Annotated in this window: 49 protein-coding genes and 5 tRNA genes (1 of these 54 only partly in view); 31 read left to right on the top strand and 23 right to left on the bottom strand. The window is 70.3% G+C overall.

Annotated features, from left to right (window positions below):
• Nucleotides 1-664, bottom strand: partial view of a phosphotransferase family protein gene (locus RPQ07_RS10960; RefSeq protein WP_313943916.1) — the 5' portion only. 320 nt of this gene lie to the left of the window's left edge; 664 of the gene's 984 nt are visible here — the first part of the coding sequence; its start codon is at nt 662-664; the stop codon falls past the left edge of the window.
• Between the two features lie 167 nt (nt 665-831).
• The gene (locus tag RPQ07_RS10955; protein ID WP_313943915.1) at nt 832-2,028 is read right to left on the bottom strand and encodes a helix-turn-helix domain-containing protein; all 1,197 of its coding nucleotides are present in this window, start codon (nt 2,026-2,028) and stop codon (nt 832-834) included.
• A 179-nt stretch (nt 2,029-2,207) separates the two neighbouring features.
• Here RPQ07_RS10955 and RPQ07_RS10950 point away from each other — a divergent pair, with 179 nt between their 5' ends.
• Together RPQ07_RS10950 and pruA are read left to right on the top strand one after the other, a co-directional pair.
• Nucleotides 2,208-3,134, top strand: a complete 927-nt coding sequence (locus tag RPQ07_RS10950; protein WP_313948856.1) for a proline dehydrogenase family protein — start codon at nt 2,208-2,210, stop codon at nt 3,132-3,134.
• 40 nt (nt 3,135-3,174) lie between these two features.
• Nucleotides 3,175-4,806, top strand: a complete 1,632-nt coding sequence (pruA, locus tag RPQ07_RS10945) for an L-glutamate gamma-semialdehyde dehydrogenase (RefSeq protein WP_313943914.1) — start codon at nt 3,175-3,177, stop codon at nt 4,804-4,806.
• 187 nt (nt 4,807-4,993) lie between these two features.
• Here pruA and RPQ07_RS10940 read toward each other — a convergent pair whose 3' ends face one another.
• The 6 genes from RPQ07_RS10940 to RPQ07_RS10915 form a co-directional block, all read right to left on the bottom strand.
• Nucleotides 4,994-5,839, bottom strand: a complete 846-nt coding sequence (locus RPQ07_RS10940; protein ID WP_313943913.1) for a DUF1206 domain-containing protein — start codon at nt 5,837-5,839, stop codon at nt 4,994-4,996.
• Nucleotides 5,840-6,083: 244 nt separating this feature from the next.
• Nucleotides 6,084-6,437 (bottom strand): metalloregulator ArsR/SmtB family transcription factor, encoded by a 354-nt coding sequence (locus tag RPQ07_RS10935; RefSeq protein ID WP_313943912.1) that lies wholly within the window; start codon nt 6,435-6,437, stop codon nt 6,084-6,086.
• Nucleotides 6,434-6,889, bottom strand: coding sequence for an SRPBCC family protein (locus tag RPQ07_RS10930; protein ID WP_313943911.1), 456 nt, complete (start codon nt 6,887-6,889; stop codon nt 6,434-6,436). The genes RPQ07_RS10935 and RPQ07_RS10930 overlap by 4 nt, the downstream gene beginning before the upstream one ends.
• A 196-nt stretch (nt 6,890-7,085) precedes the next feature.
• Nucleotides 7,086-8,225: a lysophospholipid acyltransferase family protein gene (locus RPQ07_RS10925; protein WP_413777831.1), complete on the bottom strand. Its 1,140-nt coding sequence runs from the start codon at nt 8,223-8,225 to the stop codon at nt 7,086-7,088.
• A gap of 197 nt (nt 8,226-8,422) precedes the next feature.
• The gene (locus RPQ07_RS10920) at nt 8,423-9,286 is read right to left on the bottom strand and encodes a phosphatidate cytidylyltransferase (protein WP_313943909.1); all 864 of its coding nucleotides are present in this window, start codon (nt 9,284-9,286) and stop codon (nt 8,423-8,425) included.
• Nucleotides 9,283-9,855 (bottom strand): CDP-alcohol phosphatidyltransferase family protein, encoded by a 573-nt coding sequence (locus tag RPQ07_RS10915; protein ID WP_313943908.1) that lies wholly within the window; start codon nt 9,853-9,855, stop codon nt 9,283-9,285. Before RPQ07_RS10915 ends, RPQ07_RS10920 begins: the two co-directional genes overlap by 4 nt.
• Before the next feature lie 496 nt (nt 9,856-10,351).
• Between RPQ07_RS10915 and RPQ07_RS10910 the strand changes: the two genes are divergently transcribed.
• The 4 genes from RPQ07_RS10910 (at nt 10,352) to RPQ07_RS10895 (ending at nt 13,494) form a co-directional block, all read left to right on the top strand.
• A complete protein-coding gene (locus tag RPQ07_RS10910; protein WP_313943907.1) occupies nt 10,352-10,480 on the top strand; it encodes a hypothetical protein in 129 nt (42 codons plus the stop codon).
• An 85-nt stretch (nt 10,481-10,565) separates the two neighbouring features.
• Nucleotides 10,566-11,606, top strand: a complete 1,041-nt coding sequence (locus tag RPQ07_RS10905) for a 3-isopropylmalate dehydrogenase (protein ID WP_313943906.1) — start codon at nt 10,566-10,568, stop codon at nt 11,604-11,606.
• A gap of 228 nt (nt 11,607-11,834) precedes the next feature.
• Nucleotides 11,835-12,923, top strand: coding sequence for a branched-chain amino acid aminotransferase (locus tag RPQ07_RS10900; RefSeq protein WP_313943905.1), 1,089 nt, complete (start codon nt 11,835-11,837; stop codon nt 12,921-12,923).
• 67 nt (nt 12,924-12,990) lie between these two features.
• Nucleotides 12,991-13,494 (top strand): tetratricopeptide repeat protein, encoded by a 504-nt coding sequence (locus RPQ07_RS10895; RefSeq protein WP_313943904.1) that lies wholly within the window; start codon nt 12,991-12,993, stop codon nt 13,492-13,494.
• On the opposite strand, the gene RPQ07_RS10890 is transcribed toward RPQ07_RS10895, so the two are convergent.
• Nucleotides 13,461-14,867, bottom strand: a complete 1,407-nt coding sequence (locus tag RPQ07_RS10890) for a cytosine permease (RefSeq protein ID WP_313943903.1) — start codon at nt 14,865-14,867, stop codon at nt 13,461-13,463. The genes RPQ07_RS10895 and RPQ07_RS10890 overlap by 34 nt on opposite strands.
• Nucleotides 14,868-14,994: 127 nt before the next feature.
• On the opposite strand from RPQ07_RS10890, the gene ureA reads away from it, so the two are divergent.
• The 5 genes from ureA (at nt 14,995) to cimA (ending at nt 21,109) form a co-directional block, all read left to right on the top strand.
• On the top strand, nt 14,995-15,741 hold the full coding sequence (gene ureA / locus RPQ07_RS10885; RefSeq protein WP_313943902.1) for an urease subunit gamma: 747 nt from the start codon (nt 14,995-14,997) through the stop codon (nt 15,739-15,741).
• 5 nt (nt 15,742-15,746) lie between these two features.
• Nucleotides 15,747-17,429, top strand: coding sequence for an urease subunit alpha (locus tag RPQ07_RS10880; protein WP_313948855.1), 1,683 nt, complete (start codon nt 15,747-15,749; stop codon nt 17,427-17,429).
• 10 nt (nt 17,430-17,439) lie between these two features.
• Nucleotides 17,440-18,501 carry an agmatine deiminase family protein gene (locus RPQ07_RS10875; RefSeq protein ID WP_313943901.1) on the top strand — a complete coding sequence of 354 codons (1,062 nt, stop codon included), beginning with the start codon at nt 17,440-17,442 and terminating at the stop codon, nt 18,499-18,501.
• A 45-nt stretch (nt 18,502-18,546) separates the two neighbouring features.
• On the top strand, nt 18,547-19,158 hold the full coding sequence (locus tag RPQ07_RS10870; protein WP_313943900.1) for a TetR/AcrR family transcriptional regulator: 612 nt from the start codon (nt 18,547-18,549) through the stop codon (nt 19,156-19,158).
• A gap of 337 nt (nt 19,159-19,495) precedes the next feature.
• Nucleotides 19,496-21,109 (top strand): citramalate synthase, encoded by a 1,614-nt coding sequence (gene cimA / locus RPQ07_RS10865; protein ID WP_313943899.1) that lies wholly within the window; start codon nt 19,496-19,498, stop codon nt 21,107-21,109.
• Nucleotides 21,110-21,137: 28 nt separating this feature from the next.
• On the opposite strand, the gene RPQ07_RS10860 is transcribed toward cimA, so the two are convergent.
• Complete coding sequence (locus tag RPQ07_RS10860; protein ID WP_313943898.1) at nt 21,138-23,012, bottom strand: ricin-type beta-trefoil lectin domain protein; 1,875 nt, start codon at nt 23,010-23,012, stop codon at nt 21,138-21,140.
• Nucleotides 23,013-23,257: 245 nt separating this feature from the next.
• Between RPQ07_RS10860 and RPQ07_RS10855 the strand changes: the two genes are divergently transcribed.
• From RPQ07_RS10855 to RPQ07_RS10845, 3 genes are all read left to right on the top strand, one after another.
• Nucleotides 23,258-24,235 carry a LacI family DNA-binding transcriptional regulator gene (locus tag RPQ07_RS10855; RefSeq protein WP_313943897.1) on the top strand — a complete coding sequence of 326 codons (978 nt, stop codon included), beginning with the start codon at nt 23,258-23,260 and terminating at the stop codon, nt 24,233-24,235.
• Between the two features lie 125 nt (nt 24,236-24,360).
• Entirely contained in the window at nt 24,361-27,441 is a 3,081-nt protein-coding gene (locus RPQ07_RS10850) for a glycoside hydrolase family 3 protein (RefSeq protein ID WP_313943896.1), read from the top strand.
• A gap of 53 nt (nt 27,442-27,494) precedes the next feature.
• Nucleotides 27,495-28,832, top strand: coding sequence for a hypothetical protein (locus RPQ07_RS10845; protein ID WP_313943895.1), 1,338 nt, complete (start codon nt 27,495-27,497; stop codon nt 28,830-28,832).
• A gap of 147 nt (nt 28,833-28,979) precedes the next feature.
• On the opposite strand, the gene RPQ07_RS10840 is transcribed toward RPQ07_RS10845, so the two are convergent.
• Entirely contained in the window at nt 28,980-29,594 is a 615-nt protein-coding gene (locus tag RPQ07_RS10840) for a YceI family protein (RefSeq protein WP_313943894.1), read from the bottom strand.
• A gap of 234 nt (nt 29,595-29,828) precedes the next feature.
• Here RPQ07_RS10840 and RPQ07_RS10835 point away from each other — a divergent pair, with 234 nt between their 5' ends.
• Nucleotides 29,829-30,341: a hypothetical protein gene (locus RPQ07_RS10835; RefSeq protein ID WP_313943893.1), complete on the top strand. Its 513-nt coding sequence runs from the start codon at nt 29,829-29,831 to the stop codon at nt 30,339-30,341.
• A 102-nt stretch (nt 30,342-30,443) separates the two neighbouring features.
• Here RPQ07_RS10835 and RPQ07_RS10830 read toward each other — a convergent pair whose 3' ends face one another.
• Nucleotides 30,444-31,670, bottom strand: coding sequence for a glycoside hydrolase family 64 protein (locus RPQ07_RS10830; protein ID WP_313943892.1), 1,227 nt, complete (start codon nt 31,668-31,670; stop codon nt 30,444-30,446).
• 252 nt (nt 31,671-31,922) lie between these two features.
• Here RPQ07_RS10830 and RPQ07_RS10825 point away from each other — a divergent pair, with 252 nt between their 5' ends.
• The 3 genes from RPQ07_RS10825 to RPQ07_RS10815 all read left to right on the top strand — a co-directional run bounded on the left by RPQ07_RS10825 (nt 31,923) and on the right by RPQ07_RS10815 (nt 36,231).
• Entirely contained in the window at nt 31,923-34,256 is a 2,334-nt protein-coding gene (locus RPQ07_RS10825) for a polysaccharide lyase 8 family protein (RefSeq protein ID WP_413777724.1), read from the top strand.
• 154 nt (nt 34,257-34,410) lie between these two features.
• Nucleotides 34,411-35,994: an acyl-CoA carboxylase subunit beta gene (locus RPQ07_RS10820; protein WP_313943891.1), complete on the top strand. Its 1,584-nt coding sequence runs from the start codon at nt 34,411-34,413 to the stop codon at nt 35,992-35,994.
• Between the two features lie 30 nt (nt 35,995-36,024).
• Entirely contained in the window at nt 36,025-36,231 is a 207-nt protein-coding gene (locus tag RPQ07_RS10815; protein ID WP_313943890.1) for an acyl-CoA carboxylase subunit epsilon, read from the top strand.
• A gap of 172 nt (nt 36,232-36,403) precedes the next feature.
• Here the strand turns inward: RPQ07_RS10815 and RPQ07_RS10810 are convergent, their stop codons facing one another.
• The 8 genes from RPQ07_RS10810 to RPQ07_RS10775 all read right to left on the bottom strand — a co-directional run bounded on the left by RPQ07_RS10810 (nt 36,404) and on the right by RPQ07_RS10775 (nt 46,707).
• The gene (locus tag RPQ07_RS10810) at nt 36,404-36,985 is read right to left on the bottom strand and encodes a GTP-binding protein (RefSeq protein WP_050791473.1); all 582 of its coding nucleotides are present in this window, start codon (nt 36,983-36,985) and stop codon (nt 36,404-36,406) included.
• Nucleotides 36,966-37,541 carry a DUF742 domain-containing protein gene (locus RPQ07_RS10805; protein WP_313943889.1) on the bottom strand — a complete coding sequence of 192 codons (576 nt, stop codon included), beginning with the start codon at nt 37,539-37,541 and terminating at the stop codon, nt 36,966-36,968. The genes RPQ07_RS10810 and RPQ07_RS10805 overlap by 20 nt, the downstream gene beginning before the upstream one ends.
• A 96-nt stretch (nt 37,542-37,637) precedes the next feature.
• Nucleotides 37,638-38,051: a roadblock/LC7 domain-containing protein gene (locus RPQ07_RS10800; RefSeq protein ID WP_006127847.1), complete on the bottom strand. Its 414-nt coding sequence runs from the start codon at nt 38,049-38,051 to the stop codon at nt 37,638-37,640.
• A 10-nt stretch (nt 38,052-38,061) separates the two neighbouring features.
• Nucleotides 38,062-41,274 carry a nitrate- and nitrite sensing domain-containing protein gene (locus RPQ07_RS10795; RefSeq protein WP_413777723.1) on the bottom strand — a complete coding sequence of 1,071 codons (3,213 nt, stop codon included), beginning with the start codon at nt 41,272-41,274 and terminating at the stop codon, nt 38,062-38,064.
• A gap of 337 nt (nt 41,275-41,611) precedes the next feature.
• Nucleotides 41,612-42,193: a GTP-binding protein gene (locus tag RPQ07_RS10790; protein WP_159686641.1), complete on the bottom strand. Its 582-nt coding sequence runs from the start codon at nt 42,191-42,193 to the stop codon at nt 41,612-41,614.
• The gene (locus tag RPQ07_RS10785; RefSeq protein ID WP_313943887.1) at nt 42,174-42,578 is read right to left on the bottom strand and encodes a DUF742 domain-containing protein; all 405 of its coding nucleotides are present in this window, start codon (nt 42,576-42,578) and stop codon (nt 42,174-42,176) included. The genes RPQ07_RS10790 and RPQ07_RS10785 overlap by 20 nt, the downstream gene beginning before the upstream one ends.
• A 124-nt stretch (nt 42,579-42,702) precedes the next feature.
• Complete coding sequence (locus tag RPQ07_RS10780; protein ID WP_142214992.1) at nt 42,703-43,116, bottom strand: roadblock/LC7 domain-containing protein; 414 nt, start codon at nt 43,114-43,116, stop codon at nt 42,703-42,705.
• 9 nt (nt 43,117-43,125) lie between these two features.
• Nucleotides 43,126-46,707 (bottom strand): nitrate- and nitrite sensing domain-containing protein, encoded by a 3,582-nt coding sequence (locus RPQ07_RS10775; protein WP_313943886.1) that lies wholly within the window; start codon nt 46,705-46,707, stop codon nt 43,126-43,128.
• 581 nt (nt 46,708-47,288) lie between these two features.
• Here RPQ07_RS10775 and RPQ07_RS10770 point away from each other — a divergent pair.
• The 9 genes from RPQ07_RS10770 (at nt 47,289) to RPQ07_RS10730 (ending at nt 51,109) form a co-directional block, all read left to right on the top strand.
• Complete coding sequence (locus RPQ07_RS10770; protein WP_313943885.1) at nt 47,289-47,459, top strand: hypothetical protein; 171 nt, start codon at nt 47,289-47,291, stop codon at nt 47,457-47,459.
• 86 nt (nt 47,460-47,545) lie between these two features.
• On the top strand, nt 47,546-48,322 hold the full coding sequence (locus RPQ07_RS10765) for a fumarylacetoacetate hydrolase family protein (RefSeq protein WP_313943884.1): 777 nt from the start codon (nt 47,546-47,548) through the stop codon (nt 48,320-48,322).
• Nucleotides 48,315-49,790 carry a glutamate--tRNA ligase gene (gltX, locus tag RPQ07_RS10760; RefSeq protein WP_313943883.1) on the top strand — a complete coding sequence of 492 codons (1,476 nt, stop codon included), beginning with the start codon at nt 48,315-48,317 and terminating at the stop codon, nt 49,788-49,790. The genes RPQ07_RS10765 and gltX overlap by 8 nt, the downstream gene beginning before the upstream one ends.
• Before the next feature lie 9 nt (nt 49,791-49,799).
• On the top strand, nt 49,800-50,519 hold the full coding sequence (locus tag RPQ07_RS10755; RefSeq protein WP_313943882.1) for an HAD family hydrolase: 720 nt from the start codon (nt 49,800-49,802) through the stop codon (nt 50,517-50,519).
• Between the two features lie 90 nt (nt 50,520-50,609).
• Nucleotides 50,610-50,681, top strand: a tRNA-Gln gene (locus tag RPQ07_RS10750).
• 21 nt (nt 50,682-50,702) lie between these two features.
• Nucleotides 50,703-50,775: transfer RNA gene (locus tag RPQ07_RS10745), tRNA-Glu, on the top strand.
• Between the two features lie 83 nt (nt 50,776-50,858).
• A tRNA-Glu gene (locus tag RPQ07_RS10740) sits at nt 50,859-50,931 on the top strand.
• A gap of 12 nt (nt 50,932-50,943) precedes the next feature.
• Nucleotides 50,944-51,015 (top strand) — tRNA-Gln (locus tag RPQ07_RS10735).
• 21 nt (nt 51,016-51,036) lie between these two features.
• Nucleotides 51,037-51,109, top strand: a tRNA-Glu gene (locus RPQ07_RS10730).
• A gap of 223 nt (nt 51,110-51,332) precedes the next feature.
• Here the strand turns inward: RPQ07_RS10730 and ndgR are convergent.
• Nucleotides 51,333-52,049 carry an IclR family transcriptional regulator NdgR gene (ndgR, locus tag RPQ07_RS10725; protein WP_010984119.1) on the bottom strand — a complete coding sequence of 239 codons (717 nt, stop codon included), beginning with the start codon at nt 52,047-52,049 and terminating at the stop codon, nt 51,333-51,335.
• Nucleotides 52,050-52,194: 145 nt separating this feature from the next.
• On the opposite strand from ndgR, the gene leuC reads away from it, so the two are divergent.
• The 4 genes from leuC to RPQ07_RS10705 all read left to right on the top strand — a co-directional run bounded on the left by leuC (nt 52,195) and on the right by RPQ07_RS10705 (nt 55,348).
• On the top strand, nt 52,195-53,628 hold the full coding sequence (leuC, locus tag RPQ07_RS10720) for a 3-isopropylmalate dehydratase large subunit (RefSeq protein ID WP_313943881.1): 1,434 nt from the start codon (nt 52,195-52,197) through the stop codon (nt 53,626-53,628).
• A gap of 5 nt (nt 53,629-53,633) precedes the next feature.
• Nucleotides 53,634-54,227: a 3-isopropylmalate dehydratase small subunit gene (gene leuD / locus RPQ07_RS10715; RefSeq protein WP_313943880.1), complete on the top strand. Its 594-nt coding sequence runs from the start codon at nt 53,634-53,636 to the stop codon at nt 54,225-54,227.
• 104 nt (nt 54,228-54,331) lie between these two features.
• Nucleotides 54,332-54,559 carry a hypothetical protein gene (locus RPQ07_RS10710; RefSeq protein WP_313943879.1) on the top strand — a complete coding sequence of 76 codons (228 nt, stop codon included), beginning with the start codon at nt 54,332-54,334 and terminating at the stop codon, nt 54,557-54,559.
• 141 nt (nt 54,560-54,700) lie between these two features.
• Nucleotides 54,701-55,348 carry an HU family DNA-binding protein gene (locus RPQ07_RS10705; RefSeq protein ID WP_313943878.1) on the top strand — a complete coding sequence of 216 codons (648 nt, stop codon included), beginning with the start codon at nt 54,701-54,703 and terminating at the stop codon, nt 55,346-55,348.
• A gap of 162 nt (nt 55,349-55,510) precedes the next feature.
• Here RPQ07_RS10705 and RPQ07_RS10700 read toward each other — a convergent pair whose 3' ends face one another.
• Together RPQ07_RS10700 and cofC are read right to left on the bottom strand one after the other, a co-directional pair.
• Nucleotides 55,511-55,714, bottom strand: a complete 204-nt coding sequence (locus RPQ07_RS10700) for a hypothetical protein (RefSeq protein ID WP_313943877.1) — start codon at nt 55,712-55,714, stop codon at nt 55,511-55,513.
• A gap of 58 nt (nt 55,715-55,772) precedes the next feature.
• A complete protein-coding gene (gene cofC / locus RPQ07_RS10695; RefSeq protein ID WP_313943876.1) occupies nt 55,773-56,459 on the bottom strand; it encodes a 2-phospho-L-lactate guanylyltransferase in 687 nt (228 codons plus the stop codon).
• Nucleotides 56,460-56,572 lie beyond the last annotated feature (113 nt).

Raw genomic sequence — 56,572 nt, 5'->3', positions numbered from 1 at the left:
TGATCCGCAGACTGTTGCCGTCGCCCGCGAAGAGGACATTGCCGGGATGGAAGTCTCGGTGCAGAAAGCAGGCCTGGTAGTCCGGGGGCTCGCGGCGGATCACGTCCGCAGCCCATTGCCACAGGTCGGGCTGCTGCGTGTCTTCGGGCACGGTCACCCGGTCAGGAGCAGTCCACGCCTGGTAGGTGCGAGGCCGGTCCTCTTCGGTCACCGACAGCCGGTGGATGCGCTGCAACTGGCCGGCCAGAAGTTCGGCGCGCCGGCCGGCCCCCGCGTCTCCCAGGCGGACGCTGCCGGGCAGCAAGGACATCAGCAAGGAGGGGTGGTCGCAGAACTGCGCCGTCGCATCCACGGCAATCAGCGTGGCCGCAGGCACATTCGTTCCGCCCAGCAGGCGCAGAACAGCTGCCTCGCGGGTGAGCAACCCCTCCGCATGGCGGACGAAGAAGGGCTTGACGAACGACCGCAGGGCCAGCGAGCGTCTGCCGCTCGGCCCACAGATGTCCAGACGGCGCATCTCCGACGTCCAACCGCCACGCAGTCTCGCAACCCCTGCGATGTGCTCCGACCCGGACAGCCTCTTCTCCACCCAAGCGCGCGTCGCGCCCCAGCCCTGGCCATCAGGATCTGCGCCGGTGTGCACCATCTCCTCGCCCGCAACCATGGCAGCAGGTTATCCACGTCATCGGCGGACGGTCCCTTGGTCCGGAGCGTCGGTGATCTGGAAGCCAAGAAGCCAACTGCCTTGTCGACGCCTGGGACTTGGCTGATGGATCGGGCGAGCCCGCACGCGGAAGTGCTCGAACGGTGCCCATGATCACGCGGAAGTGCTCACGAAACTGCGGATCCCGGACCTCCCTGGAGCCGCGCCGCCTTGAGCGCCATGTGGAGCAGCAGGCGGTCCTCGCCCTGTGAGAGGTCGAGGCCGGTGAGTTGTTCGACGCGGGAGAGACGGTAGTAGAGCGTCTGCCGGTGGATGCCGAGCGCGGACGCCGTGCGGCTCGCCTGGCCCGCGCAGTCGAGGAACTCCTCGACGGTACGGGCCAGTTCGGTGTGGGAGCCGGTCAACAGGGCGGCGACCACGGGGTCGTGGGTCGTCTCCGCGGGCAGCGCCGTCAGCATGCGGTACGGGCCGATCTCCGACCACTGCGCGACCGGCCCGAGACGGGGTTGCGCACGGGCGGCCCGGGCGGCCGAAGTCGCCTCCTGCCAGGCCGCGTTGAGGCCGGTGAGCCCCTGACGGGCGCGAGCGATCCCGACGGTCGCGGTACCGGCCGCCGCGAGCAGCCGTTCGGCGACGGCGAGCGCGGGGGCGGGCGACTCGGCGGTCCGCAGTCGCACCAGGGCGGCGAGCCGGGCGCCCGCCTCGGCGGACGCCGGGGCCGGGAGCGCGCCGGACCGGGGCACCGTGGACACGGCCGCCACCCCCGGCAGGGAGCGCGGCGCGGGCGCGTCCTCGGCCGGCCAGGGCGACACGCACACCACCGCGTGCGGGCCCTCCGGGCCCGGACCGCTCCCGAGCGCCGTGCGCAGGTCCGCGACCGCCATGTCGTAATGCCAGTCGCGCTCCGCCGTCAGCACCGCACGGAACTCCCGCGACAGGTCCGCGCCCGCACGCTCCTCGTCCGCCAGCAGGGTGCCGATGCGTTCGGTGACCTCCATGGCCGCCGACAACTGCGCGGGGGTCGGGCCCGGCGTGGCGTCGAGCAGCCAGACGTAACCCAGCACGATGCCCCGATGGCGTACGGGCAGGCAGATCCTGTCCCGGAACACCCCCGCGTCGGGGGAGGCCGGGATGCGGACCGGACCGGTCGCCCGGGTGATGCCGAAGCCCTCGAACCAGGCGCGGACAGCGGGTGTCGACTTGCGGGTGAGGATCGAACGGGTCCTGACCGGGTCCATCGCGGTGTCGTCGTCGCTGTCGTGCGCACCGAAGGCGATCAGCCCGAAATCGCGGTTCTCCAGCGTCGCCGGAACGGCCAGCAGCGCCGAGATCTCGTCCACGAGTTCCTGGTAGTCGCCCTTCATGCCGATATTCTGGCACGCCCTTCAGACATATGTATGAGATCGCGGACACGGATGCGTGACAGCTGTCGATGGCAGACGATCGGAGCGATCCTTAGGTTTCACGGTGGTTCTTCGTGCCGTTCCGGATCCGTTCACCGCGGGCCGAGCCGGCCCTGTCCGTACTCTCCGTGGAGGTCCCCGTGCTGGGTCCCGTGATCCTCGCCGCGTCGCGCAGCGACAAGATGCGCCGCGTCGTTTCGGCCGCCCCGGTCACCAAGCCCGTGGTGAACCGCTTCATCGCCGGCGAGTCGGTCCGCGAGACGATCCCCGTCGTCCAGGACACGGCCGACCGCGGTCTCGAGGTCACGCTGGACGTCCTCGGCGAGGACATCACCGACCCGACCGAGGCGCTGCGAGCCCGGGACGCCTACCTGGAGCTCATCGAGGCGCTGAAGCCGCTCGGCCTCGGCACCCGCGCCGAGATGTCGGTGAAGCTGTCCTCCTTCGGCCAGGCGCTCCCCGGGGGCCACGACCTCGCCCTGAAGAACGTCACCCCCGTCGTCGAGGCCGCCGCCGAGATCGGCACCACGGTGACGCTCGACATGGAGGACCACACCACCGTCGACTCGACCCTGGCCATCCACGCCGATCTGCGGGAGCGCTTCCCGGGAACCGGCGCGGTCGTCCAGTCGTACCTCTTCCGTACGGAGGACGACTGCCGGGCCCTCGCGGATGCGGGCTCGCGCGTGCGGCTGGTCAAGGGCGCCTACAAGGAGCCCGCGTCCGTCGCGTACCAGGACGAGGCCGAGGTCGACAAGGCGTACATCCGCTGCCTGAAGATCCTGATGGAGGGTGAGGGCTATCCGATGGTCGGGTCCCACGACCCGCGGATCATCTCCATCAGCCAGGAGCTCGCCCGCCGGGCCGGCCGCAAGCTCGACGACTACGAGTTCCAGATGCTGTTCGGCATCCGGGAGGCGGAGCAGCACCGGCTGGCCGCCGAGGGTCACCGGATGCGTGTCTACATCGCCTACGGCACCGACTGGTACGGATACTTCATGCGCCGCCTCGCGGAGCGCCCCGCCAACCTGGCGTTCTTCCTGCGTTCGCTGGTCAGCCGCGGCTGAACCCCCCAACTGACCTACTGATTAAGGAGATTCGGCACCCATGGACGCTGTGACCAAGGTCCCCGCGCCGGTCAACGAGCCGGTCCACTCCTATGCGCCGGGCACCCCCGAGCGCTCCCGCCTGGAGGCCAAGCTCAAGGAGCTGGCCGAGAACCCGATCGACCTGCCGATGACCATCGGCGGTGTGCGTCGGATGGGCGGTGGCGAGCGGGTCGACGTCGTCCAGCCGCACAACCACAAGGCGGTCATCGGCACCTTCGCCGCCGCCACCCAGCAGGACGCGCAGGACGCCGTGGACGCCGCGCTCGCCGCCGCGCCGGCGTGGCGTGCGATGTCCTTCGACGACCGTGCCGCGATCATCCTGCGCGCCGCCGAGCTGCTGGCCGGCCCGTGGCGTGAGACGCTCGCCGCCTCCACGATGCTGGGCCAGTCCAAGACGGCGCAGCAGGCGGAGATCGACACCCCGTGCGAGCTCGTCGACTTCTGGCGCTTCAACGTCTCCTACGCCCGTGACCTGCTGGCCGAGCAGCCGCCCGCCAACTCTCCGGGCGTGTGGAACCGGCTGGACCACCGGCCGCTCGAGGGCTTCGTCTACGCGATCACGCCCTTCAACTTCACCGCGATCGCCGGCAACCTGCCCACCGCCCCCGCCCTGATGGGCAACGTGGTCGTGTGGAAGCCGTCCCCGACGCAGACCCACGCCGCCGTGCTGCTGATGCAGCTGCTGGAGGAGGCGGGCCTGCCCAAGGGTGTCATCAACCTGGTGACCGGCGACGGCATCGCCGTCTCCGAGGTGGCGCTGAACCACCCCGAGCTGGCCGGTATCCACTTCACCGGCTCGACCAAGACCTTCCAGCACCTGTGGAAGACGGTCGGCAACAACATCGAGAAGTACCGCTCCTACCCGCGCATCGTCGGTGAGACGGGCGGCAAGGACTTCGTCGTCGCGCACCCGAGCGCCGACCGCGCCGTGCTGAAGACCGCGCTGACCCGTGGCTCCTTCGAGTTCCAGGGCCAGAAGTGCTCGGCCTCCTCGCGTGCGTACATCCCCGCCTCCATCTGGAACTCCGGCTTCAAGGAGGAGTTCGCGGCCGAGGTCGACGGCATCAAGATGGGTGACGTCACCGATCTGACGAACTTCATCGGCGCCGTCATCGACGAGCGTGCCTTCGCCAAGAACAAGGCCGCGATCGACCGGGCCAAGGCCGACGACAGCTGCACCATCGTCGCCGGCGGCACCTACGACGACTCGGTGGGCTACTTCGTCCGCCCGACCGTCGTCGAGTGCTCGGACCCCGCGAGCGAGGTCTTCACCACCGAGTACTTCGGTCCGTTCCTCGCGGTCCACGTCTACGAGGACGACCAGTACGAGGCCATGCTGGAGCAGATGGAGTCGGTGTCGGCCTACGCGCTGACGGGTGCGGTCATCGCCAACGACCGCGCGGCCGCCGCTCACGCGATGGAGAAGCTGCGGTACGCCGCGGGCAACTTCTACATCAACGACAAGTCGACCGGCGCCGTCGTCGGCCAGCAGCCCTTCGGCGGCGGCCGGGCCTCCGGCACCAACGACAAGGCCGGTGCCCCGCAGAACCTGATGCGCTGGACGCTGACCCGCGCCATCAAGGAGACGCTGGTCGCGCCGACCGAGTACGGCTACCCGCACATGGGCTGACGGTTTCCGTCGCCCCCAGCACTCCGCCCCCGTCCCGGCCCCCACGCCGGCACGGGGGCGGCTTCAATGTGCGCCCTCGGTTCTGGGACTTGCTCGAAGACCGGGTCGGACCGGGTCGGAAGACTGGGTCAGACCGGCTCGGAAGACCGGGTCCGCAGACCCGGTCCGGGCCTGGAATCGGCGAACCTCAGACCTTCCGCCAGCGGGCCATCGCGAACGAGAAGACGCCGAACAGTGCCAGTCCGATGGCGATCACGGCCAGCAGCCACGGCCCCACCGGGGTGTCGGCGAAGGAGCGGAGAGCGTCGTCGAAGCCCTTGGCCTTGTCCGGTTCGTAGTCGACGGCGGCCCGTACGACGAACACCCCGATCGCCGTGAAGAGGGCGCCGCGCGCCGCGCCGCCGCCCACGCCGGTGACATCGACGAGCTGACGGGTCCTGCGGGACATCTCGCCGAGCTTGAGATGCTTGTGGTACTTCCGCATGGCGGCCCGGGCGCCGACCCAGATACCGGCGACGGCTATGCCGACTCCGCCGATGCCCACGAGCCACTGGCCCGCGGGCAGTTCGAGCGCCCGCGCGGTGATGTCCTGCGACTGCTGGTCCGAGGACCCGCCGCCTCCGCCGCTGCTGCGGTCGCCCGCGGCGAACGCCAGTACGGAGTAGGCGACGAAGCCGTAGAAGAGGAAACGGCCCGCCGACAGCAGCCGCTTGTGCGTCTTGTGGCCGTCGGGCCCGGCGGCTCCGAACAGCGCCTCCGACAGACGCCAGAGCGCCATCCCGACCAGCCCGATCCCCACCGCCCACAGCATCACGGACCCCATGGGCTTCTCCGACAACTCGGCGAGCGCGCCGCCGCGGTCGGCCTGCTTCCCCCCGTCACCGAAGGCGATCTGCAGGGCGAGAATGCCCACGAGCAGATAGATCACCCCGCGGGCGACGAAACCCCAGCGGGCTGCCACGTCCATGGCAGAGCTGTTCGCCGCCCGACGGGCCGTCATGTGTCCACGAAGCGTCAACGCACGTGCGTTCATCAGTGAACCTCCCGTACGCGGGTGCCCTGCGGACCTGCGTGAAAACCGGGAGGTCACCAGGCGGCTCGTCGGGAGGGGGTGCTGCGTGACGCGAGGGGAGGCCGAGCACACGCGTGGCGTGCCGCGCGTCGGTGTTCTGAGACCGCCCCGGCCCGGCCGTTCCGTGAACCCACCGCACGGGGCGGTGGGTTCACCGGAGCCGGCCAGGGTCCGTCGTTCGCCGGCCTGATCCGAACGACGGACCCTATGCGCCCGCGGCGGTGTTCCCTTCGGTGTCCTCCGCCAGCCGCTTGATCGCCGCCAGCCGGGAGTCCCACTCGGACGCCACCCGGTTCATCCAGCGGGCCGTGACGTTCAGCCGCGCGGGCAGGACCGTGTAGCGCGCCTCGCGGCCCTCCCGGTGGCCGGCGACGAGGCCGGCCCGGGTGAGGACCGCGAGGTGCTTGACGATCGCCTGCCGGCTGACCGGCAGCTCCCGGGCCAGGACGGTGGCGGTCGCCTCGCCGTGGGCGGCGATCGCGTCGAGTATCCGGCGGCGGGTCGGGTCCGCCAGCGCGGACAGGACCTCCGTCACGGCATCCTGGTCGGCCTCCGTCATGCCGCGAGCTGCTCCGCGTACTTCTGGACGTTCACGACCTGCTCGCTCCAGCCCTGCGAGTGGCTCTCGTACGACGCCCCTTCCTTCCTGTCCTCGGGGATGACCAGCTCGGCGAAGCCGGTCTCCACCACGCGCAGATGGGTGCCGTCGCCCTCGGGGGTGAGAGTGAACTCGACGAGCGTGGAGTTGCCCTCCACCGCCTGCTCGCCCGGGTACGCGCTCGCCCACCGGTAGGAGAAGTGGTTCGGCGGGTCGACCGTGACGATGGTCGTCGGGAACTGTCCCCATTCGCCGTGGTCCAGGTGCATGGTGCCGCCCGGGCGCAGGTCGACGGGCGTCGGACTGCCCTGCCCGAACCAGCTGCCGACGTGCTCCGGCTCCGTGAGTACCGCCCATACCCGCTCGACGGGCGCCGCGATGCTGATCTCTCGTTCGATCCGGTTCTCGGTCATGGCTTCCACCTCCGGTTCATCCATGACGTGCTACTCAATGGTTGCACGTCATGGTGGATGGTGCAACCCATCGGTTGCGCGTTGCCTCGTCGGTGCCGGGTGGGTGCTTCGGGAAGCGGCATGCCTCGCATCGCGATGTCCGGACCCGATCCCGCGGTTCCCCCGTTTCGTCGCCGTCGGACGCCCGCTGACCGGATCACCGCCAGCCGGAGACGATCAGGGAAAGGGCGAGGGTGAACCCGCCGCCCAGCACCACCAGATACGAGCCGTAGAACCGCCGGTACCGGCGCAGCAGCAGCCCCAGCGCGGCGCAGACCAGGCCCACCGTCAGCGTGCGCGAGCCGCGGGCCGCCGCCGCCGACGTCAGCCACGAGCCGGGCGGTACGTCCGCGCGCCCGCCCTCCGCGGCGTACACCTTGAACGGGATGCCGTTCCACGGCTGGTGCCGCACCGCGTCCGCGGATTCGAGCGAGAGCTCCTGGCGCACCTGCGCCCGCATCCGTTCCGTCGTCAGAGGTGCGGGCATCTGCACCCCCGCGCCCGCCAGTTGGAGCGCCAGCAGCGAGCCCGCCAGGCTGCCGGCGAGCGCGCCCACCGAGAGACGGAGAGCCGCCCGCGGGACCGCCACGCAGGCGACCGCCAGCAGCAGTTCCGGCATCAGCGGCCAGCTCAGCGCTTCGGCGAAGGCCCACAGGAACGCGATCGGCAGCCCCCAGCGCGAGGTCACCACGGCCGCCACCCGCCTGCGCGAACGGGAGTCCCGCAGCGACTCGGCGTTCGTCCGCCCGTGCAGCGCGGCCACCGCCGCCCGTGCCTCCTCCGGGGTGACCCGGGACGGCAGGGGCGCCCCGATCCGCACGCGCACCAGCGACGAACGCAGCCGCCCGTGTTTGGGCAGCAGCCGGTCCGTGCCCGCGATGCCGACCGGCACCACCGGCACACCCGCGCTCTCGGCGAGCACCAGCGCTCCGCGGTGGAAGGAACCGACGCCGCCGTCGCCGCGGGTGCCCTCGGGGAAGAGGACGACCGCGCGTCCGGCCCGCAACGCGCCGGCCGTCGCGAGGAGATCGTCCATACCGCCGCCGGTGCGGCGGACCGGGAAGCCGGCCGCGAGGCGGCGGCAGACCCTGCTCCGCCACGGCGAGGCGAACCAGTAGTCGGCCGCGGCGCCGATGGCGGGCCTGTGCCGGGAGTCGAGCACGGCCAGCAGAGCTGCCGTGTCGGCGTGCGAGGAGTGGTTGGCGACGACGACACAGCCGCCGCGCGGCAGGTGGCCGCGGCGCTCCACCCCGCCCGTCAGCGTCAGGACGCACCACCACAGGGCGCGTCGGAGCAGTGCGGCCGTACGGGAGGTGGCCGGTGCGGGGTGAGGCGCCGGGGCGCCGGGGCGAGCGCTCTCGCCTACGACGGGGGTCCGCCGGGAGGTCCGGGGGAGCCGTCGCACGGCACCCCCGTGGCCCCGCCGCGGCCGGACCCGGGCCCGCAGCGCCGGGGGTGAGGCTGTCGCGTGCCCTGCGGCACGAGCCCTTGCCGTCACGCCGTCACCACCATCGCGAGCAGGAGCGCCGGGAGCAGCGAGTCGATCCGGTCCAGCAGTCCGCCGAACCCCGGGAGCCAGCTACCGGCGTCCTTCACCCCCGCCTCCCGCTTGACCATGGACTCCAGAAGATCGCCGAGTACGCACCCCGTCAGCACCGCCGCCCACAGCAGGGCCGAGAACGACCCGACCGCCAGCAGGGCGAGGGCGGTCGCCGCACCGGCACCCAGGACGCCCGCCCAGGTCTTGTTGGGGGAGAGGGGGGACAGGGGTGCGGCGAGCGGGCCGCGCCGCCCCAGCGCCGTACCGCCGCACCAGGCCCCCACGTCGCCGAGCGCCACGGCCAGGCCCACCGCCACCGCCGTCTCGCCGAGCGTCACCAGACCGGTCAGGGCGACCGGAATCCACAGAAGTCCGAACACGGTCCGTGAGGCGCGGGTGAAGCCCGCGGCGTGGTCCCCGGCGAGCAGCGGCGGCAGCGCGGCCACCACCAGCAGCAGCGCGGCGGACCGGAGATCGAGCGCCCGCGGCAGCAGCCAGGCGAGCCCGGGCAGGACGACGGAGGCGGCCACGAGCACCGCGTGATCGGCGCGCCTCAGCCCCGCCATCCGTACGTACTCGCCGGCCGCGATCACGCCGAGCGCGGCGGCCAGCGCGAACGCCCCGGCCGCGCCGAGGAACAGCGCGCCCAGGAATACGGGCGCGGCAAGGGCCCAGGTCCGCCAGCGCCGCCGCAGTTCGGCCCGCATCCGCACCCGGGACGGCAGAGCGGCGACCGCCAGGCCACCGGCCCCGAGAGCACCCGCGACCAACGGCACCGCCCGGCCCACCGCTTCTCCCGCCACTACGACCGCGCTCATGCGAGTTCCTTCCGGAGCCACCCGAGCCGGATCAGCGCGGTGAGCGCGGAACCGGCGGCGATGACGATCAGTACGGGCGTCGCCCAGCCCGTCGCGGCGGCGACGGCCACCAGGAGGCAGCGTTCGGTCTTGCCGACCGGGCCGCCGTTGCGGCGCGGAGCACCCGCGGCCGCGCCCGCCAGAGACACCCAGGACGGCAGCGTCGCGGCCAGCGCGGCCACGGCCACCAGCCACAGCGGCGCCAGGGTGAGGAATCCGGCGAGGACCACCAAGTCGGCTGCCCGGTCGCCGAGTTCGTTGATGACCGCGCCGCGCCGGGTGGTACGGCCGGTGTCCCGGGCCAGTGCACCGTCGAGGTTGGCGAAGCCGAGCCGGGCCGCGAGGAGCACGGCGACCGGAAGGACGGCGAGAGGTGCGGGCAGCCAGGCGAGCGCTCCGGCCGCGCCGGCGGCGCACAGCACACCGGCTGCCGTCAGGGTGTCCGGCGACACCTCACGACGGGCGAGCGCGCCACGGACCCCGGAGAGCCGGGCCGCGTACCAGGGCTTGAGAGCGTAGAGGCCGTTCATGGGGCCAACTGTCGTCCCGGAGCCGGGCCTTCACCACGAGCCGCGTACTCAAATCGCCCTGAGTATCCGCCGGGGGATCCCGTGGGCGGTGCGGTCTCCGGGGCGAGGGGGGACCTGGGCCTGGTGTCCCCGGCCGAGCACTTCTCCGCTCCTGGAAGCTGCCATGTGTGGTGATCTTCGGCCGTCGGGCCGTGCACGTGCGGCGGACCGTCAAAGGCCCGGGCGGACGCTCCTGACCAGGTGAAACACCGTCCGGTGCGCGCTTTTGACGATGCCTCCGGAGGACTCGTTCCATGATCGCCGTCTCATATAGTAGGAAGTCCGACTACTTGTAGAGACAGGAGCGCGTACCTGTCCTAGCTTTGTAGAAGCCGAACGTCTCGCTCGATCCAGCGAATGGCGGCAGTGAGCTCGTGCCCCCGGCAGGTAACCCCTGCGGCACGCTCCCCGCCCTCCGGCGCCTCGAAATCTTTCCGATCTCAAGGAGTCGATCATCATGCGCGCTGCGACCGCCCGCCGAGTCCGTCACACCTCCCGCACCAGCGAGTCCGACCGCAAGAACGCAGCCGCCGCGCTGCAGCGGGCCCTGGACCGCCGCGACAACGGTGGCTCCACCGGCCACTGAGCTCTCCCGCTCCGCCATGACTCCACCATCGTCCAGATGGTGGACGTCATGTGTCATGTGCTGGGACGGCGAGTAGGGTGCCGACATGTCTCGCAGCATCAATCTCGCAGTGATCCCCGGTGACGGCATCGGCCAGGAAGTCGTGGCCCAGGGCCTGAAAGTCCTGTCCGCCGTCCTTCCCCAGGACGTGAAGCTGGAGACCAAGGAGTACGACCTCGGCGCCCAGCGATGGCACCGCACCGGGGAGACCCTCCCCGACGCGGAGCTGGAGTCGCTCAAGAACCACGACGCGATCCTGCTGGGCGCCATCGGCGACCCGTCGGTGCCGTCCGGTGTGCTCGAGCGCGGTCTCCTGCTGAAGCTGCGGTTCGCCTTCGACCACTACGTCAACCTGCGGCCGTCGAAGCTCTTCCCGAACACGACGACGCCCCTGGCCGGCCGTCCGGACATCGACTTCGTCGTCGTCCGCGAGGGGACCGAGGGTCCGTACACCGGCAACGGCGGTTCCCTGCGCACCGGTACGCCCGCCGAGGTCGCCACCGAGGTCAGCCTGAACACCGCGTACGGCGTGGAGCGCGTCGTCCGCGACGCCTTCGCGCGGGCCGCCGCCCGCCCCCGCAAGAAGCTGACGCTGGTCCACAAGAACAACGTCCTCGTCTACGCCGGCCACCTGTGGAAGAACATCTTCGACCGGGTCGCCCGGGAGTACCCCGACGTCACGACGGACTATCTGCACGTCGACGCCGCGACGATCTTCTTCGTCACCCAGCCGGAGCGCTTCGACGTCATCGTCACCGACAACCTCTTCGGTGACATCCTCACCGACCTCGCCGCCGCCGTGTCCGGTGGCATCGGCCTGGCCGCCTCCGGCAACATCAACCCGACGGGCGATTTCCCGTCGATGTTCGAGCCCGTCCACGGCTCGGCGCCCGACATCGCGGGCACCGGCAAGGCCGACCCGACGGCCACGATCCTCTCCGTCGCCCTTCTGCTGCGTCACCTCGGCTTCGAGCCGGAGGCCGGGCGCATCGAGGAGGCCGTCTCCGCCGACCTCGCGGGACGCGACGGCACGTTCCGCACGACGGACGAGATCGGCGACACGCTCGCGGTACGCGTAGCGGGCTGACCCGAAGCTTCCACCAAGCCGCCGGGTCGCACACGCGCCCGGCGGCTTCTCCTGTGCGGCTCCCGGGTGCCACCATCAACCCCGGACCGCTTTCACCCCGTTTCATGCACGCGCCGGCCCGAGCCATAATCGAACCGGGCCGGCGCATGCGGGAATGCTCGGACGTCCTAGCAGCTGTAGCGGCGTGAGCGCGGTCCGTCACAACCAACGGTGAAGGACACTGCACTCATGACGACGCCCACGATCGAGCTCAAGCCCTCCTCGTACCCCCTGTCCGACGCGGAGCGCAAGGCGATCCTGGCCAACCCCGGTTTCGGCCGCCACTTCACCGATCACATGGTGACGATCAAGTGGACGGAGGGCCGTGGCTGGCACGACGCGCAGCTCACCCCGTACGCGCCGCTGTCGATCGACCCGGCCAACATGACGCTGCACTACGCGCAGGAGATCTTCGAGGGCCTGAAGGCCTACCGCCGGCCCGACGGTTCGGTCGCCACGTTCCGCCCGGACGCCAACGCCCGGCGCTTCCAGAGCTCGGCCCGCCGTCTCGCCATGCCCGAACTGCCGGTCGAGACGTTCATCGAGGCCTGTGACGTCCTGGTCCAGCAGGACAACGCATGGGTCCCGGAGCACGGCGGCGAGGCCTCGCTCTACCTGCGGCCCTTCATGATCGCCACCGAGGTCGGTCTGGGCGTGAAGCCCGCCAACGAGTACCTGTTCCTCGTGATCGCCTCCCCGGCCGGCGCCTACTTCCCCGGTGGCGTCAAGCCGGTCTCCGTCTGGCTCTCCGAGAACTACGTCCGCGCCGTCCCCGGCGGCATGGGCTTCGCGAAGACCGGCGGCAACTACGCCGCCTCGCTGCTCGCCCAGGCCGAGGCCGCCGCCAAGGGCTGCGACCAGGTCGTCTGGCTCGACGCCGTGGAGCACAAGTGGGTCGAGGAGATGGGCGGCATGAACCTGTACTTCGTGTACGGGAACAAGATCGTCACGCCCGAGCTCAACGGTTCGCTCCTCGCCGGTGTGACCCGCGACACGCTGCTCACCCTCGCCGAGGACCTCGGATACGAGTCCGTGGAGGGCCGTATCTCGACCGAGCAGTGGCGGCGTGACACCGAGAACGGCACCCTGACCGAGGTCTTCGCCTGCGGCACGGCCGCGGTGATCACTCCGGTCGGCACCGTGAAGTGCGAGAGCGGCGAGTGGACGCAGGCGGGCGGTGAGCCGGGCGAGCTGACGATGAAGCTGCGCGGTGCGCTGCTGGACATCCAGCGCGGCATCACGCCCGACAAGCACGGCTGGATGCACGAACTCGCCTGACCCGCTCAGTACTTCACCTGTCACCCTGCCCCCGTTCCCGCCGTCCGGCATCGGCGAGGATGGGGGCATGGGTGCACCGGAGCGGGACCGTGAACTGGCCGAGGCCGTACGACTGCGCGAGCAGGGGAGCGCCGAGGAGGCCCGGCGGATACTGCTGCGCCTCGCCGAACGGCTGCCCGACGATGTGGAGATCGCCTACCAGACCGCCTGGGTGCACGATGTGCTCGGCCTGGAGGCGGAGGCGGTTGCGCACTACGAGCGCGCCCTCGCCGGCGACGGTCTGCCGGACAGCGACCGCTGCGACGCCCTGCTGGGCCTCGGCAGCACCTACCGGGTGCTCGGCCGGTACGAGGACGCGGAGCGGACCCTGCGGCGCGGGACCGAGGAGTTTCCCGCGCACGGCGGTCTGCGCGCCTTTCTCGCCATGGCGCTGTTCAACACCGGCAGCCACGAGGAGTCCGTCCGGCTGCTGCTCGAACTCCTCGCCGCCACCAGCGAGGACCCCTCGGTGCGCAGGTTCCGGCGGGCGATCGAGGCCTACGCCAAGGACTTGACCGGCACGGTCCCGTAGGACCGCAGCGTCAGCGCGGTGTACGTCAGCCCGCCCACCGCGCCCGACAGGACGAAGCTGCAGTCCACACCGCCGGTCAGCGCGAGCAGCGGACCCTCGTAGAGCGGGGTGGACACCGCACACAGCCCGACCGCGGCGCCGACGGCCCAGCTCACGGTGGCACGCGGGTGCCAGCCCGCCCGGAACCAGTAGATCCCGCCGCGGGCCCGCCGGTTGTAGACCTGGAGGGCCTCCGGGTCGTAGACACCGCCGCAGCGCAGGTGCGCGATCATCGTGATCACCGCCCAGGGTGTGCCGATCGCGGTCAGCAGCAGCACGAACGAGGTCATCGCCGACTGGGCGTTCCAGGCGAAGTGGCCGACGAAGACGAAGCCGGTCGCGACCACGGCGACGACCAGCGTGCCCCGGGTCCGGGTGGCACGCGGGAGGATCGCGTCCAGGTCGAGGCCCATGGAGTAGAGCATCAGCCCCGCGTTGCCGACCGATCCCGCGGTGGCGGCGAGCAGCAGCGGGACCAGGTACCAGCCGGGTGACGCGGTGACCAGCGGCCCGGCGTAGTCCAGCGCGGCGCGGGCGGCGAGCGCGGTGTAGGTGCCGAACAGCTGCGGGACCAGCAGTCCCGCGAACAGCCCGAGACAGGTGGCGCGCAGCACGCGGCGCGGGCTGTGCCGTTGCGGCGAGATGTAGCGGGTGTAGTCGCCGAGCAGGGTGATGAACGCGATCGGGCCGCTCAGCCCCGCCGCCACCGCGGACAGCAGCCATGTCGGCCAGAACGAGCCGAGCACATACGGGGTGCCGGGCGGGGCGATCTTGGTCGCGTCGGGTGCGTACGCGAGCAGGCCGAGCAGGAGGAGCGCCGTCATGCCGACGGCGAGGATCCGGCTCATGCGCAGCAGCAGCCGGTAGCCGTACACGGCGCCGACGACGGTACAGCCGGCGAGCAGGGCGTAGACGAGGGCGTGGGCGGCCGCACCCGTCGGCACTCCGGCGATCCGGGACAGCGCGCCCAGCATCACGTCGCCGCCGATCCACAGGGTGAGGGCGGTGTAGCCGAGCGAGAGCAGCAGACCGACGACCGAGCCGACGAGCCGGCCGCGTACCCCGAAGGCCGCGCCGCTGGACGTCGACAGATTGGTGGCGGTGCGCAGCGAGACGAGGGCGAGCGGGGCGGTGACCGCCACGCCGACGGCCGTGCCGGCCACGACCGAGGTGACGGCCGGCCACAGGCCGAGGCCGAAGGAGACCGGCAGCCAGCCGAAGACGATCACGCCCAGGCAGAGGTTCGACCCCAGCAGGATCGAGACGAGGTCGCGCGGGGTGCTGGTGCGCTCCTGCTCCGGGATGGTGTCGACCCCGCGTTGTTCCATCGGCATACGGCTGCCCCTGACGCTCGACTGTTTGAATGCCGCTCAATGTGACCCAGGGGATGTGGGCCCGTCAATGCTTCCCAGAAAAGAAACTCATGATTAGAGTGTCGTTCAAACAGGAGGTGTTCCAGACGTGCGACTGACCCCCACGGAGCGCGACCGGCTGCTGCTTTTCGGCGCCGCCGAGCTGGCCCGGGCCCGCCGGGCCCGCGGCCTGAGGCTCAATGTCCCCGAAGCCACCGCGTTGATCGCCGACACGGTCTGCGAGGCGGCCCGGGACGGCCGGCGGCTGGCGGAGGCGATCGAGGCGGCGCGCGAGGTGCTCGGCCCGGGCGATGTGCTGCCCGGGGTGGCGGACGTCGTGACCGAGGTGCATGTGGAGGCGGTCTTCGACGACGGCTCGCGGCTCGCGGTTGTCTCCGACCCGATCGGCGGCGGCTCCCTGGGCAGTGCCGCGCCGGGTGCGGTCGTGCCGGGGCCCGCGGACGTCGAGCCGGAGCCGGTAGTGCGCCTCACGGTGCGCAACACCGCGACCGTGCCGGTCAGCGTCACCTCCCACTTCCACTTCTTCGAGGCGAACCCGCGCCTCGACTTCGACCGGGCGTCGGCATACGGCATGCGGCTGTGCGTGCCCGCGGGGTCCTCGGTCCGCTTCGGTGCGGGCGAGCAGTTGGAGGTCGGGCTGCTTCCGATCGGCGGCGCACGCGTGGCCATCGGGTTCGCCGGCCTGGTGGACGGCCCGCTGGACGCGCCGGGCGCCAGGGCGCAGGCGCTGCGCCGGGCGGCGGCGTGCGGCTATCTGGGCGCGACACCGCCCGGCGCCGCAGCCGATACCCAGGCGCCCCTCGCCTCGCAGGACATCCCGGAGGAGGACCAGTGACCGGCATCGATCCCCACGAGTACGCGTCCGTGCACGGCCCGCGCGCCGGCGACCGTGTGGTCCTCGGCGACTCCGGACTCGTCGTACGTGTCGAGGACGACTCCCAGAAGCCCGGCGACGAGTTCCTCGCCGGCTTCGGCAAGACCGCCCGCGACGGACTGCACCTCAAGGCCGCCGCCGTCCGCGAGACCTGTGACGTCGTGATCAGCAATGTCCTGGTGATCGACGCGGTCCAGGGCATCCGCAAGGTCTCCATCGGCATCCGCGAGGGGCGCATCTGCTCGGTCGGACGCGCCGGGAACCCCGACACCCTCGACGGGGTGGACGTCGTGGTCGGCACGGGGACCTCCATCGTCTCCGGCGAGGGCATGATCGCCACCGCCGGAGCCGTCGACACCCATGTCCATCTGCTCTCGCCGCGGATCATGGAGGCGTCGCTGGCCTCCGGCGTCACCACCGTCATCGGCCAGGAGTTCGGCCCGGTGTGGGGCGTCGGCGTCAACTCGCCCTGGGCGCTGAAGCACGCCTTCAACGCCTTCGACGCCTGGCCCGTCAACATCGGCTTCCTCGCCCGCGGTTCGTCCTCCGACCCGGCCCCGCTCGTCGAGGCGCTCGCCGAGGGCGGCGCGTCCGGGTTCAAGGTCCACGAGGACATGGGCGCGCACACCCGCGCGCTCGACACCGCGCTGCGGGTCGCCGAGGAGCACGACGTCCAGGTCGCCCTGCACAGCGACGGGCTGAACGAGTGCCTGTCGGTGGAGGACACCCTCCGCGTCCTCGACGGCCGCACCATCCACGCCTTCCACATCGAGGGCTGCGGCGGCGGCCACGTCCCGAACGTCCTCAAGATGGCGGGTGTGCCGAACGTGATCGGCTCCTCCACCAACCCGACCCTGCCCTTCGGCCGGGACGCGGTCGCCGAGCACTACGGGATGATCGTCTCCGTCCACGACCTGAAGACCGACCTGCCCGGCGACGCCGCGATGGCCCGGGACCGCATCCGGGCCGGGACGATGGGCGCGGAGGACGTCCTGCACGACCTCGGCGCCATCGGCATCACGTCCTCCGACGCCCAGGGCATGGGCCGCGCGGGCGAGACGGTGCGCCGGACGTTCGCGATGGCCGGAAAGATGAAGGCCGAGCTCGGCCCGATGGCGGGCGACGGCGCGCACGACGACAACGCCCGCGTCCTGCGCTACGTCGCCAAGCTGACCATCAACCCCGCCATCGCCCACGGCCTCGCGCACGAGATCGGCTCCATCGAGGTCGGCAAACTCGCCGACATCGTGCTGTGGCGTCCGCAGTTCTTCGGCGCGAAGCCGCAGCTCGTCCTGAAGTCGGGCTTCCCCGCGTACGGAGTGACGGGCGACCCGAACGCGGCGACGGACACCTGTGAACCGCTGGTCCTCGGGCCGCAGTTCGGGGCGCACGGTGCGACGCCGGCGGACATCTCCGTCGCCTTTGTGGCACGTGCGGCGACCGAACTGGGCGCGGACCACATGCCCACCCGCCGCCGCAGGGTCGCGGTCCGCGGCACCCGCGGCATCGGCCCCGCCGACCTCCGGCTCAATTCCCGCATCGGCGACGTGGGGGTGGACGGCCGCACCGGCCTGGTGACCCTCGACGGCGACCCGATCCGTTCCGAACCCGCCGACGCGATCTCCCTCAACCGCCTCTACTTCCTCTAGGACGTTACCCATGTTCCGCATGCCACCCGAATGGGCCGCCCACGAGCGCACCTGGATGGCCTGGCCCGGCCCCAACCCCACCTTCGCCGACGACGAGGAACTCGCCGAGGCCCGCAGCGCCTGGGCGTCCGTGGCCCATGCCGTACGCCGCTTCGAACCGGTGACCATGGTGGTGGGCACCGGGCAGTCGGCGTCCGCGCGCGAATTGCTCGGGCCCGGTGTCGAGCTGGTCGAACGCGACCTGGACGACGCCTGGATGCGGGACATCGGTCCCACCTTCACCACGGACGGCTCCCGACTGGCGGCCGTGGACTGGGTGTTCAACGGCTGGGGCGCCGCCGACTGGGCGCGCTGGGACCACGACAAGAAGATCGCCCGCCATGTCGCCGACATCGCGGGCGTCGAGGTCCACTCCTCTCCGCTGGTCAACGAGGGCGGTGCGATCCACGTCGACGGCGAGGGCACCGTTCTGCTCACCGACACGGTTCAGCTCGGCCCGGAGCGCAACCCCGGCTGGACGCGCCCGCAGGTCGAGGCCGAGATCCACGCCCGGCTCGGCACGACCAAGGCCATCTGGCTGCCGCGCGGCCTCAGCGGCGACTACGGCATGTACGGCACCCGCGGCCATGTCGACATCGTCGCGGCCTTCGCCGGGCCCGGCGTCGTCGTCGCCCACACCCAGCCCGACCCCGCGCACCCGGACCACGAGCTGTGCCAGGCGAACGTGGCGCTGCTGCGCTCGCAGACCGATGCGAAGGGCCGCCGTATCGAGGTGGTGGAGGTCCCCGCCCCGACCGTGCTCCAGGAGGACGGTGAGTGGGTCGACTACTCGTACATCAACCACTACGTGTGCAACGGCGGTGTCGTCCTGTGCGCCTTCGACGATCCCCGCGACGAGCTGGCGGCAGGTATCTTCCGGCGGCTGTACCCGGGCCGCACGGTCACGCTGGTGGACGCGCGCGCCATCTTCGCGGGCGGTGGAGGCATCCACTGCATCACCCAGCAGCAGCCGAAGGTCTTCAGGGCGCCCACGGCGAGCGCCGACGATCAGGTAGAACATACGCGTGAATGAGTCGCACACCGCTGCAGGTGCCCTCGGGGCCTCCGGGGCCGCCGTATGACCCCCGCCGCCCGGCGGCGGAACATCGCGCCGCCCCGTGAGTCCGTCCTCGCCGCCGCCATGGCCACCATCGCCGAGCGCGGTCTCGACGGGCTGACCATGGCGGGGCTCGGCCGGGAGGTCGGCATGAGCAGCGGCCATCTCCTCTACTACTTCCGCACCAAGGACGAACTCCTGCTGCGGACCCTGGAGTGGAGCGAGGGCCGGCTGGGGGCCGAGCGCAGCGCACTGCTGTCCCGGCAGGCGCCCACCGCCGAGCGGCTCGAGGCGTATGTCGATCTCTATGTGCCCGACGGGCCGCGCGATCCGCACTGGACGCTGTGGCTGGAGGTCTGGAACCGCTCGCAGAACGCCGACGACGAGGCCCGCGCCCGCCAGGCCGCCATCGAGGGGGCCTGGCACCGGGATCTCGTCGCGCTGCTGGCGGAGGGGATCTCGCGCGGCGAGTTCCGTCCCGTCGACCCCGACCGCTTCGCCGCCCGCCTCCGTGCGCTCCTCGACGGCTTCAGCGTCCACGTCGCCGTCGGCATCCCCGGCACCGGACGCGAACACGTCCTGACCCATGTCAGGGAGTTCCTCCGCGACGCGCTGCTGCGGGAAAGCGCCTGATCACCGGCTGTGCGGGCCGGGTGCGGGTCCCGGGGCGGGACGGACTGCCCGCATACTGAGACCGCCGTCCACGGGACGGCAGCGATGTGGCAGACTGCCAGCGTGCTTTCGTTCGCCATGATTATCGGCAGCAGGCGCGCCGGTCCGCAGTGATCGCCTCATATCACCATGTATGACGCGGCCACCGTGCCCCAGACCCGCGCGCAGACCTCTCGCACCCGCGAGGGGTTTTTTCGTTTTACGGCCTCACCCGGCCGGAAGCGAGCCGCACGCGGAGACGGGGGCAAGTGGAGCCAGTATTTCCGGAGCCACTCATCCGACAGGAGTCAGGACAGCCATGACCACACAGGCCACGGACACGGATACCGACGACGCCTTCCATGTCTTCGACACGACCCTGCGCGACGGCGCGCAGCGTGAGGGCATCAACCTCACCGTCGCGGACAAGCTGACGATCGCCCGGCACCTGGACGAGTTCGGCGTGGGCTTCATCGAGGGCGGCTGGCCGGGTGCCAACCCGCGCGACACCGAGTTCTTCGCCCGCGCGCAGCAGGAGATCACCTTCCGGCACGCGCAGCTGGTCGCGTTCGGTGCCACGCGCCGCCCGGGAGCGAAGGCGGCGGACGACCCGCAGATGCGGGCGCTGCTGGAGTCGGGCGCGCCGGTGATCTGTCTGGTGGCCAAGTCGCACGACCGGCATGTGGAACTGGCCCTGCGCACCACCCTGGACGAGAACCTCGAGATGGTTCGCGACAGCGTCGCCTTCCTGCGCGAGCAGGGCCGGCGGGTGTTCGTGGACTGCGAGCACTTCTTCGACGGCTACCGCGCCAACCCCGCCTACGCGAAGTCCGTCGTGCGCACGGCGTCCGAGGCGGGCGCCGATGTGGTGGTCCTGTGCGACACGAACGGCGGCATGCTGCCCGCCCAGATCCAGGCCGTCGTCTCCACCGTCATCGCCGACACCGGCGCCCGGCTCGGTATCCACGCCCAGGACGACACCGGCTGCGCCGTGGCGAACACTCTCGCGGCCGTCGACGCGGGCGCGACCCACGTCCAGTGCACCGCCAACGGTTACGGCGAGCGGGTCGGCAACGCCAACCTGTTCCCGGTCGTCGCCGCGCTGGAACTGAAGTACGGCAAGAGCGTGCTGCCCGAGGGTGCGCTGGCGGAGATGACGCGCATCTCGCACGCCATCGCGGAGGTCGTCAACCTCACGCCGTCCACGCATCAGCCGTACGTGGGAGTGTCTGCGTTCGCGCACAAGGCCGGTCTGCACGCCTCCGCGATCAAGGTCGATCCGGATCTCTACCAGCACATCGCCCCGGAGCAGGTCGGCAACACCATGCGGATGCTCGTCTCCGACATGGCCGGACGCGCGTCCATCGAGCTGAAGGGCAAAGAGCTCGGTGTCGAGCTCGGCGGAGACCGCGCGCTGATCGGCCGGGTCGTGGAGCGGGTCAAGGAACGCGAACTCGCCGGCTACACCTACGAGGCCGCCGACGCCTCGTTCGAACTGCTGCTGCGCGCCGAGGCCGAGGGCCGACCGCGCCGCTACTTCCGTACCGAGTCCTGGCGGGCCATCGTCGAGGACCGCCCCGACGGCACCCACGCCAACGAGGCCACCGTGAAACTGTGGGCCAAGGGCGAGCGGATCGTCGCCACCGCCGAGGGCAACGGCCCCGTCAACGCCCTGGACCGCGCGATGAGAGTCGGTCTGGAGCGGTTCTACCCGCAGCTCGCCAAGATGGAGCTGGTCGACTACAAGGTCCGCATCCTCGAAGGCCGCCACGGCACCGAGTCCATCACCCGCGTACTGATCACCACGGGTGACGGAGGCGGCGAATGGTCCACCGTCGGCGTCGCCGAGAATGTCATCGCCGCCTCCTGGCAGGCCCTGGAGGACGCCTACACCTACGGTCTGCTGCGCGCCGGCGTCGAGCCGGCCGAGTAGCACCGCGGGCGGGGGTGCCCCCGGCGCATCAGGGCTGGAGCCGCCACTTCTGGTTGGCGGCTCCGGTGCACGACCAGATCTGTGCCCGGGCGCCGTTCGCCGACGAGTTGTCCGAGACGTCGAGACACTTGTCGGCCGCCGCGTTCACCAGATCACCGGTGGACGCCTCGTACCGCCACTGTTGCGCCCCCGACCCGTTGCAGCCGTACAGCTGGATCTTCGCGCCGTTCGCCGTCGACGCACCCGTCACGTCCAGGCACTTGCCCAGTGCCTGGACCGACCCGTCGGCCCTGACCGTCCAGCGCTGGGCGGTGGAGCCGTTGCAGTCCCACAGCTGGACGGCCGTGCCGTCGGCGGTCGAGCCGCCCGCCACGTCGAGGCACTTGCCGGCCAGGCCCACCAGGGCGCCCGACGCGTCCGAACCGCCGCTCTGCGTGCCCGACCAGGTGAAGGTCGCGGACGTCTTGCCCGGCAGTGAGTAACGGACGTTCTGGCCGCCCCAGTTGATCCGCATCTCACGCGCCGACGACGAGTCGTTGTAGGCGATCAGGGCCTTGGAACCGTCGGGATTGCGCCAGGCCACGTTCGGCACGTCACCGCTCGCCGTCGAGGCGATCCGGTGGGCACCCGGCTTCACGAACTTCGTCAGATGTCCCATCGTGTAGAACTCGATGGTGTAGTCGACCTGCCCGTGCCGGCCGTCACCGTTGTGCACGGTGATCAGGCCGTCGCAGGTCCCGCAGCCGCCGTTGTGGGGCCCGCGGTTCTGGTCGACCGCCAGGGACCACTTGGTCACCGACTTCGCCCAGTTACGGGTGTAGTCGATGATGTTCATCATGTCCTCGCGCTGCTGATTGCCGATCCAGGTGCCGCCCGAGTGCTCGGTCTGGAAGGCGTCCAGCTGCGGATACTGGTTGTGCACGTCCGTCTGCTTGGAGACGTTTCCGCCGTAGCCGTGCCACGCCACGCCACCGAAGTTGGGGTGGCTGCGCACCGCCGCGTCGTTCACCGTCTGGGCCGCGTAGGCGTCGTAGGTGTCCCAGTTCCAGTCGTGGGCGAGCACCTTGGTCGGCAGGCCGGCGCCCTGGAGCCTCGGCAGCAGCTCGCTCTTGGTGAAGAAGGCGAGCCCGGAGCCGTTCCAGCTCATCGACGGGTAACCGGCGCAGCAGGTCGGCTCGTTCTGTGCGGTGACGTAGTCGACGGGGACGCCCTGATCGCGCCAGGCCTGGAGGTACTTCACGAAGTAGTTGGCGTAGGTGCCGTAGTTCTCGGCCTTCAGCCAGCCGCCGTTGAGCTGGCCGTTGTCCTTCATCCACGCGGGCGCCGTCCACGGTGACGCCACCAGGGTGAGGCCCGGATTGAGCTGCCGCGCCTGCTTGGTCAGCGGCAGCACGTCGGCGAGGTCGTGGGCGATGGAGAACCGCGACAGCGAAGGGTCGGTCTGCCCGGCCGGCAGGTCGTTGTAGGTGTAGCCGAAGCGGGCCAGGTCGGAGCCGCCCATCGGGTTGCGGACGAAGGAGAGCCCGATCCCCTCGGTGGGTGAGAAGAGCTTCCGCATCGTCGCGTCGCGCGTGGCCTGGGAGAGCGCGCCGCTGCCCTTCATCAGCCATGCGGCCGTGTCGGTGAAGGAGGCGCCGCCGCCGCTGAAGGTCTGGAAGCGGGTGTTCTCGTCGACGGTGATGTTGGTGCCGCTGCCGCCGTTGCCCGCCTGGAAGTTGACGGGTGTCTGCTGCTGGAGTCCGCGGGTGACGGTGCGGCCGCCGGCGTCGCTGGTCGTGGTGAGCCAGACGTTCACCTGCTCGCCCGCGGCCTGCGCCGTACCGGCGGTCAGACCGGTCAGACCGGCGGCCGCGAGGGTGGCCGCGAGCAGGATTCTGATCGTTCGCTTCGGTCGTCTTGCCATGGGCTGGAGCCCTTCTCGGCAGAGGTGTGGGGGTCGAGGCGTGAGTGAACTGCCGATGCGAACGTCCGTCAAGAGATTGCGCATTCACACTCTGAACGAACAACCCTCCCTGTAGCGGCTGAAGTTGGGGTTTCGGCGATTCCGGTGTGAAGTCTTGACGGCGCGACGGGACGCTAGTTGACTCGCCGCGCACCACCGGTACCGGTTCCGGCACCGGTTCCGGACCTCGTCGCGGAGGCATCCCCATGCCCGTCACCATCGCCGATGTCGCACGTCAGGCGGGTGTCAGCAAGACGACCGTGTCCCGGGTGCTCAACACCAGGGGCGAGGTCGACGCCGGTACCGCCGCCCGCGTTCGTGAAGTGATCGCGACCCTCGGCTATGTGCCCAGCAGCGGAGCCGTCGGACTGGCCCGCGGCAGCAGCCGTACGGTCGCCATGCTGACGCCCCCGCTCACCTGGCCGTGGATGGGCGAAGTCCTCCAAGGGGTCGTCGACACCGTCGAGGCCGCCGGCTACGGACTGCTGCTCTTCACCTGCAACCGCGGACGGGAGTCCGTGGAGCACTTCGCCGGCCAGGTCTCCGCCCGCGCCTTCGACGGACTCCTCGTCGTCGAGCCCGAGGACACCCTCGACACGATCACCGCGATGCACCGCAAGGGCCTTCCCGTCGTCCTCATCGACGACCGCGGCCACCACCCGGAGTTCCCGTCCGTCGCGACCACCAACCGGGAGGGCGGGGCGTCGGCCGCCCGCCATCTGCTCGCCGACGGCCGCTCCCGGCCGCTGATCGTCACCGGCCGCCCCGACTTCGGCTGTGTACGCGAGCGGCTGGAAGGCTTTCTGGAGGTGCTGCCGACCGACCGCGTCGTCGGCGGTGACTTCACCGAGGTCTCCGGGCGGCTGGCGACGGAACGCTTCCTCGCCACCGGCAGGGCCTTCGACTCAGTCTTCGCGCACAACGACCTCAGCGCGGTCGGTGTGCTGCGGGCCCTGCGGGCCGCGGGACGAAGCGTCCCCGACGACATCGCGGTCGTCGGCTTCGACGACATCCCCATGGCCCAGCACACCGAACCACCGCTGACCACCGTCCGCCAGCCGATGCGCCGGATGGGGGAGCGGGCGGCCGGGATGCTGCTCGCCCACCTGGCCGGCACTCCCGCCCCGGTCGAACCCGTCGTGCTGCCCACCGAACTGATCGTGCGCGCCTCCGCACCCGCCTGACCCGCGCCCGCTCCCTGACGTTCCCGTCGCACCACCGCTCCGGCCCGTCGACCTTCCCTTCGCACCACCCCTCCCGCTCGTCGACCTTCCTGCCGTGCCACCCCGTCCGCACCGAAGGAGCCGCAGTGCCCCCCACCCGTACCCGCTTCAGAACCAGAGCCGGCACGGCCGCGCTCGCCGCGACCGCCGTTCTCGCCACCCTGCTCACCGGAGCCGGCGCCGGAGTCAGCGCGGCGGCCGACGATCCGGCGCCGTTCACCGTCGACCGCTTCGAGGGCGAGGTCCCGTTCGCCAACCCGCCCGCCGAGGGCATCTTCACGTGGGGGAGCGACGCCGACGACCAGCCCCGGCTGGAGCTGAAGGAGCGCGCGGACGCCCCCGAGGGCGCCAAGGTCCTCGAAGGCTCCTACGACATCAGCGGCTGGGGCGGCCTCACCCACGACTTCACCTTCGACAGGCCCGCGCAGAACTGGACCCCGTACAAGGGCATCCGCTTCTGGTGGTACGGGCAGAACACCGCACCGCTGCCGCCCGGTTCGGGCAAGAGGATCAACTTCGAGCTCAAGGACGGCGGCGCCAACGGCGAGGCCTCCGAGCTGTGGACCACCTCCTTCACCGACGACTGGGAGGGCTGGCACCTCGTCGAGATCCCCTTCGCGGACTTCGTCTACCGCGCCGACTACCAGCCCGTCGGCGGCATCGACCAGGTCCTCGGACTGAACGAGATGTGGGGCTACGCGCTCACCCTGCCCACCGGCGCCCCCGGCAGGTTCGCCATGGACGGCGTCGAGCTGTACGGAAAGGCCGACCCCGCGCTGAAGGCGAGCGTCATCACCGACGCGGCCGTCCACCCGGTCGACGAGGGCGGCACCGCCGAGGTGAAGATCTCCGTCGCCACCACCGGCTCGGGCCCCACCGAGGAGCCCGTCACCGTCGCGTACAGCACCGAGGGCGGGACCGCCGAGGCCGGCAAGGACTACACCCCGGTCTCCGGCACGGTCACCTTCCCGGCCGGCTCCGTCTCGGGCACGTCCACGTCGGTCGCCGTCACCACCCGCAAGGACCGCCCGGCCGAGCCGGCCGAGACGATTCCGCTGAAGCTCACCGTCACCGGCGCGAAGGCGCCCGCCGAGACCCCGCAGATCGTCGTGGACGCCCACGGCCTGCCGTATCTCGACAAGAAGCTCCCGGTGAAGAAACGCGTCGCCGACCTGCTCTCCCGGATGACGCTCGCGGAGAAGGCCGGGCAGATGACCCAGGCCGAACGCAACGCCCTGAAGTCTCAGGGCGACATCGCCGCCTACGACCTCGGCTCGCTGCTCTCCGGCGGTGGTTCGGTGCCGACGCCGAACACCCCCGCGGCCTGGGCGAAGATGGTCGACACCTACCAACTGCGTGCGCAGGCGACGCGGTTCCAGATCCCGTTGATCTACGGCGTGGACGCCGTGCACGGCCACAACAACGTCATCGGATCGACGATCATGCCGCACAACATCGGCATCGGGGCCACCCGTGACCCGGCCGTCGCGGCGAGGACCGGCGCCGTGACGGCGAAGGAGGTCCGCGCCACCGGTATCCCGTGGGACTTCGCACCCTGCCTCTGCGTGACCCGCGACGAGCGCTGGGGCCGCTCCTACGAGGCCTTCGGCGAGGACCCCGCCCTGGTCACCGCCATGGAGACGGTGATCACGGGTATGCAGGGCGCGCCGTCCGGCAAGGATCTCGCCCGCAACGACAAGGTGCTGACCAGCGCCAAGCACTACGTCGGCGACGGCGGTACGGAGTACGGCTCGTCCTCCACCGGCTCGTACACGATCGACCAGGGCATCACCAAGGTCACCCGGCAGGAACTGGAGGCCGTCCATCTCGCGCCGTTCGCCGAGGCCGTCGAGCGCGGCGCCGGCACGGTCATGCCGTCGTACTCGTCACTGGACGTCCTGGGCGACGACCAGGGCCCGGTGAAGATGCACGCCAACGCCGAGATGATCAACGGCGTGCTCAAGGACAGGATGGGCTTCAAGGGCTTCGTCATCAGTGACTGGCAGGCCATCGACCAGATCCCCGGTGACTACGCGAGCGATGTGCGCACCTCGGTCAACGCCGGGCTCGACATGATCATGGTGCCGACGGCCTACGCGGACTTCCACCGGACCCTCCGGGACGAGGTGACGGCGGGCCGGATCCCCGAGGCGCGGATCGACGACGCCGTCGCGCGGATCCTGACCCAGAAGTTCGCCCTGGGCCTGTTCGAGAAGCCGTACGCGGACACCACCCACCTCGGCAGCATCGGCTCGGCCGCCCACCGCGCGGTCGCCCGTGAGGCCGTCGCCAAGTCCCAGGTCCTGCTGAAGAACGACGGCGCGGTCCTGCCGCTCAAGCCGTCGCAGAAGGTGTACGTCGCCGGGTCCAACGCCGACGACATCGGCAACCAGGCCGGCGGCTGGACCATCAGCTGGCAGGGCTCGTCCGGGAAGATCACCCCCGGCACGACGGTCCTCGAGGGCATGAAGAAGGCCGCCCCCGAGGCGGTGACCTGGTCCAAGGACGCGTCCGCTCCCCTGGAGGGCCACGACGTCGGTGTGGTCGTCGTCGGCGAGACCCCCTACGCCGAGGGTGTCGGCGACGTCGGCAACGGTCACGACCTGGAGCTGAGCGCGGCCGACCGGGCCGCCGTCGACAAGGTCTGCGCCGCGATGACGTGCGCCGTCCTGATCGTCTCCGGCCGCCCGCAGCTGATCGGGGACCGACTCGGTGACATCGACGCACTTGTGGCGTCCTGGCTTCCGGGCACCGAGGGCGACGGTGTCGCCGACGTCCTCTACGGCAAGAAGGCCTTCACCGGCCGGCTGCCCGTCACCTGGCCCAGGTCGGCCGGACAGCTGCCGATCAACGTCGGGGACACCTCGTACGACCCGCAGTACCCCTACGGCTGGGGGCTCACCACCCTGAAGAAGCCGCCGGCCGGCGGGGAACTCACCCTCAAGGCCATGGCGCCGGCGGCGAAGCTGCTGGAGGTGACCGGCCGGGGCGACTCCCCGGAGGCGCGTGAGCTGGTCTCCCAGGCCCGGCTGCTCGTCCAGCAGAAGATCGGGCAGCGGATCACGGCCGCGTCGGCGAAGCCGTTCGCGGACGCGGACCATCTGCTGCTGTCGGGCAGACCGGCCGCGGCCGTGGCCAAGCTGACGGCCGCGTTCAAGGCGGCCTGAATCAGACCCTTGGCGCATGTCCGAAAATCAACCCTTTCGGGTAGCGTCAAGGTATGAGGACCAGGCTGTTCACCGCACTGTCCGGTCTGCTGCTCGCGCTCTCGGCGGCCGCCCTCGGGGTGGCGCCGGGAGCGCACGCGGCCACCGGGCCCGACACCGTGGCCGCGGCACTGGAGAACAGCCCGGTCTATGTGGACCCGCGCGCCTCCGGTCAGCTCTCGAAGGCGGACGCGGACGCGCTGGCACAGAAGATCAAGAACGCGGACAAGCCGCTGTTCGTGGCCGTCCTGCCGGCGTCCGCCGAGTTCCCGCCCGAATCCGTGCTGCGGAACGTCCGCACCGAGACGGGTGTCACCGGCCTCTACGCCATCCGCCTCGGCGACGGTTTCAACGCGGCGGCCGACAGCCGCGTCCTGTCGGGCCAGGCCGTCCAGAATCTGGTCACCGCGGTCAAGACGCCCCCCGGCGCCGATGCCGCCACCCAGCTGAACAACTTCGTCGACCAAGCGCTCCCGCAGATGCGGGGCAGCGCGCCCGCCTCCTGGGGTACCACCGGCGGTGACGAGGGAGTGAACGGCGGAGCCGTGATCGCCTTCGGCGCGGTGCTCGCCGCGGGCGGCGCGGGCGCCTACGCGCTCGTGGCCCGCAACCGCCGCCGCAAGGCCCAGGAGGAGCGGGAGGCGCTCGACAAGCTCCGGGTGGTGGTCGACGAGGACATCACCGCCTTCGGCGAAGAGCTCGACCGACTGGACTTCCACCCGTCGGAGAAGGGCGCGAACGACGCGATGCGCGCCGACTACGAGCGGGCACTCGACTCGTACGACAAGGCGAAGTCGCTGATGGGAGCGGCCCGCCACCCCTCCGACGTGCGAGGAGTCACCGAGGCGCTGGAGGACGGGCGCTTCAGCCTGGCCGCACTCGACGCCCGGCGCACGGACCGGCCGATTCCGGAGCGCAGGGCCCCCTGCTTCTTCGACCCGCGCCACGGGCCCTCCGTCACCGACATGACCTGGACCCCGGACGGTGGCCAGGCCCGCGAGATCCCGGTGTGCGCGGTGGACGCCTCCCGGCTCAAGGGCGGCCTGGACCCGATGGCCCGCACGGTCGAGACGGGGGACGGCCGGCGGCCGTACTGGGAGGCAGGGCCGGCGTACGGCCCCTGGGCCGGCGGCTACTTCGGCGGCGGCATCCTCCCCGGCCTGCTGGCCGGCACGCTGCTCGGCAGCGTGCTCGCGACGCCTGCGTACGCGGCGGACTACGGCGGCGCCGACTACAGCGGCGGCGACTACTCGGGCGCCGACTTCAGCTCGTCGGACTTCGGCGGCGGCGGCGGGGACTTCGGGGGTGGCGGAGGCTTCGGTGGCGGCGGGGACTTCGGGGGCGGGTTCTAGAGCCGGGCGGGTACCAGAGCCCGGCAGGGTGTGCGCGCCGGGACACGGTTCCGGCCCGGCGGCGACAGCGCGCGGACAGCGGAGCGCCCGCCCGGCCGTCGGGACGGCGGGGCGGGCGCGCTCTGGGTGCCGGGGTGACGTCCCGGATCAGGCCGCGGACTTGATCGCGGAGATGTCGAAGTTCAGCTTCACCTTGTCGCTGACCATCACGCCACCCGTCTCCAGCGCGGCGTTCCAGGTCAGGCCCCAGTCGGAGCGCAGGATCTCGGCGGTGCCCTCGAAGCCGACGCGCTCGTTGCCGTAGACATCGGTGGCGGAGCCGTTGAACTCCAGGTCGATGGCGAGGGGGCGCGTGACGTCCTTGATCGTCAGGTCACCGGTGAGCCGGTAGGTGTCGCCGCCGAGGTTCTCCGCCTGCGTCGAGCGGAACGTCATCAGGGGGAACTTCTCGGCCTCGAAGAAGTCACCGCTGCGCAGGTGGCCGTCGCGGTCGGCGATCCCGGTGTCGATGCTGGTGATCGTCACGTCGATCTCGGCGGTGGAGTGGTGCGGGTCCGTGCCGTTCAGCTCGAGGCTGCCGGAGAACTCGCCGAACGAGCCGCGGACGTTGGTGACCATCGCGTGGCGGACCGTGAAGCCGATGCTGCTGTGCGCCGGGTCGATGGTGTAGCTGCCGGACAGCGCGGCCAGGGCCGGGTCCACCGGGGCGGCGGTGGTGGTGGCAGCGGCAGCGGCTTCGGGCTTGCGATTGAAGATACCCATGATGTCGGACTCCTCGGGGGACGGGGCGGTCGGTAGTTAAACCTTCAACGACATCGACCATAGACCTATTCCGTTTAAAGTTCAACATCTTCTTGAGGGGTTCACCCGAACGACGTGCGCACCCCCTGGCGACGCGCGTAGAACTCGGGCAGCATCTCTGTGCTCCACCTGCACCGCCCGTACCACCGGACTGGCACGGTCCCCAACGGTCACCAGCAGGAGGGATCTCCCCCCATGAAAATCCGCTCGACGCTCACCGCGCTCGCGCTCGTCTCCGGCGCGCTCCTCGCTCCCGGCTTCGGCGTCCTCAGCAGCGCGACCGAGGCCCACGCGGCCACCAAGATCAGCCACGCCACGGCCACGTCGATGTTCCGCTCGTCCGGGATCACCTGGTCCTCGTCCGGCGGCTGCTCGAACCGCAACAACCCCACCTGTACGTCGTTCGACCAGCTGAACCTCATGTCCGCGCAGGGTGCCCAGACCCTGAGGAGCGCGAGCGGGTGTGCCCTCAACATCACCGGCGGCACCGAGACCGGGCACGCGAGCGGCACGTACTCCCACTGGAACGGCTACAAGCTCGACTTCGCCAAGGGCACGTGCGTGGGGAACTACATCAAGAACACCTTCAGCTACATCGGCGCACGGCCGGGCGACGGCGCCCCGCAGTGGAGGTCCGGGTCCGGGAACGTCTACGCGGACGAGGGCAACCACTGGGACGTGACCTACTACAACTGCGGCGGCTGCTGACCGTACGTGCGAGTGCCCGGCCCCTTCCGCTGCCTGCGGGGGGCCGGGCACTCGGCGTGGTCACGTGCCGACGGTCAGGGCCCGACGGTCAGGGCCCCGCGGTCAGGACCCGACGGTCAGGGTGAAGCGCAGCGGGTTGCCGTCGTGCGCCGCGCCCGAGACGTCGGGCTGTCCGTCCGGACGGACGTCGTCGTACGGGAACGCGTACCCGATCGGGGTGTTGGCGTGGACGACGCGTGAGAAGTGGTTCGTGCCGGGGTCGAGGTAGTAGTCGGCCGCGGTCGCTCCGTTCGGCTGGTCCGGGTGGGACAGCAGGGTCGTCCGGTTGAAGCCGGCGGCGAGCCGGGCGAGCAGGCCCTTCTTGTCGTCCGGGTCGCCGGGGTTGTTGGCGAAGGGCCCGTGGTTGCAGGTGAAGACGTCCTTCGAGGACGGCTTCGCGAAGGTGTGACCACCGTTGAAGGTGAGCGTGTCGCCGTTCACCCGGCCGGTGAACACTCCGCGTCCGCCCTGGAGATCGATCCGCAGATCGGTCGAGCGGTACTTCTCCCAGACCTGGTCGATGTAGGAGTCGAAGGCGTCACGGAACGGCATCTCGGCGGGCCGGTCGAAGTAGGGGGCCATCAGGTTCTGCGGCGCGATCACGCGCAGCACCTCACCGTCCGCGCCGCGGATGACGAGCTTGTCCCACGGCTGTCCGTCCTTGGCCGCCTGGGCGGCGAGGCCGTCGGCGATCTTCTGCACCGCGCCGTCCGGCAGCGGCGCCACGGTATGCGTGGCGTCCCCGGTGAGCGTGAGGCCGATGGGGAGGGCCGTCACCAGGTCGACGTAGCTGATGTTCGCGTACAACTGCTGCGGGTTGAACGTGAATTCGGCGAAGGACCAGATGCGGTCGTAGTTGGCGTCGGACGGCGTCGCGAAAGCGGGCTCGACCAGGGAGGGCCCCGGGTTCACGAAGAAGTCCAGCTTGTCGTCGCGGACGAAGTAGACCCGGGCGCCGAACATCTGAGGAAGCGTCAGCACGATCGGGCCGGAGCCCGCCGCGGGCAGCGGGATGGCGCAGTCGACCGGCAGCGGGGTCTCGGGCGCCGACGGGTTCTCGGGGTAATGGACCCCGCCGTCCGGGCGCAGCAGCACCCATCGGTCGGTGCCCTGCTCGTGGCCGGTGACATAGGCGTGGACCGTGCCGGGCAGGGACTTGTTCTCCAGGGCGAGCTCGCAGGTGGGGGCTGCGGCCCTGGCGCGAGGGCTGAGAGCGCTTCCCCAGGCGGGATAGGTGGCCGCGGTGACCGCGGCGGCCGCTCCGGTGAGGAAGATACGTCGGGATATCACGGACAGAACTCCTGGTGCTCGTGGGGGAGTTCTCACTGTTGCGACGCCCGGTGCACGCGTCAAGAGGTGTGACTGAGAGCGCTCTCGGCAGTTTTTCACTGCCCATAAGCCGGGGTTAAGGCGGGCGATGTGAGGCCGGGTGCGCGTCGCAAGCGCTTGCTGACGGCTTGTGTCATGACCATTGAAGGCACCCGGCTGCCGTGCTAGACCACAGGTCGACCGGACCGAATCACTTACGCACCGGAGGCCCCCGTGCCGCTGTCGTCAGCCTGGTCCCGCCGTACCTTTCTGGCCACCACGGGAGCAAGCGCTCTCTGCGTCGCCCTCACACCACGGGTGAGCGCTGCGGCGGACGACGAGTACGAGACCCTGCGGCAGCGCTGGGTGGAGATCAGCCTCGGCAGCGGCTACGAGGCGACCGCCGAACCGTACGCGTCCCGCCTCACCGAGACCGGGACGCTCGCCGCGGGCTTCCGCGCCTCGATGGCGCCCACCGCGACCTCGCTGTGGCCCGGCCACCCCTTCGACCCGCCCGCCGGTATCACCCAGAGCTACACCCGGCTGTGGACCATGACCCAGGCGTACGCGCAGCAGGGCACCGGCCACACCGGCGACGCCGGGCTGCTCGCCGACATCCTCCGCGGCCTCGACCATCTCGCGACGACCGTCTACAACCCCTCGACGACCCGCTACGGCAACTGGTGGGAGTGGCAGATCGGCAGCCCCCGCCTCCTGATGGACATCGTCGCCGTCCTGTACGGCGACCTCGGCCAGGCCCGGCGGGACGCCGCTTTCGCGACCGTCGACCACTTCGTCCCCGACACGATGCTCGGCGACTACACCGGCACCTCCACCGGCGCGAACCGCGTCGACCTGTGCCGCTCGGTTGCCCTGCGCGGCGTACTCGGCAAGGCGCCCGCCAAGATCGCACTGGCCCGCGACGCCCTGTCTCCCGTCTTCCCGTACGTCACCGAAGGCGACGGCCTCTACGCCGACGGCTCCTTCGTCCAGCACACCTGGGTCGCCTACTCCGGCACCTACGGACAGGTCATGCTCGACGGTCTGGGCCGGCTCTTCAGCCTGCTCGCCGGATCCACCTGGGCCGTCACGGACCCCAACCGGCAGATCATCCTGGACAGCGTCGAGCGCGCGTACGCGCCCCTGATCCACAACGGTCTGATGATGGACAGCGTCAACGGCCGTGCCATCAGCCGGGGTTACCTCAAGGACGACGACCGCCGGGTCATGCGCAGCGACCACTTCCACGGCCAGGCGGTGATCGCCGCGATCGCGCTGCTCGCCGGCGGGGCGAGCGCGGCGGAGCGGGAACGCTGGCACGCGCGGATCAAGGGCTGGATCGCCCGCGACACCACCACCCCGATCCTCGAGGGCGCCCAGTTCGGGGTCGCCGACCTGGCCCGGCTGCACGCCGTCGCAGCGTCGCCCGTCCCGGCCGCGCCCGAGCCCGTCGGACACCACCTCTTCGCCGCCATGGACCGGGCCGTCCACCGCGGTCCCGGCTGGGCCGCGAACATCTCCATGGCCTCGCAGCGGATCTCCTCCTACGAGTGCGGCAACGGCGAGAATCCACGCGGCTGGCACACCGGCGCCGGAATGCTCTACTGGTGGCCGGGAGAGGCGCAGGGCGACCAGTACACCGACTGGTTCTGGCCCACCGTGGACTTCTACCGGCTCCCCGGCACGACCGTGTCGACCAAGCGGCTGGCCGACAGGGCGGGCGGCGAGTGGGGACTGCCCAAACCGGCGGCGCGGTGGGTGGGCGGAGCCTGCGACGGCGAGTTCGCCGCCGTGGGACAGCACCTCCTCGGGCTGGACTCCACCCTGCGGGCCCACAAGTCCTGGTTCTGCGTCGCCGACTCGGTCATCTGCCTCGGCGCCGGCATCTCCTGCACCGACGGGGTGCCGGTCGAGACCGTCGTCGACAACCGCAATCTGGGCGAGGGTGGCACGAACGCCTTCACCCGCGGCCACGGCTGGGCGCACCTCGACGGCCACGGCGGCTGGGTCTTCCCGGAAGGGACGGCGGACCTGCGCACCCTGTGGGAGGACCGGACCGGAGCGTGGAGCGACATCAACACCACCAGCTCCACCGAACGCGCCACCCGCCGCTACCGCACCCTCTGGCTGGACCACGGCACGGACCCCGTCGACGCCTCCTACGCCTATCTGCTCATGCCGGGCGCGAGCCGCCGCACGCTCGCCGCCCGAGCGCACGACCGCCGCTGGCTGGAGATCCTCGACAACACCGCGGCCCGCCAGGCCGTCGCCGTCCGCTCCCTGGGCCTGACCGCGGCGAACTTCTGGCAGCCCGGTACGGTGGGCCCGCTCACCACGACGGCGCCCGCCAGTGTTCTGCTGCGGACCCGCCGCCGCACGGCCACGCTCCACCTCAGCGAACCGCTGCGCACCGGAGCACCCGTGGAGATCACCTGGCGCCGGCCGGTCCGCCGGGTCGTCGCCGCGGACGACGGCATCGAGGTGCTCGCCGCCGGACGGGAGCTGCGACTGCGCCTCACCGGGGGCACCGCGGGGGCGAGCTACCGCTGTGAGGTGACTCTCAGCTGAACTCCTTGTTGGACTTCCACAAACATCAGTGGCACTGAGCTGGTGGTTGGGCTGCTGTGCCGAATGGTTCTGTGCAAGGCCAACAGGAGAACGGACCGGAGACTGTACGGAGTCGACGGCAGGGTTTCCTCGGTCGGATCCGTAGGGTCGAGGCATGACCGTTTTGGACGAGACCGCCAGTGAGCCGAGCGACGCCCGCGGACGCGTGGCCGAGCTGCACGATCTGCGCGACCGTGCGCGGCGCGGGCCCAGTGACCGCGCCACCGAGGCGCAGCACGCCAAGGGCAAGCTGACCGCCCGTGAGCGCATCGCGCTGCTGCTGGACGAGGGCTCGTTCAAGGAGGTCGAGCAGCTGCGCCGGCACCGGGCGACCGGGTTCGGCCTGGAGGCGAAGAAGCCGTACACCGACGGTGTCATCACCGGCTGGGGCACGGTCGAGGGCCGCACGGTCTTCGTCTACGCGCACGACTTCCGGATCTTCGGCGGCGCGCTGGGCGAGGCCCACGCCACCAAGATCCACAAGATCATGGACATGGCCATCTCGGCCGGTGCCCCCCTGGTCTCCCTCAACGACGGCGCCGGCGCCCGTATCCAGGAGGGCGTCTCCGCCCTCGCCGGCTACGGCGGCATCTTCCAGCGCAACACCCGCGCCTCCGGTGTCATCCCGCAGATCTCGGTGATGCTCGGCCCGTGCGCCGGTGGCGCGGCGTACTCGCCCGCGCTGACGGACTTCGTGTTCATGGTCCGCGAGACCTCGCAGATGTTCATCACCGGCCCGGACGTCGTCAAGGCGGTCACCGGTGAGGAGATCACCCAGAACGGCCTGGGAGGCGCGGACGTCCACGCCGAGACCTCGGGCGTCGCGCACTTCGCGTACGACGACGAGGAGACCTGCATCGCCGAGGTGCGCTACCTGCTGGCGATGCTCCCCTCGAACAACCGCGAGAACCCGCCGTCGGTGCCCGCCGAGGACCCGGCCGACCGTCGCTCCGACGTCCTGCTGGACCTCGTGCCGGCGGACGGCAACCGGCCCTACGACATGCACCAGGTGATCGAGGAGCTCGTCGACGACGGCGACTACCTGGAGATCCACGAGCGCTGGGCCCGCAACATCATCTGCGCACTGGCCCGTCTCGACGGCCAGGTGGTCGGCATCGTCGCCAACCAGCCGCAGTCCCTGGCCGGTGTCCTGGACATCGAGGCCTCCGAGAAGGCGGCGCGCTTCGTCCAGATGTGCGACGCGTTCAACATCCCGATCATCACTCTTCTGGACGTGCCCGGCTTCCTGCCCGGCGTCGACCAGGAGCACGGTGGAATCATCCGGCACGGAGCGAAGCTCCTGTACGCGTACTGCAACGCCACCGTGCCGAGGATCTCGCTGATCCTGCGCAAGGCGTACGGCGGTGCCTACATCGTGATGGATTCCCAGTCCATCGGTGCGGACCTCACCTACGCCTGGCCCACCAACGAGATCGCGGTGATGGGCGCCGAAGGTGCCGCCAACGTCATCTTCCGCAAGCAGATCGCGGAGGCCGAGGACCCCGAGGCCATGCGGACGCGCATGGTCAAGGAGTACAAGGCCGAGCTCATGCACCCCTACTACGCGGCGGAGCGCGGACTGGTCGACGACGTCATCGACCCGGCCGAGACCCGTGAGGTGCTGATCGCATCTCTGGCCATGCTCCGCAACAAGCACGCCGACCTGCCGTCCCGCAAGCACGGCAACCCCCCGCAGTAACCCTGCGACGAATCTGGAGCCCCAACAGCCATGAGCACTCCTGCCGACTCATCGTCCTTGCTCCGCGTCGAGAAGGGTCACGCCGACGCCGAGGAACTGGCCGCGATCACCGCGGTCCTGCTCGCCCGTGCCGCCTCCCAGCCCGAGGCGCCCGCCCACCGCGGCCGCTCCACGGCCGGCTGGCGCCGCCTGGAGCGCCAGCGCGGCTTCCAGCCCTCCCACAGCTGGCGGGGCTGACGCCAGGCTCTCCTGAGGCTTTCTGGGGCCCCTCTCGCCGGTACTCCGGCGGGCGGGGCCCTTCGTCGTGCCGCGCGAAGCGCCGGCGGGCATGCCGCCGCCGCGGCGGACACACGAAAGGCCCCCGCGGTGCGGGGGCCTTTTCGACTGGGGACACGAACCGCGGTACCGGCTACCGCAGACGCGCCATCAGGGCGTGTTCGACCAGTGTGATCAGGGCACTCTTGGCGTCTGCGCGGTGGCGGGCGTCGGTGGTGATGATCGGGGTGTCGGGGCCGATCTGGAGTGCTTCGCGGACTTCTTCGGGGTTGTAGGGCTGGTGTCCGTCGAAGCCGTTGAGGGCGATGACGAAGGGGAGGCCGCTGTTTTCGAAGTAGTCGACGGCGGGGAAGCAGTCGGCGAGGCGGCGGGTGTCGACGAGGACGACGGCGCCGATGGCGCCGCGTACGAGGTCGTCCCACATGAACCAGAAGCGGTCCTGTCCGGGGGTGCCGAACAGGTAGAGGATCAGGTCCTGGTCCAGGGTGATGCGGCCGAAGTCCATGGCCACCGTGGTGGTGGTCTTGTCCCCGGTGTGTGTGAGGTCGTCGATGCCGGCCGAGGCTGAGGTCATGACGGCTTCGGTACGCAGCGGGTTGATCTCCGAGACGGCGCCGACGAACGTGGTCTTGCCCACGCCGAATCCGCCCGCCACCACGATCTTCGCGCTGGTGGTTGAGCGGGCTGCACCGCCGCTAGAGCTTGCGAAGTCCACTGAGCACCCTTTCGAGCAGTGTCACGTCTGGCTGGCCGCCGGCGGACTCGTCGCCGCCGGGCTGGTGGATGGCGACAAGTCCGGCCTCCGCCAGGTCGGCGACGAGGATCCGGGCAACGCCGAGGGGAATGGTGAGAAGCGCCGAGATCTCCGCGACCGACTTGATCTCGAAGCACAGCCGGCAGATCCGCTGGTGCTCGGGCAACTGCCCTTGCAGCCGGGCGGGATCGGCCGTGGTGGACACCAGCGCCTCGATGGCGAGCTGGTACCGCGGCCGGGTCCGGCCGCCGGTCATGGCATACGGACGCACCAGCGGGTTGTGCGCGTTCTGGGCAGAACCCGAACCCGACGCCGGCTCCTGTGCCCTGCGCGGCTGCACGGGCTGGATGCGCGACGGCGGCTGCTGCTGCCCGTAGGGCGACTGCGGCTGGTGGTAAGGCGGTTGGGCACCCTGACCACTCGGCGTCGAAGGAAAGTTGAAGCGGTTCTGCGAGTGCTCACCCGGCATCTGGTGAGCACCGCCGTCATAGGGGCGTCCGCCTGGGGGTGTTGCCACGTTTCCTCCTCCGACTGCCGGTAGCCGGTTCCTGTCCCTGTGGAGCCGCGCCACCGCACCCTATGGTGCGGTGGCGTGAAACGCACTGTCCGTCTGTTAGTTGAGAAGACTGCCCTGGAGCTCCGCACGGAGATCCGGGGTCAGCACGCTGCCGGCCCGGTCCACCAGCAGAGCCATCTCATAGCCCACGAGACCGATGTCGGCATCGGGGTGAGCGAGCACCGCCAGCGAGGAGCCGTCGGAGATCGACATGATGAAGAGGAAGCCGCGCTCCATCTCCACGACGGTCTGGTTGACCGCACCGCCTTCGAAAATCCTCGACGCCCCCGCGGTCAGCGAGGTCAGACCGGAGGCGACCGCCGCCAGCTGATCCGCTCGGTCCCGGGGGAAACCCTCGGACATCGCCAGCAGGAGTCCGTCGGCGGAGACCACCACGGTGTGGGACACCCCAGGGGTGTTGTCCACGAAGTTGGTGATCAACCAGTTCAGATTCTGCGCCGCCTGGCTCATCGGGCTCACACTAACGCTCCTGGTTGTAGGTACTGCCCGGGCCGAAGCCCGATCCGTTCGTGTCCGATCCCGCGCTGCGTCCCTGCTGGACACCGCGCCGCAGGTTGCTCAACCTGCCCCGCACGTCCTCAGGGGCGCGGGAAACCTGGGGGCCCCGCTGCTGGGTCTGCTCCGCGGTGCCCTCGATGAGGTTCGCCTTGGGCACCCGCCGCGGAAGTCCGGAGGAGGTCACTCCGCCGGCCTTCGGCTCGCGGAGCTTCTCCGCCCGCTGCCAGCGCTCGTCGTTGGTCGAGCGCCAGTCCGTGGTGTCGACAGTGCCGTTGCTGCCGCCTGCCGACTCGGGCTGACCGTTCTGCGGAGCCTGTCGAGGCTGCTCTGCGGGCTGCTGCCACTGCTGTTCGGGCTGCTGCTGGGGCTGTGACGGCTGGGGGCCGCCGCGCCGCGGCAGACCGGCGTCGGTCAGCGCGTGGCTGTTGCTCGGAGAGGGTCCCGGACGGTCGAAGCCTACGCGCTCGGGAGCCGCCGTGGGGGCGCTGGGCGCAGATTCCGATTCCTGCCGGTACTCCGGCTCATAAGCACCCTGGTAGGCGCTCTGATCCGGCCACTCGCCCTGGTGGGGCTGGGTGTCGTACTGCCCGTCGTACTGCGGCTCGGAACCCTGCGAAGCCTGGTAACCGGCTTCCGCATAGCTGGTTTCGGGCTGCTCCTGACGGTCCTGGTGCTCGGGGTAGCCGTTGACCGCGGGGTAGTTGTCGTACCCCTGCTGGGACTGGTCCTGGGCGTAACCCTGCTCCGGGTAGTCCTGACCGTAGTCGGGGGCGTACTGCTGCTGGCCCTGGGCGTAACCCTGGTCCTGCCCGTAGCCCTGCTCCTGGGAGTAGTCCTGCTCCTGGCCGTACGGCCGCTCACCGTGTGTTTGCGCCTCCAGCGCCGCACGGCGCTCCTCGCGCATCAGCGAGCGGTTCACCGGGTCGAGCTGGGCGCCCTCGGGCTCCTCGTAGCGGGAGTCGTCGAAGCCGAGCTCCGCCGCGGTGAGCATGGGAGCGTGCTCGAAGGAGGACTGCTCCGGGATGATCTGGGAGACCGTGAAGTCGTCCTCGGGCAGGGGCTCGCCACCGCCACCGTGGGTGATGGCGTCCGGGAGCATGACCAGCGAGGTGGTGCCGGCCTGCTCGCCGGAGGGGCGCAGCTGGACGCGGATGCCGTGCCGGTCGGCGAGGCGGCCGACCACGAAGAGGCCCATGCGCTGCGAGACGGCTGCGTCCACCGTCGGCGGGTTGGCCAGCTTGTGGTTGATGTCGGCGAAGTCCTCGGCGGTCAGGCCGATGCCCTTGTCGTGGATCTCGATCATGACCCGGCCGTCGGGGAGCCTGGTGGCCGTCACCCGGACCTTGGTCTGCGGTGAGGAGAACGTGGTGGCGTTCTCCAGCAGCTCGGCCAGCAGGTGCACGAGGTCGGTCACGGACTGGCCGTGGATCTCCGTCTCGGGCACGCCGGTCAGCTCGATGCGCTCGTAGGACTCCACCTCGGAGGAGGCGGCGCGGAGCACGTCGACCAGCGGGACCGGCTGGTTCCACCGGCGGCCGGGCTCCTCGCCGGCGAGGACCAGGAGGTTCTCGCCGTTACGGCGCATACGGGTCGCGAGGTGGTCCAGCTTGAAGAGGTTCTCCAGCTGGTCCGGGTCGGCCTCGTTGTTCTCCAGGTCGGTGATCAGGGTCAGCTGACCCTCGATGAGCGACTGGTTGCGGCGCGACAGGTTGGTGAAGATCGCGTTGACGTTGCCACGGAGCATGGCCTGCTCGGCGGCGAGCCGGACGGCCTCACGGTGGACCTGGTCGAAGGCGCGGGCGACTTCGCCGATCTCGTCCTGGGTGTCGATGGGGATCGGTTGCACCCGGGTGTCGACGCGGCCCGGCTCGGTACGGGAGAGCTGGTCGACCAGCATCGGCAGACGCTGCTCGGCGATGCCGAAGGCGGCGGTGCGCAGCTGGCGCATCGAGCGGCTCATCTGGCGCGCCATGAGGCCGGCCAGGATGAACGCCGCGAGCAGGGCGATCACGACGATCGCGCCGTTGAGGATGGCGTCGCGCTTGGCGTCGTTGGAGATCGTCGCGGCCTCGTTCACGGCCTTGTCGACGAGGTCGTTCTCGATCTCCGTGTAGCCGTCGAACTTGGCGGTGGCGGCTGCCATCCACGTCCGGGGAGTGACGTCCTTCTTGGCCAGCTCGGAGGGTTCCGCGCCGGTGCCGATCGCGCGGGCCATACCGGTGAAGACGGATTTGTCGTTCTCGCCGACGGGCGGCTTGAGGCCGGCGGCGTCGAGCTGCTTCTGCCCGGCGACGGCCTTCGCCGTCATGATCGCCCTGAGCTTGTCCGTGTCGGCCTGGGTGCCGCCGGAGTTGTACTCGCCGAGCGCGATCTGCTCGAGGTAGTTGTACGAGTTGAACGCCACGGTCTGCTTGGCGAAGATCGTCTTGTTCTGGCTCGGCCGCACCAACAGGTGTGTACCAATGGAACGCTGCAGGGACTCGGCCGCCTTGGCGAGCTGAATGGCGTAGACCGTACGGCCGTAGCTCGTGACGTTGCCGGTGCCGAGGCCCAGTTCGTTCGCGAACTCCATCAGCGAGTGCTGGACCTTGACATAGCCCTCTTCGGTGCCGACCGCGGACTGCGCCTCGATCCCGCTGGTGTAGGCGATCTTCCGCAGCCCGGCGAGCGTCGGCTCCTCGTTGCGGAACAGGGCCAGACGGCGTTCCAGGCCCTGCTTCGCCGGCATGTCCTGGACGGCGACGTCGAACTTCCTCTTCGCCTCGTCCGTCGTGGCGTAGGCGTCCGTCACCTTGCTGTTGTTGCGGGCTTCCGGGGAGGTGGCCGTCAGCAGCGGCTCGGCGGTCAGGTCGCGCTCGTTGAGCAGTGCCTGGCCGTACTCCGCGGCGGCGCGCACGATGAGGGCCGTCTTCTCGGCGTCCTGGGCCTCGTTCCAGGTGTCGATCGAGCTCTTGACCTGGAAACCGCCCATGACCAGGCCCACGAGCACGGGTATGAGGAGAATCGCGTTCAGGCGCGTCGGAACTCGCCAGTTGCGCGGGGAAAGCCGGCTGGAGCTACCACCGGGCGGCGGCGTGGGCGCCGGCTCGTCCGCAGGCGGCACCACTGTGCGCGGCGGCGGGGTGAAGTTGCCCCGCGCCTGCTGCTGTGCGGAGCTCGTCATGCTTCGCCTCACTCGACCAACAACCTCTCGGCGTCGGCACCAACGCTGTGCCGTATTTCGTTCGGAGCCGTACTACTAGGGAGTTCATCGAATTTCAGCATGCGGGGTGGGTCCGTTCCAAACAGTTGGAATCAGCCATTCCGTGTAGTGGCGACCACAGATAAAACGGGCATAAAGAGCGAGGGGCGTCAAAAGGCGAGGCAAAGTTGAGCGCAGTGGTACCGGCCGAACGCACCGGGTGTCCGGACCGCTGGAATTCTCTGTCGAAACGTTATGAACACGGGGGCGGGCCGTGTCAAAGGACACAGCCCGCCCCGTCACAACTACGACAAGTGCCGTATGTCGCCGTCTACTTGAGCCGGGCCATCAGGGCGTGTTCGACCAGTGTGATCAGGGCACTCTTGGCGTCTGCGCGGTGGCGGGCGTCGGTGGTGATGATCGGGGTGTCGGGGCCGATCTGGAGTGCTTCGCGGACTTCTTCGGGGTTGTAGGGCTGGTGTCCGTCGAAGCCGTTGAGGGCGATGACGAAGGGGAGGCCGCTGTTTTCGAAGTAGTCGACGGCGGGGAAGCAGTCGGCGAGGCGGCGGGTGTCGACGAGGACGACGGCGCCGATGGCGCCGCGTACGAGGTCGTCCCACATGAACCAGAAGCGGTCCTGTCCGGGGGTGCCGAACAGGTAGAGGATGAGGTCCTGGTCCAGGGTGATGCGGCCGAAGTCCATGGCCACCGTGGTGGTGGTCTTGTCCCCGGTGTGTGTGAGGTCGTCGATGCCGGCCGAGGCTGAGGTCATGACGGCTTCGGTACGCAGCGGGTTGATCTCCGAGACGGCGCCGACGAACGTGGTCTTGCCCACGCCGAATCCGCCCGCCACCACGATCTTCGCGCTGGTGGTCGATCGGGCCGCACCGCCGCTAGAGCTTGCGAAGTCCACTGAGCACCCTTTCGAGCAGTGTCACATCCGGCGTGCCGCCGGCCTCTCCGTTGCCCGGCTGGTGGATCGCCACCATGCCCGCCTCCGCCAGGTCCGCCACCAGAATCCGGGCGACACCGAGCGGCATGGACAGCAGTGCCGACACCTCGGCCACCGACTTGACCTCACGGCAGAGGTGGCAGATCCGCTGGTGCTCGGGAAGCAGCCCGGCAAGGAGCGCCGGATCGGCCGTGGTGCTCACCAGCGCCTCGATGGCGAGCTGGTAACGCGGCCGGGTCCGGCCGCCGGTCATCGCATACGGACGTACCAGCGGCTGGTCGCCCTCCAGTCCGTAGGCGTCTGCCGACGCTCCGTACGGATCGTGAGAGGCGGTTGGCGGGGTCATGAGTCCTCCGGGCGGGACAGCAAGTGGTCGGCGTGCCGTCTGAGTGGGCCGGTGGGGGGCAAAAGAGCGACCTGACGGGTTGGTGCGTTGGCGCTTGCCTGCGGAGCCGTGTGTGGGGCACGGCTCAGTGCAGGAGACTTCCCTGAAGCTCGGCGCGCAGGTCCGGCGTGAGGACGCTGCCCGCGCGGTCGACGAGAAGGGCCATCTCGTAGCCGACGAGGCCGATGTCGCACTCGGGGTGTGCGAGCACTGCCAGCGACGAGCCGTCGGAGACGGACATCAGGAAGAGGAACCCCCGTTCCATTTCGACGACCGTCTGGCTGACGGGTCCCCCTTCGAAGATCCGGGACGCCCCCGCGGTCAGCGAGGTCAGGCCGGATGCGACAGCCGCCAGCTGGTCGGCGCGGTCGCGGGGAAACCCTTCGGACATCGCCAGCAGAAGACCGTCGGCGGAGACCACCACCGTGTGCGACACCCCAGGGGTGTTGTCCACGAAATTGGTGATCAACCAGTTCAGATTTTGCGCCGCCTGGCTCATCGGGCTCAACTATCGCTCCTGCTGGTGAGTGGGGCCGAGGTTGAAGCTGCCGGTCGTCGAGTTCTGCTGACGGCCCTGCTGAATGCCACGACGGAGGTTGGTCAGCCGGCCGCGTACGTCGTTCGGCGCACGGGAGACCTGCGGACCTGCTTGGGTGTTCTGTTCCTGCGCGGTTCCCGCGACGAGATTGGCTCGCGGGACCCGGCGGGGCAGACCTGATGTGGTGACGCCGCCGGCCGCGGGCTTCCTGACCCGCTCGGCCTGGCGCACCAGCTCGTCATTGGGGGAGGAGCGCCAGCCGCCACCGTTGGTGCTCTGCCCGTTGTGCGGTGCCGCGGCAGGGGTGCGCTGCGGCATCGGCGGGGCGGGGCGCTCCGCGGACTGCTGCGGAACGGGGGCGGGCGACGCGGGCCGGGACGGCTCCTGCTCCTCGGACCGGCCCTGCGGGCCGCCGTGGAACCAGTTCGTCTCGAGCGTGTCGTACAGCGGAGTACGGCCGTCGCCGGGGCCGGTCGCCGGCGGCAGCGCCTCGGGCTGCGGCTGCGGCGGCAGGGCGTTGGGCCGGCGCGGGCCGTAGTCGCCGTTCTGGGCGGCCTCGCGGCGCGGTGCCGGAGCACGGCCCGGAGCGGGCGGCTGGGGAGCCCCGAGGTCGGGACGGGCGAACTGCCCGGTGGACGCGGGGTCCTGGGACGGGCCGCCCTGCGAGCCGTTGCGCGGCGGCTGGAAACCGCCACCGGACGTCTGACCGGCCGGGGAGGTCGGGCCGAACACGTCCGGGCGGACGAACTGCCCGGTGGACGAGCCGGAACCCGCACCGCGCTGCGGCGGAGGAGCGTTGAAGTCGGGACGTGCGAACTCCGCCGTGGCGGCGGCGCCGCGGTCGTTGTCCTCGTGACCGCGCGGCGCGTCCGCCGGACGCTGGTTGCGCGCGGGCGGCTGCTCGCTGCCCCAGCTGGTGGACGGCGGACGCTGCGGGCCACCGGCACCGGGGAGTTCGGCGCGCGGACCGCCGGGCAGCTGCTTGCCGCGGTCGCCGGAGCCCTGGGAGAAGCCCTCCGAGCGGGATTCGCCGCGGGCCGGAGCGTTCTGAGCACCACGGCCGGCACCCGAGCCGAAGGCGCCGGCGAGGCCGCCGCCCTGCCGGCCCTGACCGGGCTGACCCTGGCCGGGACCGCCGTCGCGGCCGGGAAGCGCGGCACGCGGAGCCGAACCGGCCCCGACCTGACCGCGCGGAGCGCCCGTGCCGATCCGGCCGCCCGTGGGAGCACCGGCACCGCCGGGGCCGCCACCGAGGCCGGGACGGCTGCCGCCGCCCGCTCCACCGGGACCGCCGCCGGGACGGCCGCCGAGTCCCGCGGGACCGCCGGCACCCGGGGGAACGGCACCCTGGCCGTTGCCCGGACCGCCGGGGGAGCCGGGAGCCTTCTTGCCGCCGTGGGCGACGTCGACGGGCAGCATGACCAGTGCGGTCGTGCCGCCGGAGTCGGACGGGCGGAGCTGGATACGGATGCCGTGTCGCAGGGACAGGCGGCCGACCACGAACAGACCCATGCGGCGGGAGACCGAGACGTCCACGGTGGGCGGCGACGCCAGCCGCTCGTTGATCGCGGCGAGGTCCTCGGGGGAGAGGCCGATGCCGGTGTCGTGGATCTCGACCAGCACGCGGCCGTCGGGCAGTGCGTGACCGGTGACGCGGACCTTCGTCTGCGGGGAGGAGAACGACGTCGCGTTCTCCAGCAGCTCCGCGAGGAGGTGCACGAGGTCGTTGACGACGCGTCCGGCGACCTCGGTCGCCGGGACCGCGGCCAGTTCGATGCGCTCGTACTGCTCCACCTCGGAGGCGGCGGCACGGAGCACGTCGACCAGCGGAACCGGCCGGGTCCACCGGCGGCCCGGCTCCTCGCCCGCGAGGACGAGAAGGTTTTCGCCGTTCCGGCGCATACGGGTCGCGAGGTGGTCCAGCTTGAAGAGGGAGGACAGCTGGTCCGGGTCGGCCTCGCGGGATTCCAGTTCGGAGATGAGCGAGAGCTGACGCTGGATGAGGCCCTGGGAACGGCGCGAGAGGTTGGTGAACATCGCGTTGACGTTGCCTCGCAGGAGGGCCTGCTCGGCGGCCAGACGGACGGCCTCGCGGTGCACGTCGTCGAAGGCCGCGGCCACCTTGCCGATCTCGTCCCGGGAGTGCACACCGACGGACTCGACCGAGGTGTCCACGTCCTGCGGGTCGGACTCGGAGAGCTGCTTGACCAGGTCCGGCAGACGGTCCTGGGCGACCTTGGTCGCGGTGTCCTGGAGCCGGCGCAGCGAGCGGATCATGGACCGGGCCACGACGAAGGCGCCGACGAGCGAGACACCGAGGACGAGCAGGATCAGCGCACCGTTGATGATCGCGTCGCGCTGCGACTCCTCGCGCAGTTCACGTGCCTTGGCCTCCATCTGGCCGAGCAGCGTGGACTCGATGACACGCATGGCCTGGATACGGACGCCGTAGTCGTCGGTCCAGTCCAGGAAGGAGCGCTCGGTCTGGCTGGCCAGACCGTTGCTGTTGTCGAGGACGCGCTTGGCGTACTTCTCGGAGGCCTCGATGGTCGGGTTGCCGTTGTCCAGCGGGTCCGTGAGCTCCTGGGCGTTGCCGCCGGAGGACTCGTAGACCGACTCGAAGGCGGCCAGCGAGGACTCGCCGTTCTCGAGAGCGGCCTTGCCGTAGAGGCGGTCGTTCTCCTCGAGGCCCTTGCCCTTGGAGCCGCTGCCGCCGGGAAGCGCGGCGGCGATGATCGCGCGCTGCATGGAGGCGTACTCCTTGGCGGACGAGAACGCCGCCAGCGCGCGGGTGCGCTTGATCATCTCCGGGCTGCTGGTGGCCTGCGCCATGTCCTGCGACAGGCTCAGCAGCGACTCGATGAGCCGGTGGTAGTTCTCGACCGTGAGGGAGTGCGGGCGGCCCGTCTGGTAGGCCGTCTCGCGGATGGAGCCGAGGTTGTTGACCTGGACGGCGATCTGGTTCGCGTTGGCCCGGATGCTCTCGAGCGCGTCGTCCTTGTCCGTGTTGGGGATGTCACGGGTGGCTTCGAGGAAGGCCTTGCGGGCGCGGTCCGTCACCGTGCGCGGACCGGTGACCTTGAAGTCGGTCGCGTCGGGGTTGTTCGCCAGCGGGCCGGCCGTCAGGTCCCGCTCCGCCTGGAGCGCCTGGGCGAGGTCGGTCGCCTGCTTGGTCATGTTGGTGAGCAGCTGCATGTGATCCAGCTGCTTCATGTCCGCCATGGACTCGTTGATACGGAGTCCACCCAGCGTGGTGGCCGCGACGACCGGCAGGGTCAGCAGGGAGACGAGTCTCGTGCTGATGCGCCAGTTGCGCAGAGCTATTCGTGAGCCGGTGTCCGTCGGGCTCTTCGCCTTCGGCGGGGCCTTGGGCCCGTCGCCTCCGGACGAAGCGGCGCCGGGGCGTGCGGCACGGTCACCGCTGTCGCCGGGGGATGCCGGATCTGCCTTGTGGGTGTGCTGGGCGTGCTGGGGCGAGGAGCCGCGGTCGGTCCCGCCGCGCGGCTCCTGTTCCGCCGCAGCGCTGCCATCCCTCTTGAAACGTCCCTGCACTAGCGTCGCAACCTCTGGACCAGGCGTCCCACCGCGAACGGCGGGACGGTGTCGGCGTCGGTGAGGGGCGCGAGAGCGCCCCTTTTGTTGGTCGTTGAGTGACCGGCGCTTCTCCCCCTTCTCCGCCGCTGCCCGGCGCTGCGTTGCGCCCGTTGCGCGCCGGCCTGAAGCCGCGGCGGTGCGTGGAATTCCAGCACAGTGCCGGATCTCCAACAAGGGCCGCGTACCGGGCTGTGACCTGGATGACACGGTGTAAGCGCCGTGTCACAAGACGTAGAAGCCGTTCCCGGAGAAAAAGGGGCATTCCGCTACGAGTCAACTGGGGGCGAAGGCTCCCCAGTCGCCATGATCAGGAGCGGAATGGCTGGTTCAGCTATGCAATGTCCGTTTCACTCTGGACGATTCATAGTCCGCATTGCCCGGATTGCCCGCCCGCTGGTGAGGAAACTCACACCTAGATCGCGGACTTGGACACCCCTCCCCGGGGAATTGGATGTTTAGCCTGGCGCTTTACAGGGATGGGTAATCCGTCAACCGCCGCTCACCGAGCGGCCGTACGCCGACAAGGTCTGAAACCACCGATGAAGACGATGATGTTCCGCAACATAGCCAACCCCCGGCGCACCACTCTCGCCCACCTCAAGGATGCGGACGAACTCCAGACGCCGGAGCAGCAGGAGCACTCGCTCGATCTTCCCACGCAGACGGCCAACCCCCGCCGTACGGTCCTGATGGACGCCCCCGCAGCGTAATGCGCGAGGCGGGAGCCCCCTACCGCGTTAGCCTGAAGCGTCAGACGCCAGCAGCGTAAGAAGTAGTAGAGGGGCATCCGCATCCCGTGCGCATCGCCAGATTCTCCATCGACGGGAATGTCGCCTTCGGCGCGGTCGAGGGCGACAGCCCGGACGAGCTCGTCCTCGACATCATCAAGGGCATCCCGTTCGCGGAGTTCGAGCTCTCCGGCACCAAGGTCCCCCTGAGCAAGGTCCGCCTGCTGCCGCCGGTGCTCCCCAGCAAGGTCGTGGCCTTCGGCCGCAACTACGCGGAGCACGCGGCAGAGCTCGGCCACGAGGTCCCCGACGCGCCGTTCGCCTTCCTGAAGCCCTCCACCTCGGTGATCGGCTCCGGCGACGACATCGCGTACCCCTCGTTCTCCCAGGAGCTCCACCACGAGGCCGAACTCGCCGTCGTGATCGGCCGGCTGTGCCGCGAGGTCCCGCGCGAGCGGGTCAAGGACGTCATCCTCGGCTACACCTGCGCCAACGACGTCACCGCCCGCGATGTGCAGAAGCGCGAGAAGCAGTGGGCGAGGGCCAAGGGCTTCGACACCGCGTGCCCGCTCGGCCCCTGGGTGGAGACCGACCTCGACCCCCACGACCTCGCCATCCAGTGCACGGTCAACGGAGAACAGCGCCAGCTCGGCCGGACGAGCCAGATGATCCACTCCATCGAGGACCTGATCGTCAACATCACCGAGGCCATGACGCTGCTCCCGGGCGACGTCATCCTCACGGGCACCCCCGCGGGGGTCGGCCCCCTCAACGTCGGCGACGAGGTCGCCGTCACCGTCCAAGGTATCGGCACTCTCGCCAACAAGGTGATCAAGCGTGGCTAACGCGAATGTCCGCGTACGTTTCTGTCCCTCCCCGACCGGCAACCCCCACGTGGGTCTGGTCCGCACCGCCCTGTTCAACTGGGCCTTCGCCCGGCACAACGGCGGCACCATGGTCTTCCGTATCGAGGACACGGACGCGGCCCGCGACTCGGAGGAGTCCTACACCCAGCTGCTCGACTCGATGCGCTGGCTCGGCCTGGACTGGGACGAGGGCCCCGAGACCGGCGGCCCGCACGAGCCCTACCGTCAGTCCCAGCGGATGGACATCTACCGCGACGTCGCCGAGAAGCTGAAGGCCGGCGGTTACGCCTACGAGTGCTTCTGCACCGCCGTCGAGCTGGAGGCCCGACGCGACGCGGCCCGCCTCGCCGGCAAGCCCTCGGGCTACGACGGCACCTGCCGCAACCTCCCCGCCGAGCGCATCGCCCGCTACAAGGAGGAGGGCCGCCCCGCGATCGTCCGGTTCCGGATGCCCGACGAGCCGATCACCTTCACGGACCTGGTCCGCGGCGAGCTGACCTTCACGCCCGACAACGTGCCGGACTACGGCATCGTCCGGGCCAACGGCGCCCCGCTCTACACGCTCGTCAACCCGATCGACGACGCGCTGATGGAGATCACCCACGTCCTGCGCGGCGAGGACCTGCTCTCCTCCACCCCGCGGCAGATCGCGCTCTACAAGGCGCTGATCGAGCTGGGCATCGCCCAGCAGATCCCGGCCTTCGGCCACCTGCCGTACGTGATGGGCGAGGGCAACAAGAAGCTCTCCAAGCGCGACCCGCAGGCGAACCTCAACCTCTACCGCGAGCGCGGGTTCCTCCCCGAGGGTCTGCTCAACTATCTCTCGCTGCTCGGCTGGTCCTTCTCGGCCGACCAGGACGTCTTCTCCATCCCGGAGATGGTGGAGAAGTTCGACATCTCCGAGGTCAACGCCAACCCGGCGCGCTTCGACCTGAAGAAGGCCGAGGCGATCAACGCGGACCACATCCGCATGCTGGACGTGAAGGCGTTCACCGAGGCCTGCCGCCCCTGGCTCCAGGCCCCGCACGCGGCCTGGACGCCGGAGCAGTTCGACGAGTCCCGCTGGCAGGCGATCGCCCCGCACGCGCAGACCCGCGTCACGGTGCTCTCCGACATCACCGCCAACGTCGACTTCCTGTTCCTGGACGCCCCCGTCGAGGACGAGGCGTCGTGGACCAAGGCGATGAAGGAGGGCTCGGACGCGCTGCTGCGGACGGCCCGCGAGAAGCTGGAGGCCGCGGACTGGAGCAGCGCCGACTCCCTCAAGGAGGCGGTCCTGGCCGCGGGCGAGGCCCATGGCCTCAAGCTCGGCAAGGCGCAGGCCCCGGTCCGCGTCGCGGTCACCGGCCGCACGGTCGGTCTGCCGCTCTTCGAATCGCTGGAGATCCTGGGGCGGGAGAAGACGCTCGCCCGGATCGACGCCGCGCTGGCGAAGCTCACCGCCTAGGGTCGGACCATGCCGATCCGCGCGGTCCTCTGGGACATCGACGACACGATCTTCGACTACTGCAGCGCCGACCGCGCCGGCATGATGCGGCACCTGCGGACCGAGGGCCTGGTCGACGGATACTCCTCCGTCGACCAGGCCCTCGGGCGTTGGCGCGAGGTCACCGCCCTGCACTGGGCGCGCTTCTCCGCGGGGGAGGTGGGCTGGCAGGAGCAGCGGCGTGATCGCGTACGGATGTTCACCGGGCTGCCCCTGAGCGATCCCGAGGCCGACGCCTGGTTCGACCGGTACATCGTTCACTACGAGGCCGCGTGGTCCCTCTTCCCGGACGCCGTGCCCGCCCTCGACCTGCTGGCGGGGGAGTACCGGCACGCGGTCCTGTCGAACTCCTCGCTCCACAACCAGGAGCGCAAGCTGCGGGTGCTCGGTGTGCGGGACCGGTTCGAGGTGCTGCTGTGCGCCGCCGAGCTGGGGTTCTCCAAACCCGCCGCCGAGGCCTTCCACGCCGGCTGCGACGCGCTCGGTCTGCCGCCCGACGAGGTGCTCTACGTCGGCGATCAGCCGGACATCGACGCCCGCGGTGCGATCGACGCGGGACTCGCCGCGGTCTGGCTGGACCGGACCGGTGTGGGAGGCCGTCCCGAGCTGATCCGGATCACCGGCCTCGGGGAGCTTCCCGGCCTGCTGCGCGGGGAATCCCGTTTTGGAGCGCCGGACACCTTCAGGTAATGTTCTTCCTGCGCCGCCCGAGAAGGCCGAAAGGCCCGCTCGGACAGTGCGAATCAAACAAAAACCCCCAGGTCGGGGGTTGAGTTTTGATGGCCTATGGTGTAATTGGCAGCACGACGGTTTCTGGTTCCGTTAGTCTAGGTTCGAGTCCTGGTAGGCCAGCTCGCAGAGCTCATCTGCATCGCCCCCGTTGTGTAGCGGCCTAGCACGCTGCCCTCTCAAGGCAGTAGCGCCGGTTCGAATCCGGTCGGGGGTACAGATCCATCCTGCTGATCATCAGGGTCGCTCCCGATGACCGCGCAGTGACATCACCCGGCCCCGCCGGGTGGGATCGCTAGGGCCCCCGTTGTGTAGCGGCCTAGCACGCCGCCCTCTCAAGGCGGTAGCGCCGGTTCGAATCCGGTCGGGGGTACGTAAGTCACCATGGCCTATGGTGTAATTGGCAACACTACGGTTTCTGGTACCGTCATTCTAGGTTCGAGTCCTGGTAGGCCAGCTCGCGGAGCTCATCCGCAAGGCCCCCGTTGTGTAGCGGCCTAGCACGCCGCCCTCTCAAGGCGGTAGCGCCGGTTCGAATCCGGTCGGGGGTACAGACGAAAGAGGCCCTCCGCGTCAAGCGGAGGGCCTCTTCGCGTTGTCCGGACGGGTCGGCCCGTCCGCCGTGCCCGCGAACTCGCTCCTGGTGACGTCAGTGACCCCTCGGGCGCTCCTTGCCAACGCGCGCCCGCGCAAAGGGGAGTTGTGCACCGGGATGCACGCGGGCCGGCCGCTGCGGCGTCGGAGCGGCCGGCCCGGAAGCAGTGCGATGGAGTGTCAGCCGGTACGGCGCAAGGCCTCGCTCAGACGGCCCGCGGCGTCGATGACGGCCTGTGCGTGCATGCGGCCCGGGTGCCGGGTCAGGCGCTCGATCGGTCCGGAGACCGAGACGGCCGCGACCACGCGGTTGGAGGGGCCGCGGACCGGTGCCGAGACCGAGGCGACGCCCGGCTCCCGCTCACCGATCGACTGGGCCCAGCCCCGGCGTCGTACGCCGGACAGGGCCGTGGCCGTGAAGCGCGCGCCCTGAAGGCCGCGGTGCAGCCGCTCCGGCTCCTCCCAGGCCATCAGGATCTGGGCCGACGATCCCGCCTTCATCGTGAGCGTGGAGCCGACCGGCACGGTGTCCCGCAGACCGGACAGTCGCTCGGCCGCCGCCACACAGATGCGCATGTCTCCCTGCCGGCGGTAGAGCTGCGCGCTCTCGCCGGTCACATCGCGCAGATGTGTGAGCACCGGCCCCGCCGTGGCCAGCAGCCGGTCCTCGCCCGCCGCGGCGGCGAGCTCCGCCAGCCGCGGGCCCAGGATGAACCGGCCCTGCATGTCCCTCGCCACCATCCGGTGGTGTTCCAGTGCCACGGCAAGACGATGTGCCGTGGGCCGTGCAAGCCCTGTCGCCGCGACCAGCCCGGCGAGGGTGGCCGGACCGGACTCCAGAGCGCTCAATACCAGAGCTGCCTTGTCGAGAACGCCGACGCCGCTAGAGTTGTCCATGCAACGATATTCACGTCTCACACTGTGAAACGCAAGTTCAATTTTCCTGGAAACCCGCCAGTCTGTAGAGGCGGCCCGCAGACCAACGGGTTCCGCAACAAGATCTCTAGTGGTGTCGGCCCCCGGGCCGGCCGGAGGGAAAGCGATGGGTAGGACACTCGCGGAGAAGGTCTGGGACGACCATGTCGTCCGGCGCGCCGAGGGCGAGCCCGACCTCCTCTTCATCGATCTGCACCTGCTGCACGAGGTGACCAGCCCCCAGGCCTTCGACGGTCTCCGTCAGAACGGCCGGCAGGTCCGCCGCCTCGACCTCACCATCGCCACCGAGGATCACAACACCCCGACCCTCGACATCGACAAGCCCATCGCGGACCCGGTTTCCCGTGCCCAGTTGGAGACGCTGCGCAAGAACTGCGCGGAATTCGGCGTACGGCTGCACCCGCTGGGCGATGTCGAGCAGGGCGTCGTCCACGTCGTGGGCCCCCAGCTGGGACTGACCCAGCCCGGCACCACCGTCGTCTGCGGCGACTCGCACACCTCCACCCACGGCGCATTCGGCGCGCTGGCCTTCGGCATCGGCACCTCCCAGGTCGAGCACGTACTGGCCACCCAGACGCTGCCGCTGGCCCGGCCGAGGACCATGGCGATCACGGTCGAGGGCGAGCTGCCCGACGACGTCACCGCCAAGGACCTCATTCTGGCGATCATCGCGCGGATCGGCACCGGCGGCGGCCAGGGCTACATCCTGGAATACCGCGGCTCGGCCATCGAGAAGCTCTCGATGGAGGCCCGGATGACCATCTGCAACATGTCGATCGAGGCCGGCGCCCGCGCGGGCATGATCGCCCCGGACGCCACCACCTTCGACTATCTGCGCGGCCGTGACCACGCCCCGCAGGGGGCGGACTGGGACGCCGCGGTGGAGTACTGGAAGACACTGCGCACCGACGACGACGCCGTATTCGACGCGGAGGTCTTCATCGACGCCGCCGAACTGGCGCCGTTCGTCACCTGGGGCACCAACCCCGGCCAGGGAGCGCCCCTGTCGGCCAACGTCCCCGACCCGGCTTCGTACGACGACGCTTCGGAGCGCTTCGCAGCCGAAAAGGCCCTGGAGTACATGGGGTTGAGCGCCGGGCAGGCGCTGCGCGACATCAAGGTCGACACCGTCTTCGTAGGCTCCTGCACCAACGGCCGTATCGAGGACCTGCGCTCGGCGGCATCCCTCCTGGAGGGCCGCAAAGTCGCCGACGGCGTACGGATGCTGGTGGTTCCCGGGTCCGTACGGGTCGCCCTCCAGGCCGTCGAGGAGGGCCTGGACAAGGTCTTCACCGGCGCGGGAGCCGAATGGCGGCACGCCGGCTGCTCGATGTGTCTGGGTATGAACCCCGACCAACTGGCGCCCGGCGAGCGCTCCGCGTCGACCTCCAACCGCAACTTCGAGGGCAGGCAGGGCAAGGGCGGACGCACCCATCTGGTCTCGCCGCAGGTCGCCGCGGCCACCGCGGTACTGGGCCATCTGGCCTCGCCGGCCGATCTGGCCGCGTCCGACTCGGCCGCCACCCCCGCAGGAGTCTGAGAACCATGGAAGCTTTCACCACACACACCGGCCGGGCCGTGCCGCTGCGCCGCAGCAACGTCGACACGGACCAGATCATCCCGGCCCACTGGCTGAAGAAGGTCACCCGCGACGGCTTCGAGGACGGGCTCTTCGAGGCGTGGCGCAAGGACGCCTCCTTCGTTCTCAACCAGCCCGAGCGGCAGGGCGCCACGGTGCTGGTCGCCGGTCCCGACTTCGGCACCGGCTCCTCCCGCGAGCACGCCGTCTGGGCCCTGCAGAACTACGGCTTCAAGGCGGTCATCTCCTCGCGCTTCGCCGACATCTTCCGCGGCAACTCGCTCAAGAACGGGCTGCTGACCGTCGTTCTGCCGCAGGAGACGGTCGACCGGCTGTGGGAGCTGGCCGAGTCGGACCCGAAGGCCGAAATCACTGTTGACTTGGAGCAGCGGCAGGTGCGTGCGGCAGGCATCACCGCCGACTTCGAGCTGGACGAGAACGCCCGCTGGCGACTGCTGAACGGTCTGGACGACATCAGCCTCACCCTTCAGAACGAAGCGGACATCTCCACTTATGAGGCCTCCAGGCCGGCCTTCAAACCGCGCACAATTCAGGTCTGATCAGCGCTTTTCCCCAACTGCGCCCTCCACCGTCCGGTGGGGGGCGCAGTCGTCTGTTGAGGTCCTGCCGGGCGACAACTCGCCCCAGATGGCACAATCGGTGCATGGACCGTGACAGCCAACTCGAGCTCTACGAGGCGGTGGCGGCCCGGCTGAAAGAAGCGCACACAAGAGTGCGCACACTGCAAGTCCCGGAGGGCGTAAGGATGGCGCTGTCCCGGAAGCTGCTGGTCGTCACGGCAGCGGCGAAGCACGATCTCCCGGATGCGGCCAGGCGTCTGGACCGCTTCATGCAGGACCTCGACGAGGGCCGATTCCCTGAAGGCGACTGACACCCGAACTCCACAGCGGCGCACTTCGTTGCGGCACTAGGGTGATTAGCCCGTTTCGTGTTTGATTTGCGGTATATATCTGCCTAACGTGCGAAAAAGCCTGGACGCATTCGTTCCGGCAATGTCTCCGAAGGGGAAGACGTGAACAAGGCGCAGCTCGTAGAAACGATTGCCGACAAGGTCGGTGGCCGTCAGCAGGCCGCCGAGGCTGTCGACGCGGTACTTGACGCGATCGTCCGCGCAGTTGTCGGCGGCGACCGTGTCTCGGTCACCGGTTTCGGCTCGTTCGAGAAGGTCGACCGCCCCGCCCGCTACGCCCGCAACCCGCAGACGGGGGAGCGGGTCCGGGTCAAGAAAACCTCTGTTCCGCGCTTCCGTGCCGGTCAGGGCTTCAAGGACCTGGTCAGCGGCTCGAAGAAGCTCCCGCGCGGCGGCGAGGTCTCCGTGAAGAAGGCGCCCAAGGGCAGCCTCTCGGGCGGTCCTTCCACCCGTACGACCACGAAGGCCGCGGCCAAGAAGGCCACCGCGAAGAAGGCCACGGCGACGAAGGCCACGGCGAAGAAGGCCACCGCGAAGAAGACCGCGGCCAAGAAGACCGCGGCCAAGAAGACGACGGCCGCCAAGAAGACGGCGACCGCCAAGAAGGCCACGGCCAAGAAGACGACCACCAAGAAGGCGGCCGCCAAGAAGACCGCGCCGGCCAAGAAGGCCACCGCGAAGAAGGCGCCGGCCAGGAAGGCGACGGCGCGCAAGACCGCCGCCAAGAAGGCCACTGCCAGGAAGAGGTAAGCGGCACAAGGTCGCAGGGCCACTCACGCGCCGGGCCGGGCTCCTCTGGGGGAGCCCGGCCCGCGGCGTGTTCCGGTACGGGTGCTTCCCGGCGCGCTGTCGAACCCTTCGCCCGGTGAAGGGCTTCCCGGGCGGCGCCGAGCCGTTTGCCCACCCGGCCCGTCAGAGCGTCTGCAGCGTCACCAGCGTGATCCTGCGGGCATCGCCCTCGCCCTCGGTCTCGATACGCACCCGCTGGCCCGGCCTCAGCAGCCGCAGACCGCCGGCGTCGAAGGCCGCGGCGTCGAACTCGACCGGCGTGCCGTCGTCGAGGAGCACGCTCCCGCTGCGGGTCAAAGCGTCGTAGGTGTACGAGGTCGCCTGCATGCCGCCAGCCTAAGGGCTGTCCCGGCAGGCTCTGCCCGGCCGACTTACGGGACGACCCTCAGGGGATGTCCGCGACGCGGTCGGCCATCGCCAGACGCTCGGCCGTCCGCGGCCCGACCTCCAGGGCCAGCGCCGCCGCCAGATCCTCCGCGGTGTCCACGTCCTGACGTACGGAATCGACCCCGTCGAGCGGGATTTCCACCGCCCCCGACGCCAAATGCCGGCGGCGTGAGCGGCCGCCGAAACCGGGACGCAATTCGGTGCCCGCGGCCGCCGAGAGCAATGTGGTGCCGATCCCGGCCCTATCCGTCAGAAATGCCCGGGGAAATCCCGATGCATACGCGAGTACTCGTGCCAATTCCTGTGGGCGCAGCGCGGGCAGATCGGCGTTGAGGACGGCCACCGCGGCGCCCGGACGCAGGCGGCGGACCTCTTGCGCGCCGTGCGTCAGCGCCGCGTTGAGACCTGCAGAGGGGGCGTCCGGCACGATCCGCGCACCCAGTGCGGCGAGCCGGAACGAGGCCGCCGGATCGTCCGTGACAACGGCCACATTCCGTACCGACGGGCAGGCCAGGGCGGCTGCGACGGTGTCCTCCGCGAAGGCGAGCGCCAGATGGGGGCGCAGGCTGTCGCCGGCAGCGGCCGCGAGCCTGCTCTTCGCCTCTGCGAGCGGTTTCAGCGGGACGACCAGGGACCAGCGGTCCGTCGGGTCGCAGTTGGTGGCACGCTCATCGTCCATGTGCATCGCCCCCATTGTGTCCCGGCCCCGTGAAGGGGCGGACGACCGGCCCGGTGACCGGGGCGTACGGTGTTCTCGACAGACCAGGGGCCTGGGGCGACACTTGACCCCCAGCAGCC

It is taken from the genome of Streptomyces sp. AM8-1-1 (genome assembly GCF_032229325.1).
Taxonomy (GTDB): Bacteria; Actinomycetota; Actinomycetes; order Streptomycetales; family Streptomycetaceae; genus Streptomyces; species Streptomyces achmelvichensis.
Note: the sequence above shows the minus strand (reverse complement) of the source record. Positions and strands in the feature narration are given on the sequence as shown.

What these genes read in the sequence shown, in the direction of transcription:
- RPQ07_RS10785 (WP_313943887.1), bottom strand. Translation starts at nt 42,578, where the DNA reads ATGACCCCGCCAACCGCCTCTCACGATCCGTACGGAGCGTCGGCAGAC.
- RPQ07_RS10955 (WP_313943915.1), bottom strand. Translation starts at nt 2,028, where the DNA reads ATGAAGGGCGACTACCAGGAACTCGTGGACGAGATCTCGGCGCTGCTG.
- RPQ07_RS10875 (WP_313943901.1), top strand. Translation starts at nt 17,440, where the DNA reads ATGTTCCGCATGCCACCCGAATGGGCCGCCCACGAGCGCACCTGGATG.
- RPQ07_RS10915 (WP_313943908.1), bottom strand. Translation starts at nt 9,855, where the DNA reads ATGAACGGCCTCTACGCTCTCAAGCCCTGGTACGCGGCCCGGCTCTCC.
- RPQ07_RS10700 (WP_313943877.1), bottom strand. Translation starts at nt 55,714, where the DNA reads ATGCAGGCGACCTCGTACACCTACGACGCTTTGACCCGCAGCGGGAGC.
- RPQ07_RS10780 (WP_142214992.1), bottom strand. Translation starts at nt 43,116, where the DNA reads ATGAGCCAGGCGGCGCAAAATCTGAACTGGTTGATCACCAATTTCGTG.
- leuC (WP_313943881.1), top strand. Translation starts at nt 52,195, where the DNA reads ATGGGTAGGACACTCGCGGAGAAGGTCTGGGACGACCATGTCGTCCGG.
- RPQ07_RS10815 (WP_313943890.1), top strand. Translation starts at nt 36,025, where the DNA reads ATGAGCACTCCTGCCGACTCATCGTCCTTGCTCCGCGTCGAGAAGGGT.
- RPQ07_RS10930 (WP_313943911.1), bottom strand. Translation starts at nt 6,889, where the DNA reads ATGACCGAGAACCGGATCGAACGAGAGATCAGCATCGCGGCGCCCGTC.
- RPQ07_RS10755 (WP_313943882.1), top strand. Translation starts at nt 49,800, where the DNA reads ATGCCGATCCGCGCGGTCCTCTGGGACATCGACGACACGATCTTCGAC.
- RPQ07_RS10820 (WP_313943891.1), top strand. Translation starts at nt 34,411, where the DNA reads ATGACCGTTTTGGACGAGACCGCCAGTGAGCCGAGCGACGCCCGCGGA.
- RPQ07_RS10920 (WP_313943909.1), bottom strand. Translation starts at nt 9,286, where the DNA reads ATGAGCGCGGTCGTAGTGGCGGGAGAAGCGGTGGGCCGGGCGGTGCCG.
- RPQ07_RS10860 (WP_313943898.1), bottom strand. Translation starts at nt 23,012, where the DNA reads ATGGCAAGACGACCGAAGCGAACGATCAGAATCCTGCTCGCGGCCACC.
- ndgR (WP_010984119.1), bottom strand. Translation starts at nt 52,049, where the DNA reads ATGGACAACTCTAGCGGCGTCGGCGTTCTCGACAAGGCAGCTCTGGTA.
- RPQ07_RS10845 (WP_313943895.1), top strand. Translation starts at nt 27,495, where the DNA reads ATGAGGACCAGGCTGTTCACCGCACTGTCCGGTCTGCTGCTCGCGCTC.
- RPQ07_RS10855 (WP_313943897.1), top strand. Translation starts at nt 23,258, where the DNA reads ATGCCCGTCACCATCGCCGATGTCGCACGTCAGGCGGGTGTCAGCAAG.
- RPQ07_RS10710 (WP_313943879.1), top strand. Translation starts at nt 54,332, where the DNA reads ATGGACCGTGACAGCCAACTCGAGCTCTACGAGGCGGTGGCGGCCCGG.
- cofC (WP_313943876.1), bottom strand. Translation starts at nt 56,459, where the DNA reads ATGCACATGGACGATGAGCGTGCCACCAACTGCGACCCGACGGACCGC.
- RPQ07_RS10770 (WP_313943885.1), top strand. Translation starts at nt 47,289, where the DNA reads ATGAAGACGATGATGTTCCGCAACATAGCCAACCCCCGGCGCACCACT.
- RPQ07_RS10800 (WP_006127847.1), bottom strand. Translation starts at nt 38,051, where the DNA reads ATGAGCCAGGCGGCGCAGAATCTGAACTGGTTGATCACCAACTTCGTG.
- leuD (WP_313943880.1), top strand. Translation starts at nt 53,634, where the DNA reads ATGGAAGCTTTCACCACACACACCGGCCGGGCCGTGCCGCTGCGCCGC.
- RPQ07_RS10910 (WP_313943907.1), top strand. Translation starts at nt 10,352, where the DNA reads ATGCGCGCTGCGACCGCCCGCCGAGTCCGTCACACCTCCCGCACCAGC.
- RPQ07_RS10940 (WP_313943913.1), bottom strand. Translation starts at nt 5,839, where the DNA reads ATGAACGCACGTGCGTTGACGCTTCGTGGACACATGACGGCCCGTCGG.
- pruA (WP_313943914.1), top strand. Translation starts at nt 3,175, where the DNA reads ATGGACGCTGTGACCAAGGTCCCCGCGCCGGTCAACGAGCCGGTCCAC.
- RPQ07_RS10890 (WP_313943903.1), bottom strand. Translation starts at nt 14,867, where the DNA reads ATGCCGATGGAACAACGCGGGGTCGACACCATCCCGGAGCAGGAGCGC.
- RPQ07_RS10895 (WP_313943904.1), top strand. Translation starts at nt 12,991, where the DNA reads ATGGGTGCACCGGAGCGGGACCGTGAACTGGCCGAGGCCGTACGACTG.
- cimA (WP_313943899.1), top strand. Translation starts at nt 19,496, where the DNA reads ATGACCACACAGGCCACGGACACGGATACCGACGACGCCTTCCATGTC.
- RPQ07_RS10870 (WP_313943900.1), top strand. Translation starts at nt 18,547, where the DNA reads ATGACCCCCGCCGCCCGGCGGCGGAACATCGCGCCGCCCCGTGAGTCC.
- RPQ07_RS10840 (WP_313943894.1), bottom strand. Translation starts at nt 29,594, where the DNA reads ATGGGTATCTTCAATCGCAAGCCCGAAGCCGCTGCCGCTGCCACCACC.
- RPQ07_RS10900 (WP_313943905.1), top strand. Translation starts at nt 11,835, where the DNA reads ATGACGACGCCCACGATCGAGCTCAAGCCCTCCTCGTACCCCCTGTCC.
- RPQ07_RS10935 (WP_313943912.1), bottom strand. Translation starts at nt 6,437, where the DNA reads ATGACGGAGGCCGACCAGGATGCCGTGACGGAGGTCCTGTCCGCGCTG.
- RPQ07_RS10835 (WP_313943893.1), top strand. Translation starts at nt 29,829, where the DNA reads ATGAAAATCCGCTCGACGCTCACCGCGCTCGCGCTCGTCTCCGGCGCG.
- RPQ07_RS10905 (WP_313943906.1), top strand. Translation starts at nt 10,566, where the DNA reads ATGTCTCGCAGCATCAATCTCGCAGTGATCCCCGGTGACGGCATCGGC.